At 60.3% G+C, this 56,298-nt stretch carries 53 protein-coding genes (2 of these 53 cut by a window edge); 27 read left to right on the top strand and 26 right to left on the bottom strand.

The features are described 5' to 3' along the window. Positions 1-282 carry the start of a polyprenyl synthetase family protein gene (locus JQR87_RS16355; protein WP_407295094.1) on the bottom strand. 687 nt of this gene lie to the left of the window's left edge, so only the first 282 of its 969 coding nucleotides appear in the window; the start codon lies at positions 280-282; the stop codon falls past the left edge of the window. Positions 283-530: 248 nt separating this feature from the next. Between JQR87_RS16355 and rplU the strand changes: the two genes are divergently transcribed. The 5 genes from rplU (at position 531) to JQR87_RS16330 (ending at position 4,212) form a co-directional block, all read left to right on the top strand. Continuing rightward, a complete protein-coding gene (rplU, locus tag JQR87_RS16350) occupies positions 531-842 on the top strand; it encodes a 50S ribosomal protein L21 (protein ID WP_019339712.1) in 312 nt (103 codons plus the stop codon). 35 nt (positions 843-877) lie between these two features. Further along, positions 878-1,135 (top strand): 50S ribosomal protein L27, encoded by a 258-nt coding sequence (gene rpmA / locus JQR87_RS16345; protein WP_256074547.1) that lies wholly within the window; start codon positions 878-880, stop codon positions 1,133-1,135. A 163-nt stretch (positions 1,136-1,298) separates the two neighbouring features. After that, a complete protein-coding gene (cgtA, locus tag JQR87_RS16340) occupies positions 1,299-2,513 on the top strand; it encodes an Obg family GTPase CgtA (RefSeq protein ID WP_407295098.1) in 1,215 nt (404 codons plus the stop codon). 109 nt (positions 2,514-2,622) lie between these two features. Then, the gene (gene proB / locus JQR87_RS16335) at positions 2,623-3,741 is read left to right on the top strand and encodes a glutamate 5-kinase (RefSeq protein ID WP_407295101.1); all 1,119 of its coding nucleotides are present in this window, start codon (positions 2,623-2,625) and stop codon (positions 3,739-3,741) included. 9 nt (positions 3,742-3,750) lie between these two features. Beyond that, the gene (locus JQR87_RS16330; protein ID WP_407295102.1) at positions 3,751-4,212 is read left to right on the top strand and encodes a CreA family protein; all 462 of its coding nucleotides are present in this window, start codon (positions 3,751-3,753) and stop codon (positions 4,210-4,212) included. 96 nt (positions 4,213-4,308) lie between these two features. Here the strand turns inward: JQR87_RS16330 and rpsT are convergent, their stop codons facing one another. Next, positions 4,309-4,587 (bottom strand): 30S ribosomal protein S20, encoded by a 279-nt coding sequence (rpsT, locus tag JQR87_RS16325; protein ID WP_407295105.1) that lies wholly within the window; start codon positions 4,585-4,587, stop codon positions 4,309-4,311. Between the two features lie 218 nt (positions 4,588-4,805). Between rpsT and murJ the strand changes: the two genes are divergently transcribed. From murJ to ispH, 6 genes are all read left to right on the top strand, one after another. Then, the gene (gene murJ, locus JQR87_RS16320; RefSeq protein WP_407295108.1) at positions 4,806-6,353 is read left to right on the top strand and encodes a murein biosynthesis integral membrane protein MurJ; all 1,548 of its coding nucleotides are present in this window, start codon (positions 4,806-4,808) and stop codon (positions 6,351-6,353) included. A gap of 86 nt (positions 6,354-6,439) precedes the next feature. After that, positions 6,440-7,390, top strand: coding sequence for a bifunctional riboflavin kinase/FAD synthetase (ribF, locus tag JQR87_RS16315; RefSeq protein WP_407295110.1), 951 nt, complete (start codon positions 6,440-6,442; stop codon positions 7,388-7,390). A 1-nt stretch (position 7,391) separates the two neighbouring features. Continuing rightward, the gene (gene ileS / locus JQR87_RS16310) at positions 7,392-10,223 is read left to right on the top strand and encodes an isoleucine--tRNA ligase (RefSeq protein WP_407295113.1); all 2,832 of its coding nucleotides are present in this window, start codon (positions 7,392-7,394) and stop codon (positions 10,221-10,223) included. Between the two features lie 57 nt (positions 10,224-10,280). Beyond that, positions 10,281-10,784, top strand: a complete 504-nt coding sequence (gene lspA, locus JQR87_RS16305) for a signal peptidase II (protein ID WP_407295116.1) — start codon at positions 10,281-10,283, stop codon at positions 10,782-10,784. Then, a complete protein-coding gene (locus JQR87_RS16300) occupies positions 10,777-11,214 on the top strand; it encodes an FKBP-type peptidyl-prolyl cis-trans isomerase (RefSeq protein WP_407295119.1) in 438 nt (145 codons plus the stop codon). Before lspA ends, JQR87_RS16300 begins: the two co-directional genes overlap by 8 nt. A 150-nt stretch (positions 11,215-11,364) precedes the next feature. After that, entirely contained in the window at positions 11,365-12,309 is a 945-nt protein-coding gene (gene ispH / locus JQR87_RS16295) for a 4-hydroxy-3-methylbut-2-enyl diphosphate reductase (RefSeq protein ID WP_407295122.1), read from the top strand. Positions 12,310-12,379: 70 nt separating this feature from the next. Here ispH and JQR87_RS16290 read toward each other — a convergent pair whose 3' ends face one another. Genes JQR87_RS16290 through JQR87_RS16260 form a run of 7 tightly spaced genes read right to left on the bottom strand, consistent with a single transcriptional unit; the run spans position 12,380 to position 19,723 of the window. Further along, complete coding sequence (locus tag JQR87_RS16290) at positions 12,380-12,796, bottom strand: type IV pilin protein (RefSeq protein ID WP_407295124.1); 417 nt, start codon at positions 12,794-12,796, stop codon at positions 12,380-12,382. Positions 12,797-12,810: 14 nt separating this feature from the next. Then, entirely contained in the window at positions 12,811-16,542 is a 3,732-nt protein-coding gene (locus JQR87_RS16285; protein WP_407295127.1) for a pilus assembly protein, read from the bottom strand. A gap of 11 nt (positions 16,543-16,553) precedes the next feature. Continuing rightward, on the bottom strand, positions 16,554-17,159 hold the full coding sequence (locus tag JQR87_RS16280; protein WP_407295129.1) for a PilX N-terminal domain-containing pilus assembly protein: 606 nt from the start codon (positions 17,157-17,159) through the stop codon (positions 16,554-16,556). Then, on the bottom strand, positions 17,156-18,007 hold the full coding sequence (locus tag JQR87_RS16275) for a PilW family protein (RefSeq protein ID WP_407295131.1): 852 nt from the start codon (positions 18,005-18,007) through the stop codon (positions 17,156-17,158). The genes JQR87_RS16280 and JQR87_RS16275 overlap by 4 nt, the downstream gene beginning before the upstream one ends. Further along, entirely contained in the window at positions 18,004-18,555 is a 552-nt protein-coding gene (pilV, locus tag JQR87_RS16270) for a type IV pilus modification protein PilV (protein WP_407295134.1), read from the bottom strand. Before pilV ends, JQR87_RS16275 begins: the two co-directional genes overlap by 4 nt. Before the next feature lie 11 nt (positions 18,556-18,566). After that, the gene (locus JQR87_RS16265; protein WP_407295137.1) at positions 18,567-19,199 is read right to left on the bottom strand and encodes a GspH/FimT family pseudopilin; all 633 of its coding nucleotides are present in this window, start codon (positions 19,197-19,199) and stop codon (positions 18,567-18,569) included. A gap of 26 nt (positions 19,200-19,225) precedes the next feature. Next, positions 19,226-19,723, bottom strand: coding sequence for a GspH/FimT family protein (locus JQR87_RS16260; protein ID WP_407295138.1), 498 nt, complete (start codon positions 19,721-19,723; stop codon positions 19,226-19,228). Positions 19,724-19,878: 155 nt separating this feature from the next. Here JQR87_RS16260 and thiO point away from each other — a divergent pair, with 155 nt between their 5' ends. The 3 genes from thiO to speA all read left to right on the top strand — a co-directional run bounded on the left by thiO (position 19,879) and on the right by speA (position 23,628). Further along, complete coding sequence (gene thiO, locus JQR87_RS16255) at positions 19,879-20,973, top strand: glycine oxidase ThiO (RefSeq protein ID WP_407295141.1); 1,095 nt, start codon at positions 19,879-19,881, stop codon at positions 20,971-20,973. A 248-nt stretch (positions 20,974-21,221) separates the two neighbouring features. After that, positions 21,222-21,593 carry a translation initiation factor Sui1 gene (locus JQR87_RS16250; RefSeq protein WP_407295143.1) on the top strand — a complete coding sequence of 124 codons (372 nt, stop codon included), beginning with the start codon at positions 21,222-21,224 and terminating at the stop codon, positions 21,591-21,593. A 121-nt stretch (positions 21,594-21,714) separates the two neighbouring features. Beyond that, a complete protein-coding gene (gene speA, locus JQR87_RS16245; protein WP_407295146.1) occupies positions 21,715-23,628 on the top strand; it encodes an arginine decarboxylase in 1,914 nt (637 codons plus the stop codon). Positions 23,629-23,791: 163 nt separating this feature from the next. Here the strand turns inward: speA and JQR87_RS16240 are convergent, their stop codons facing one another. Next, a complete protein-coding gene (locus JQR87_RS16240) occupies positions 23,792-24,133 on the bottom strand; it encodes a zinc ribbon domain-containing protein YjdM (RefSeq protein ID WP_407295148.1) in 342 nt (113 codons plus the stop codon). A gap of 147 nt (positions 24,134-24,280) precedes the next feature. Beyond that, positions 24,281-24,763 carry an acyl-CoA thioesterase gene (locus JQR87_RS16235; RefSeq protein ID WP_407295151.1) on the bottom strand — a complete coding sequence of 161 codons (483 nt, stop codon included), beginning with the start codon at positions 24,761-24,763 and terminating at the stop codon, positions 24,281-24,283. 272 nt (positions 24,764-25,035) lie between these two features. Here JQR87_RS16235 and JQR87_RS16230 point away from each other — a divergent pair, with 272 nt between their 5' ends. From JQR87_RS16230 to JQR87_RS16220, 3 genes are all read left to right on the top strand, one after another. Then, positions 25,036-25,716 carry a c-type cytochrome gene (locus tag JQR87_RS16230; RefSeq protein WP_407295153.1) on the top strand — a complete coding sequence of 227 codons (681 nt, stop codon included), beginning with the start codon at positions 25,036-25,038 and terminating at the stop codon, positions 25,714-25,716. A 229-nt stretch (positions 25,717-25,945) separates the two neighbouring features. Then, the gene (gene katB, locus JQR87_RS16225; protein ID WP_407297667.1) at positions 25,946-27,445 is read left to right on the top strand and encodes a catalase KatB; all 1,500 of its coding nucleotides are present in this window, start codon (positions 25,946-25,948) and stop codon (positions 27,443-27,445) included. A gap of 77 nt (positions 27,446-27,522) precedes the next feature. After that, positions 27,523-28,080, top strand: a complete 558-nt coding sequence (locus JQR87_RS16220) for an ankyrin repeat domain-containing protein (RefSeq protein WP_407295156.1) — start codon at positions 27,523-27,525, stop codon at positions 28,078-28,080. Positions 28,081-28,083: 3 nt separating this feature from the next. Here the strand turns inward: JQR87_RS16220 and cynS are convergent, their stop codons facing one another. Further along, on the bottom strand, positions 28,084-28,533 hold the full coding sequence (gene cynS, locus JQR87_RS16215; RefSeq protein WP_407297669.1) for a cyanase: 450 nt from the start codon (positions 28,531-28,533) through the stop codon (positions 28,084-28,086). A 146-nt stretch (positions 28,534-28,679) separates the two neighbouring features. Then, a complete protein-coding gene (locus JQR87_RS16210; protein ID WP_407295158.1) occupies positions 28,680-29,441 on the bottom strand; it encodes a phytanoyl-CoA dioxygenase family protein in 762 nt (253 codons plus the stop codon). 646 nt (positions 29,442-30,087) lie between these two features. Between JQR87_RS16210 and JQR87_RS16205 the strand changes: the two genes are divergently transcribed. Together JQR87_RS16205 and JQR87_RS16200 are read left to right on the top strand one after the other, a co-directional pair. After that, complete coding sequence (locus tag JQR87_RS16205) at positions 30,088-30,549, top strand: hypothetical protein (RefSeq protein ID WP_407295161.1); 462 nt, start codon at positions 30,088-30,090, stop codon at positions 30,547-30,549. 1 nt (position 30,550) lies between these two features. After that, a complete protein-coding gene (locus JQR87_RS16200) occupies positions 30,551-31,162 on the top strand; it encodes a superoxide dismutase (protein ID WP_407295162.1) in 612 nt (203 codons plus the stop codon). 44 nt (positions 31,163-31,206) lie between these two features. On the opposite strand, the gene JQR87_RS16195 is transcribed toward JQR87_RS16200, so the two are convergent. The 3 genes from JQR87_RS16195 to JQR87_RS16185 all read right to left on the bottom strand — a co-directional run bounded on the left by JQR87_RS16195 (position 31,207) and on the right by JQR87_RS16185 (position 37,791). Further along, complete coding sequence (locus tag JQR87_RS16195) at positions 31,207-34,863, bottom strand: AAA family ATPase (protein ID WP_407295163.1); 3,657 nt, start codon at positions 34,861-34,863, stop codon at positions 31,207-31,209. After that, complete coding sequence (locus tag JQR87_RS16190) at positions 34,860-36,095, bottom strand: exonuclease SbcCD subunit D C-terminal domain-containing protein (protein ID WP_407295166.1); 1,236 nt, start codon at positions 36,093-36,095, stop codon at positions 34,860-34,862. The genes JQR87_RS16195 and JQR87_RS16190 overlap by 4 nt, the downstream gene beginning before the upstream one ends. 826 nt (positions 36,096-36,921) lie before the next feature. Further along, entirely contained in the window at positions 36,922-37,791 is an 870-nt protein-coding gene (locus JQR87_RS16185; RefSeq protein ID WP_407295167.1) for a helix-turn-helix transcriptional regulator, read from the bottom strand. 333 nt (positions 37,792-38,124) lie between these two features. On the opposite strand from JQR87_RS16185, the gene JQR87_RS16180 reads away from it, so the two are divergent. After that, complete coding sequence (locus JQR87_RS16180) at positions 38,125-38,340, top strand: hypothetical protein (RefSeq protein WP_407295168.1); 216 nt, start codon at positions 38,125-38,127, stop codon at positions 38,338-38,340. 35 nt (positions 38,341-38,375) lie between these two features. Here the strand turns inward: JQR87_RS16180 and JQR87_RS16175 are convergent, their stop codons facing one another. Genes JQR87_RS16175 through JQR87_RS16160 form a run of 4 tightly spaced genes read right to left on the bottom strand, consistent with a single transcriptional unit; the run spans position 38,376 to position 40,991 of the window. Then, entirely contained in the window at positions 38,376-39,716 is a 1,341-nt protein-coding gene (locus tag JQR87_RS16175) for a sensor histidine kinase (RefSeq protein WP_407295170.1), read from the bottom strand. Further along, positions 39,713-40,378: a response regulator transcription factor gene (locus JQR87_RS16170; protein WP_407295172.1), complete on the bottom strand. Its 666-nt coding sequence runs from the start codon at positions 40,376-40,378 to the stop codon at positions 39,713-39,715. The genes JQR87_RS16175 and JQR87_RS16170 overlap by 4 nt, the downstream gene beginning before the upstream one ends. Beyond that, positions 40,378-40,683, bottom strand: a complete 306-nt coding sequence (locus JQR87_RS16165; RefSeq protein WP_407295175.1) for a PepSY domain-containing protein — start codon at positions 40,681-40,683, stop codon at positions 40,378-40,380. The genes JQR87_RS16170 and JQR87_RS16165 overlap by 1 nt, the downstream gene beginning before the upstream one ends. Further along, positions 40,683-40,991 (bottom strand): PepSY domain-containing protein, encoded by a 309-nt coding sequence (locus tag JQR87_RS16160; protein ID WP_407295177.1) that lies wholly within the window; start codon positions 40,989-40,991, stop codon positions 40,683-40,685. Before JQR87_RS16160 ends, JQR87_RS16165 begins: the two co-directional genes overlap by 1 nt. Positions 40,992-41,161: 170 nt before the next feature. Between JQR87_RS16160 and JQR87_RS16155 the strand changes: the two genes are divergently transcribed. Both JQR87_RS16155 and JQR87_RS16150 read left to right on the top strand, forming a co-directional pair. Next, on the top strand, positions 41,162-41,521 hold the full coding sequence (locus JQR87_RS16155) for a copper-binding protein (protein WP_407295179.1): 360 nt from the start codon (positions 41,162-41,164) through the stop codon (positions 41,519-41,521). A 112-nt stretch (positions 41,522-41,633) separates the two neighbouring features. Continuing rightward, a complete protein-coding gene (locus JQR87_RS16150) occupies positions 41,634-41,900 on the top strand; it encodes a PepSY domain-containing protein (RefSeq protein ID WP_407295182.1) in 267 nt (88 codons plus the stop codon). A gap of 12 nt (positions 41,901-41,912) precedes the next feature. On the opposite strand, the gene JQR87_RS16145 is transcribed toward JQR87_RS16150, so the two are convergent. From JQR87_RS16145 to JQR87_RS16125, 5 genes are read right to left on the bottom strand one after another with little or no spacing between them, the layout of a single operon-like run. Next, positions 41,913-43,571: a GMC family oxidoreductase gene (locus tag JQR87_RS16145; RefSeq protein WP_407295185.1), complete on the bottom strand. Its 1,659-nt coding sequence runs from the start codon at positions 43,569-43,571 to the stop codon at positions 41,913-41,915. Continuing rightward, positions 43,561-44,205: a gluconate 2-dehydrogenase subunit 3 family protein gene (locus JQR87_RS16140; RefSeq protein ID WP_407295187.1), complete on the bottom strand. Its 645-nt coding sequence runs from the start codon at positions 44,203-44,205 to the stop codon at positions 43,561-43,563. Before JQR87_RS16140 ends, JQR87_RS16145 begins: the two co-directional genes overlap by 11 nt. After that, the gene (locus JQR87_RS16135) at positions 44,202-45,173 is read right to left on the bottom strand and encodes a hypothetical protein (protein ID WP_407295189.1); all 972 of its coding nucleotides are present in this window, start codon (positions 45,171-45,173) and stop codon (positions 44,202-44,204) included. Before JQR87_RS16135 ends, JQR87_RS16140 begins: the two co-directional genes overlap by 4 nt. Before the next feature lie 10 nt (positions 45,174-45,183). Further along, positions 45,184-46,293 carry an enolase C-terminal domain-like protein gene (locus JQR87_RS16130; RefSeq protein ID WP_407295192.1) on the bottom strand — a complete coding sequence of 370 codons (1,110 nt, stop codon included), beginning with the start codon at positions 46,291-46,293 and terminating at the stop codon, positions 45,184-45,186. Beyond that, positions 46,290-48,089, bottom strand: a complete 1,800-nt coding sequence (locus JQR87_RS16125; protein ID WP_407295194.1) for a thiamine pyrophosphate-requiring protein — start codon at positions 48,087-48,089, stop codon at positions 46,290-46,292. The genes JQR87_RS16130 and JQR87_RS16125 overlap by 4 nt, the downstream gene beginning before the upstream one ends. 303 nt (positions 48,090-48,392) lie before the next feature. Here JQR87_RS16125 and JQR87_RS16120 point away from each other — a divergent pair, with 303 nt between their 5' ends. The 3 genes from JQR87_RS16120 to JQR87_RS16110 all read left to right on the top strand — a co-directional run bounded on the left by JQR87_RS16120 (position 48,393) and on the right by JQR87_RS16110 (position 50,764). After that, positions 48,393-49,277: a pseudouridine synthase gene (locus JQR87_RS16120; RefSeq protein ID WP_407297671.1), complete on the top strand. Its 885-nt coding sequence runs from the start codon at positions 48,393-48,395 to the stop codon at positions 49,275-49,277. A gap of 219 nt (positions 49,278-49,496) precedes the next feature. Continuing rightward, complete coding sequence (locus tag JQR87_RS16115) at positions 49,497-50,273, top strand: DNA-formamidopyrimidine glycosylase family protein (RefSeq protein ID WP_407295196.1); 777 nt, start codon at positions 49,497-49,499, stop codon at positions 50,271-50,273. A 65-nt stretch (positions 50,274-50,338) separates the two neighbouring features. Beyond that, positions 50,339-50,764, top strand: coding sequence for a DUF192 domain-containing protein (locus JQR87_RS16110; RefSeq protein WP_407295198.1), 426 nt, complete (start codon positions 50,339-50,341; stop codon positions 50,762-50,764). A gap of 152 nt (positions 50,765-50,916) precedes the next feature. Here the strand turns inward: JQR87_RS16110 and JQR87_RS16105 are convergent, their stop codons facing one another. Further along, on the bottom strand, positions 50,917-51,384 hold the full coding sequence (locus JQR87_RS16105; protein ID WP_407295201.1) for an Lrp/AsnC family transcriptional regulator: 468 nt from the start codon (positions 51,382-51,384) through the stop codon (positions 50,917-50,919). Between the two features lie 238 nt (positions 51,385-51,622). On the opposite strand from JQR87_RS16105, the gene JQR87_RS16100 reads away from it, so the two are divergent. Both JQR87_RS16100 and JQR87_RS16095 read left to right on the top strand, forming a co-directional pair. Continuing rightward, on the top strand, positions 51,623-55,108 hold the full coding sequence (locus tag JQR87_RS16100) for an indolepyruvate ferredoxin oxidoreductase family protein (protein WP_407295204.1): 3,486 nt from the start codon (positions 51,623-51,625) through the stop codon (positions 55,106-55,108). A 233-nt stretch (positions 55,109-55,341) separates the two neighbouring features. Next, positions 55,342-56,298, top strand: the 5' portion of a protein-coding gene (locus tag JQR87_RS16095) for a Glu/Leu/Phe/Val dehydrogenase dimerization domain-containing protein (protein ID WP_407295207.1). 129 nt of this gene lie beyond the right edge of the window; only the first 957 of its 1,086 coding nucleotides appear in the window; its start codon is at positions 55,342-55,344; its stop codon lies beyond the right edge, outside the window.

Raw genomic sequence — 56,298 nt, 5'->3', positions numbered from 1 at the left:
GCGGCGCATGCCGGACATGTCGACCACGTCGTCGTGCAACAGGGTCGAGGTGTGGAGAAATTCGATAATCGCTGCCAGCAGGCGCAACTGTTCACCCTTGAGCCCCAGCGCGTTGCCGCTGAGCAGGACCAGCAGGGGCCGCAGGCGCTTGCCGCCGGCCGAGGTGATGTAATCCCCGATCTTTTCCACCAGCGGTACGCGGGAAGTGAGTTGGTTTCGGATAATGCCGTCAACGGCGGCAAAATCTTCAGCCACTACTTGGTAAAAGGCCTGGGGTTGCATCGGGGAAGAGTACTCCTCGGAGATTGCGCGGCATGCTATGGGGCGGGTCATGCACTGTCAAGGCAAGGCCCGACGGCTATTGCGCCCCCTTAGTTGGATGCGTACAATCGCGGACCCTGAACTTTCCCCCTGGGCATTTCCCTGCCTTACGCAATTGCAAGGGCGTCCCTTCCGGCCCCAAGCAGCCATGCCAGCCTCCAACTATTTCACTTAAGCGCTGGGTGAGCAGGATCAACGGAGATACACAGATGTACGCAGTTATCGTTACCGGCGGCAAGCAATACAAGGTCGCCGAAGGCGAATACCTCAAGATTGAAAAACTCGAAGTTGCAACTGGCGAAGCCGTCACTTTCGACCGCGTTCTGCTGGTTGGCAACGGCGACGACGTGAAGATCGGCGCTCCGGTGGTTGATGGTGCCAAGGTCACAGCAGAAGTGATCGCTCAAGGCCGTCACGACAAGGTCACCATCATCAAATTCCGCCGTCGTAAGCATCATATGAAGCGTCAGGGCCACCGTCAGTGGTTCACTGAGGTCAAAATCACCGGCATTCAGGGCTAATCGGGCCTGAATCCCTCAACAGGAGTATTGAACTCATGGCACACAAAAAAGCTGGCGGTTCTACCCGCAACGGTCGCGACTCAGAAGCCAAACGTCTTGGTGTGAAGATGTACGGCGGCCAGGCTATCAAGGCCGGTAACATCATCGTGCGTCAGCGCGGCACCCAGTTCCACGCCGGTTACGGCGTTGGCATGGGCAAGGATCACACCCTGTTCGCTAAAGTCGAAGGCGTGATCAAATTCGAAGTGAAGGGCCAGTTTGGTCGTCGCTACGTGAGCGTCGTCGCGGCCTAACCGCGGCGTTGCTGGAAAAGCCCTGTCATGCGACGGGGCTTTTTTGTTTCTGTATTCTCTATAGGGCTCTTGCAAAACACTGCTTTGCTCTAGATATCGCCGGGTTTTGCAAGACCCTTATGTCCCAGTTTTCTAGCCCGTCCTTGCGGCGGGAGGCGTTCCCATGAAATTCGTCGATGAAGTATCGATTTTTGTAAAGGCCGGTGACGGCGGTAACGGCATGATGAGCTTCCGTCGTGAGAAGTTCATCGAGAAGGGCGGCCCCAATGGCGGCGATGGGGGTGATGGCGGCTCCGTTTACCTGGAGGCTGACGAGAACCTCAACACCCTCGTCGACTATCGCTATACCCGTCGCTTCAATGCGCCCAACGGACAGAAAGGTGGCAGTACCGAATGTACTGGCGCCAAGGGTGAGGATCTGATCCTGCCGGTGCCGGTCGGCACGACCGTGATCGATGCTGCGACTCAGGACGTGATTGGTGACCTGACCAAGGCGGGTCAGCGGTTGCTGGTTGCCCAGGGTGGCTGGCACGGCCTGGGTAATACCCGATTCAAATCCAGTACCAACCGTGCGCCTCGGCAAACCACACCGGGCAAGCCGGGTGATGCCCGGGATCTGAAGCTCGAATTGAAGGTGCTGGCCGATGTCGGTCTCCTGGGCTTGCCCAACGCCGGCAAGAGCACCTTTATTCGATCGGTCTCGGCTGCCAAGCCAAAGGTCGCCGACTATCCCTTTACTACCCTGGTGCCAAACCTTGGCGTCGTGAGTGTCGGTCGATACAAGAGCTTTGTGATTGCGGATATCCCCGGCCTGATCGAAGGGGCATCCGAGGGTGCGGGGCTTGGCATCCGTTTCCTCAAGCATTTGGCTCGTACTCGCCTGTTGCTGCACCTGATAGACATGGCGCCGCTGGATGAAAGCGACCCGGCTGATGCTGCGGAAGTGATCGTGAGCGAATTGGAAAAATTCAGCCCGGCGCTGGCGCAACGAGACCGCTGGCTGGTTCTGAACAAGGCTGATCAGCTGCTTGAAGAGGATCGCGACGCGCGGGTTCGTCAGGTGGTCGAGCGCCTCGAATGGACTGGGCCCGTATTCGTGATCTCTGCGCTGGAGCGTGAGGGCACCGAAGAGCTGAGCCAGGCGATCATGCGTTATCTGGACGAGCGTACGGTGCGCATAGCCGAAGAGCCAGCTTACGCTGAGGCGCTTGCAGAGCTCGATCAGCAAATTGAAGACGAGGCGCGTGCCCGTCTGCAGGAGCTGGATGATCAGCGCGCTTTGCGCCGTGCGGGCGTCAAAGCCGTGGATGACGTTGATGATGACGATTTCGATGACGACGACGATGAGGATGGCGCGGAGATCTTTTACGTACGTTAGATCTAGGCTCTCGCATGGTTGCGAAGGTCGTTTTGTGCAGGTGGCGCGGGCTGGCTCTTCTGCAGCCCGCCAAGAGGTTTGGCCGGATACCGATTAGAAGGCAGGATCGATGCGGGACAAGGTGAGCGGCGCGCGGCGCTGGGTGGTTAAGATCGGTAGCGCATTGCTGACCGCTGATGGCCGAGGTCTCGATCAGGCGGCGATGGCCGTCTGGGTTGATCAGATGGTGGCGCTTCGCGAGGCGGGTGTTGAGCTGGTGTTGGTGTCGTCTGGCGCCGTCGCTGCTGGCATGAGTCGTCTTGGCTGGGCTGCCCGGCCTAAGGCTGTTCATGAGTTGCAGGCAGCTGCTGCTGTTGGGCAGATGGGGCTGATACGCGCTTGGGAGAGCAGTTTTGCGCGCTGCGATCAGCAGACGGCGCAGATCCTGGTGACCCATGACGATCTCTCCGACCGCAAGCGCTATCTCAATGCTCGCAGCACGCTTCGCACGTTAATCGACCTGGGGGTGGTGCCGGTCATCAACGAAAACGACACGGTGGTCACTGACGAGATCCGTTTCGGTGACAACGACACGCTGGCTGCGTTGGTTGCAAACCTGGTCGAGGCGGATCTGCTTGTCATCCTCACGGATCGCGATGGCATGTTCGATGCCGATCCGCGCAATAACCCTGACGCTAACCTGATCAGTGAAGCGCGCGCCGATGACCCTGCGCTGGATGCGGTGGCGGGTGGTACTGGCGGTGCCCTCGGGCGGGGTGGGATGCAGACGAAGCTGCGCGCGGCTCGTCTGGCGGCGCGCTCCGGTGCCTATACGGTCATTATCGGTGGCCGGATCGAGCGAGTTCTGGCGCGGTTGAAAGCGGGCGAGGCGCTTGGCACGCTGTTGGCTCCTGAGAAAAATCGTCACGCGGCCAGAAAGCAGTGGCTCGCCGGGCATCTGCAGACCCGTGGTACGGTTGTTCTCGATGACGGCGCGGTGCAAGCCTTGAGACAGGGCAATCGCAGTCTCCTGCCGGTGGGGGTAAAGGCGGCGCAGGGTGGCTTCCGGCGTGGTGAGATGGTGATTTGCGTAGGCGTGGACGGCCAAGAGGTTGCGCGTGGCCTGGCCAACTACAGTGTGGCCGAAACGCAACGAATCCTTGGGCGTCCGTCGGACGAGATCGAGAAGTTGCTCGGCTACGTCGACGAGCCTGAACTGATTCACCGCGACAACATGATCCTGGTCTGAGGTGGTGCGATGCGACTGGCAACAGTTTTGATGGTGCTCTCGGCGTGGCCAGTGCTTGGTATGGCTCGCGAAGTGGGTGAGGTCGATACGGTCTTCAAGTGGCTTGGGCCGAACCACAAGATCGTAGTTGAAGCGTTCGATGATCCCAAGGTTGAGGGTGTCACCTGCTATCTGTCGCGTGCAAAGACGGGGGGTATAAAGGGTGGGCTCGGTCTGGCCGAGGATCGCGCCGAGGCCTCGATTGCGTGTCGGCAGGTCGGACCGATCCGTATGAGCGACAAGCTCAAGGACGGCGAGGTGGTCTTCAAGGAGCGGACGTCTCTGATCTTCAAGACTATGCAGGTCGTCCGCTTTTTTGATGAGGCGCGCAATACGCTGGTCTATCTGGTGTACAGCGATCGTGTCATTGAGGGCAGCCCGCAGAATGCTGTCACGGCCATTCCAATCCTTCCTTGGGTTCAGCAGCCATAAGAGTTGCGTGGGCGTGCTCGCTGAGTGTGCCCTGGGGTTGAATCATAGACATAAAAAAACCGGCTCGAGGCCGGTTTTTTCACAAGAGCGTACAGCTTAGGCTGCAGCAGCTTCGCCGAGGGCCTTGATGTGGCCGTTCAGGCGGCTTTTATGCCGAGCTGCTTTGTTCTTGTGGATGATGCCTTTATCGGCCATGCGGTCGATTACAGGCACGGCTGCGGTATAAGCAGTACGAGCTTTTTCCAGATCTTTAGCACCAATGGCTTTGACCACATTCTTGATGTAGGTACGAACCATGGAGCGCAGGCTGGCGTTGTGGCTGCGACGCTTCTCAGCCTGAATTGCGCGTTTTTTGGCGGAAGGGCTGTTGGCCACCGTCGAACTCCTCGAAAACGTGGGATTACAAAGCAAATAAGGCCGCGAATCATGCCGATGCGGCAGGCTCTTGTCAACCCTGATTGAGCCGGTCGAGATACTGGTCGGACAGGTGGGCTACCGCTAAACTCGCGACCTCTTTCACTGTCGTAACTGGCCATCCAGACGGGTGGTCAGCGTTTGGCCGGCACCCTCCTGCTGCAACTCTAGGAAGAACAATGTCCGATACATCCGGCAAAGGTGGATTGCTGCGGTCCAGTGCGGTTGTCAGCGTCATGACGCTGCTGTCGCGAGTGCTGGGCATGGTACGCGATATGGTGGTAGCCAGCTACTTCGGGTCCGGGGCGGCTGCCGACGCCTTCTTCATTGCATTCAAGATCCCGAACTTCTTGCGTCGTCTGTTTGCAGAAGGGGCATTTGCGCAGGCGTTCGTTCCGGTGCTGTCGGAATATCGAACCAAGCGGACGATGGCCGAGATCAAGCTGCTGGTAGACCGCACGGCAGGGATGCTTGGGCTGATCTTGACGGGCATCACGGCTCTGGGCGTGCTGGCTTCTCCTTACGTCGTCATGCTTTTCGCGCCGGGGTTCCATGACGACCCAGCAAAGATGCAGTTGGCCAGTGAGCTGCTGCGTATTACCTTTCCTTATCTGTTGCTGATTTCCCTTACCGCATTCACGTCAGGTGTGCTGAACACCTATGGGCACTTTGCGGTGCCGGGCTTCACGCCTGTGCTGCTCAATGTCTGCATGATCAGCTCGGCTGTTTTCCTGACGCCCTACTTCGATCAGCCGATCATGGCGCTGGCCTGGGGCGTGTTCATTGCCGGCTTCGCCCAGTTGGCCTTCCAGCTTCCCTATGTTGCGAAACTCGGGTTGTTGCCACGGCCCCGCGTGAGGTTCGGGGATGAAGGTGTGCGACGAATCATGCTGCTCATGGTTCCGGCCTTGTTCGGCGTGTCTGTTAGTCAGATCAACCTCTTGCTCGATACGGTCCTCGCCTCGTTTCTGCAGACCGGTAGCGTTTCGTGGCTGTATTACGCAGACCGCCTTTCGGAATTGCCGCTCGGCGCCTTTGGCATTGCCATAGGCACTGTGATTTTGCCGAGCCTTTCACGGCAGCATGCCGGAGAGGATCCCAAGGCTTTTTCCGATACCCTCAACTGGGCCCTGCGGATGGTGCTGCTGGTGGGCATCCCTGCGGCGCTCGCGCTGGGTATCCTGGCTGAGCCGCTCATTGCCAGTCTGTTCTTTTATGGTGCGATGACGGAGGAGGCTGTCGTGCAATCGGCCAGCGCACTTGAGGCTTACTCGCTCGGCGTGCTGGCGTTCATGCTGATCAAAGTGCTCGCGCCAGGCTTCTTTGCGCGCCAGGACTTGAAGACACCGGTGCGTGTCGCCATTACCTGCATGATCGCCAACATGGCGCTAAACCTGATGCTCATCTGGCCGCTCCAGCATGTCGGTTTGGCGCTGGCGACCTCGTTGTCCTCGATGCTCAATGCCGGGCTGCTCTTCTGGGGATTGTATAAGACAGGCGTGTTCCGGTTCACTCCGGGTTGGTGGTTGTTCCTCTTGCGACTGGCCGGCGGCTGTGCGGCGATGGTGGCGATGGTCTGGTGGCTCAATGTGCCGTCGGTCGAGTGGTTCGCCTGGGGCTGGCAACGACGCGCATTGCAGTTAGGGTTGCTGGTGGCGGCGGGGTTGGGCGCTTTTGCGGTGGGCTTGGTATTGCTCGGCTTGCGGCCGCGACATCTTCGGCACTGATCCGCCGTCTATGCCGTGCCGGCAAACCTGTCCGCGGCTGCTGGCACATGCGTATAATCGACGACTTTTCAAGCAAGAAGTGCGGTATGCAGCTGGTTCGAGGTCTTCATAACCTGCGGCCCCGGCATCGGGGTTGCGTCGCCACCATCGGTAATTTCGACGGGGTTCACCGGGGGCATCAAGCCATCCTGGCGCGGCTGCGTGAACGTGCGTTTGATCTTGGACTGCCAAGCTGCGTGGTGATCTTCGAACCGCAGCCGCGTGAATATTTTTCGCCGGATAAAGCGCCTGCTCGGTTGACTCGGCTGCGAGAAAAGCTCCAATTGCTGGACGAGCAGGGCGTCGACCTGGTGCTGTGCCTGGCTTTCAATCGCCGTTTGCGTGAGCTGAGTGCAGCTGAGTTCGTCCATGCAACGTTGATTGACGGCCTCGGCGCTCGCCATCTCGAAGTGGGCGATGACTTCCGTTTCGGCTGTGACAGAGCGGGTGATTTCGATTTCCTGCTAAAAGCAGGCGCCGCTGAAGGGTTTTCCGTAGAGGCGGCCACCACTATCGAGGTGGAAGGTGAGCGCGTGAGCAGTACGCGGCTCCGTCAATCGCTCGCCGACGGTGACCTGATCATGGCCGAGAAGCTGCTCGGCCGGCCGTTCAGCATTACTGGCCGGGTCATGCATGGACAAGCGCTGGGGCGCCAGCTCGGCGCTCCGACCGCCAACATTCAGCTCAAGCGTAGGAATACTCCACTTAGCGGCGTATTCATGGTCAGCACCGAGGTCGATGGCCTATCGCAGCCAGCGGTTGCGAATATCGGCATGCGGCCTTCGGTCGAAAGCGATGGCCAGCCGCATTTGGAAGTGCACTTGCTCAACTATCAGGGCGATCTTTATGGTCGTCTGCTGCGGGTGACTTTTCACCGCAAGCTGCGTGACGAGCAGCGCTTTGCCTCGCTGGAGGCGCTCAAGACGGCAATCGATGCAGATATTGCCGCGGCTCGCGAATACTGGCGGGCTTCACCCTTTACCACGAGTCAGGACTGAAATGACCGATTACAAAGCGACCCTCAATCTGCCGTCCACGGCATTTCCGATGAAGGCCGGTCTGCCACAGCGCGAGCCGGAGATCCTGCAGCGCTGGAACAGCATTGACCTCTACGGGAAGCTGCGGCAGATCGGCGAAGGTCGCCCGAAGTTCGTCCTGCACGATGGCCCTCCGTACGCCAATGGCAGCATTCATATCGGTCATGCGGTGAACAAGGTCATCAAGGATTTCATTGTCCGCTCGAAAACCCTGGCCGGTTTCGATGCACCCTATGTGCCGGGTTGGGACTGTCACGGCCTGCCGATTGAGCACAAGGTCGAGATCACCTATGGCAAGAACCAGCCGGCCGATCTGACTCGCGAGCGCTGCCGTGCCTATGCTGCCGAACAGATCGAGGGGCAAAAGGCTGACTTCATCCGCCTCGGCGTGCTGGGCGAATGGGACAATCCTTATCGCACCATGGACTTTGCCAACGAGGCGGGCGAAATTCGCGCGCTGGCAAAAATGGTCGAAGGCGGCTTTGTCTTTAAAGGCCTGAAACCCGTGAACTGGTGTTTCGATTGTGGTTCTGCGCTGGCTGAGGCGGAAGTCGAATATCAGGATAAGAAGTCCGATGCGATCGATGTCGCCTTTCAGGTCGAAGATTCGGAAAAGCTGGCGGCGGCGTTCGGCGTCGTTGCGCTCTCCAAACCGGCCAGCATTGTCATCTGGACCACCACGCCCTGGACCATTCCTGCCAACCAGGCGCTTAACGTCCATCCGGACTTCGTTTATGCGCTGGTCGATACGGGCGACAAGCTGCTGGTCCTGGCCGAGGAGCTGGTCGAATCCTGCCTTCAGCGCTATGGCCTGCAAGGCGAGATCATTGCCCGCTGCGAGGGCAAGGCGCTGGAGCTCATCCGCTTCCGTCACCCTTTCTATGAGCGTTTCGCACCGGTCTATCTGGCCGAGTACGTCGAAACGGGCGCCGGCACGGGCATTGTCCATTCTGCACCGGCTTACGGTGAGGACGACTTCCGCTCCTGCAAGCATTACGGCATGGAGAACGATGACATTCTCAGCCCGGTTCAGAGCCACGGCGTATACGTGTCAGACCTGCCATTCTTTGGCGGTCAGTTTATCTGGAAGGCCAACCCGGCCATCGTCGAGAAGCTGCGTGAAGTGGGCGCGTTGCTCAAGCATGAGTCGATTCAGCACAGCTATATGCACTGCTGGCGGCACAAGACGCCGCTGATCTACCGCGCTACGGCACAGTGGTTCGTAGGTATGGACAAGGTGGCTCACGATGGCAGCTCTCTGCGTCGTCGTGCGTTGGACGCCATCGAACAGACAGAATTCGTTCCCGCCTGGGGACAGGCAAGGCTGCATGGCATGATCGCCGGGCGGCCTGATTGGTGTATCTCCCGTCAGCGGACCTGGGGCGTGCCGATCCCGTTCTTCCTGCATAAGGAGAGCGGCGAGCTGCACCCGCGCACCGTCGAACTCATGGAGTCGGTGGCGCAGCGTGTCGAGCAGGGCGGCATCGAAGCCTGGTCCAGGCTGGATGCCGCCGAGCTGCTGGGTGACGAAGCGGCGCAGTACGAAAAGATCAGTGACACGCTGGACGTCTGGTTCGACTCCGGCACCACGCATTGGCACGTGATGCGTGGGTCCCATCCCATGGGCCATGACAATGGCCCACGTGCTGATCTGTACCTGGAGGGCTCCGACCAGCACCGCGGCTGGTTCCACTCATCGCTGCTGACCGGCTCGGCTATCGATGGCCACGCGCCCTACAAGGGATTGCTGACCCATGGCTTCGTTGTCGATGAAAATGGACGCAAGATGTCCAAGTCGCTGGGCAACGTTGTCGCACCGCAAGAAGTCACCGACAGCCTGGGCGCAGACATCCTCCGTCTCTGGGTGGCCTCGACCGACTACTCCGGCGAGATGGCTGTCTCCAAGGTTATCCTGCAGCGTAGCGCTGATTCCTATCGACGTATCCGCAACACGGCGCGCTTCCTGCTCTCCAACCTTGACGGTTTCGACCCGGCGCAGCACCAGGTTCCGGCTGATCAGCTGATCGCACTCGATCGCTGGGCCATTGATCGCGCCCTATTGCTGCAAAGGGAAATCGAAGAAGCCTACGGCTCCTACAAGTTCTGGAACGTCTACCAAAAGGTGCACAACTTCTGCGTGCAGGAGCTGGGCGGTTTCTACCTCGACATCATCAAGGATCGGCAGTACACGACTGGGGCTGACAGCTTGCCGCGCCGCTCCTGCCAGACCGCTCTCTATCATATCGCCGAGGCGTTGGTGCGCTGGATCGCGCCGATTCTGTCGTTCACGGCTGATGAAATCTGGCAGTACCTGCCGGGCGATCGCAACGACTCGGTGATGCTCAACACCTGGTACACGGGGCTCGCTGAGCTGCCTACCGATGTCGAACTGGGTCGCGATTTCTGGGAGAAAGTCATGGCGGTCAAGGCTGCCGTGAACAAGGAGCTGGAAACCCAGCGCGCCGCCAAGACCATCGGCGGCAACCTGCAGGCTGAGGTCACCTTGTACGCCGAAGAATCGCTGGTGGCGGATATGGCAAAACTGGGTAGAGAGCTCCGTTTCGTGCTGATTACCTCCTCCGCGACGGTAGCGCCTCTCGCGGACGCGCCAGCCGAAGCCGTCCAGAGTGAGCTGGCTGGCCTCAAGCTGCAGATCAGCAAGACCAGTTACCCCAAGTGCGGTCGATGCTGGCACCACCTGGCGGACGTTGGTGCCCACGCGGCACATCCAGAGATCTGTGGTCGCTGCGTTGAAAACATCGAAGGCACCGGTGAGGTTCGCCACTATGCGTGATCGCACGTGGCTCGGTAGCGTGGGTGCGACCCGCCACGCTCTGTCGAGGGTAGCAGCATGAGCTCGCGTATCGGCAAGCTCTCGTGGCTATGGCTCAGTGTGCTGGTGATCGCGCTGGACCAGGCGACCAAGCATTACTTCGAGGCCACCTTCAGCCTGTATCAGAAGGTTGATGTGATTCCCGGCTATTTCGCCTGGACGCTCGCCTACAATACGGGGGCAGCCTTCAGCTTTCTGGCGGACCATTCTGGTTGGCAGCGCTGGCTGTTTGCGTTGATCGCCACCGGCGTCAGTGTCGTCCTGGTCGTCTGGATGAAGCGCCTGAAGCCCAGTGAAACCTGGCTGGCGGTTGCGTTGGCATTAGTGCTGGGCGGGGCGCTGGGTAATCTCTACGACCGCGTAGTATTGGGCCATGTGGTCGATTTCATTTTGGTGCATTGGCAGAACCGCTGGTATTTCCCGGCATTCAATATTGCTGATAGCGCCATCACCGTCGGTGCGGTCATGCTGGCGCTGGATATGTTCCGTAGCAGTAAAACGGGAGACACGGTAAATGAATGAGCAGCGTATCGGGCCCGACATGCAGGTCACCCTGCATTTCTGCCTGAGCCTGGAAAACGGCGAGCAGGTCGATAGCACGTTCGATAAACAGCCCGCTACGTTCAAGGTTGGCGATGGCAACTTGCTGCCGGGGTTCGAGCAACAGTTGTTCGGCCTCAAAGCGGGTGACAAACGCACCTTTCAGGTCGCGCCCGAGCAGGGTTTCGGCCAACACAATGCCCAGAACGTGCAGGTGATGCCGCGATCCCAGTTCGAGGGCATGGAGCTGTCGGAAGGGTTGCTGGTGATATTCAATGACGCCGCTAAGACGGAACTGCCTGGGGTGGTCAAGTCGTTTGATGATCGCCAGGTGACCGTGGACTTTAACCATCCCCTGGCAGGCAAGGCCTTACGATTCGACGTGGAAATATTCGACGTAAAACCTGTGTGACCGGCAGCCAGCCGGGCTGCTTCTTTGGAAGCTTGCTTGCTGGCTGTCCTGCTGTTTGAGAAGCTGTTCCTCATCGCTGATGCACTTCGCCTCAACGTCAGCCAGTCGTTAGACTCCACAACTCACCCGCCTTGAGCGTCGAGATCCTCTATGCAAATCAAACTCGCCAATCCGCGTGGCTTTTGTGCCGGTGTAGACCGCGCCATCGAGATCGTTAACCGCGCCTTGGAAGTGTTCGGCCCACCGATCTATGTGCGTCACGAAGTGGTGCACAACAAGTTTGTGGTCGAGGATCTGCGAGCACGGGGCGCCATTTTCGTCGACGAGCTGGATCAGGTGCCGGATGGTTTCATCGTCATTTTCAGTGCCCATGGCGTGTCCCAGGCCGTGCGCATGGAGGCTGATAAGCGTGGCCTCAAAGTCTTCGACGCAACCTGCCCGTTGGTCACCAAGGTGCATCTGGAAGTCACCAAGTACAGCCGTGAGGGCCGTGAGTGCATCCTGATCGGCCACGAGGGGCACCCGGAGGTTGAGGGCACCATGGGCCAGTACGACACGTCCAATGGCGGCTCGATCTATCTGGTCGAGGACGAAGAGGATGTGGCCAAGCTTGAAGTCCGCCATCCCGAAGCCTTGGCATTCGTGACCCAGACGACGCTCTCGATGGACGACACCAGTCGTGTCATCGATGCTCTGCGATCGCGTTTCCCCAGCATAGGTGGCCCGCGCAAGGACGATATCTGCTACGCCACTCAGAACCGCCAGGACGCGGTCAAACAGCTGGCAGACGAGTGTGATGTGATGCTGGTAGTGGGCAGCCCTAACAGCTCCAACTCCAATCGTTTGCGTGAGCTGGCTGAACGCATGGGTACCCCAGCGTACCTAATTGACGGCGCTGAAGACCTCAAGCGGGATTGGTTCGAAGGCATTGATCGAATCGGTATCACTGCCGGCGCCTCAGCCCCTGAAGTGCTAGTGCGCAGCGTGATCGAGCAGCTCCGGGAGTGGGGTGCGGTCGGCCTGGAGGAACTGGATGGCCGACCGGAGAACGTGACGTTCTCGATGCCGAAGGAGTTACGGTTGAAGGCCGTATAGGATCAGAGAGGGTAGATGAAGGGCCGGTATGGCCCTTTTTATCATTAGCAACCGCAGTCACAGACCACTTTTACCGCCAGCACTCACTAGCCGTTTTGCCACTGCCGCTATTCCCTTTGATTCCGAGCGCATTCAACGTGAGATTGCCGCACTTGGTGTCGCCGAACTTTTGTTCTGCCGTAAGGGTGTAACCGCCGTCGCCGTCCTCAGTCGCTACGGAAAGGGCGTATTTCCCCGTTTCAGACATGTTGCCACTCTTCAGACCCAGCTTGGCGATGTTGGCGTCGGCAGTCACGTAGCTGTTGTTCTGCCCAAAATAGCGCTCCTGCCGAGCGGAGGCATCGCTCAAAAGGGCCTGGCCTTCGGCGCGGTTGCCTCGTTTTACGTATTCATCGTAGCTCGGGTATGCAATCGCCGCCAAAATGCCGATGATTGCAACGACGATCATGAGTTCAATCAGGGTGAAGCCGTGCTGAGCCCGCTGCATGTATCGCTCCATTATCAATGCTCTTCAATTCGACGCCAGCTCTGACGGCCTAGGCTTGCGGGGTCGGGGTAGACATTAACGCACTCCTGTCCGGTACAGTATTGGTAGGTTCCGTCAGAGTCTTGGGAAAGTGTGCCGCCACCTTCGCCATCCTGGCGAACTGCTGAAACATTGGTCGTGCCGATGTCTGTGGTCGGTATGTAGTCAAAGGCGTTATGAGCGGTTCTGCCTCCGGTGAACGGATTGATGGCGTAGGTCCAATTGTTTGCACCATCGCCGCAAGGGTCGTCATTGGGGACTAGCGATTGGAAAAAGATCGTACGCCCAAGCTGCGACATATTCTCCACTACCATTTCGCCTAAGCTCTGACGAAGGTTCAAGTACCAACCATTTTGAGCAGGCTCTGTTTCGGTACTTTGCCAACGGACATTGTTGCTGCTCAACACCAAACCTTGGCGGGTCGTACCATTGGCGTCGACCGTCGTCTGTGTCGTGATTGTCTGCTCCTGCAGACTGCTACGACTGATATTCGGATTGATCGCTTCCTCACCAAGCGTTTGTTGGTCCCAGATACCATATACAGTCTGGGCAATACTCTTGTCGCCTTCCTTGTCGCCCGTTTCAAAAAACTTTCCGGTACCGAACACTATCAAATAGCCGAATCCGCTGGGATGCAGTACTAGACTTGGCGCTGAGGTAATAGGCTGACGGGTTGTGCCGTTGTTGGCTACTGCACTGAAAAGGGGTTGGCCCCCAAAGCCCACCTCAAAGTCTCCGATTGCGCTCTCGCCATCGTCTTCGGTTGTGAATGGAGTTGAGTCACTGCGATTATTGCGCAACAAATCAAAACGCCATAAGTTACCTTGAAGGTCTCCCGCATAAGCGTAGTCCGCTACGCCATCAGCGTTGTAATCAGCGAGCTTCGGGGTCGATAGACCATTCGCCACACCTTCGGCGCCTTGGACTTCTAAGCTGGTAAGCAGCGTCCCTTCCATGGCGTCGACGATAAATAGGGCTGCCTTGCCATTTGTATTGTTAGGACTCTCGTAGCCGTTGCCAAACACAACAGCCCATTTGCCAGTATGCAGGCGCGCTATGGTCGGCTGGGAAAAGCTGAAGCCCATCTTAACTGCAGCGTCATCCTGCAGGCTGCTGTCGTCGAACTCCCATAGGAGTTTCTCGCGTCCTGGTTCGGTGATATCTAGTGCGAAAATAGATTTGCCACCGGCTTTCAAGGTGCCGACCAGGATCGTGCGCCAATCCCTGCCGTCGTAGACGTCCGCTACGACCGGGCTGCCATCGACATAAAACTCATGACTGTAGTTGGTACCTGTCAGTTTATTGAGCTTGGCTAAAACAGCGCTGGGAATAAACGCGAACTCTTCGACACCCGTCAATGCGTTAAAGCCGTGCAGCATGCCGTCGTTACCGCCGACATAGACGCGCGGCGTACGATTGGCGATATCGCCGGCGAATTTTGTATATGCTTTGTTCCCTTCTAACCGGTCGCTGTAGTTAATGAGGTAGCGTGGCCCGGATACAACAGCAGGGCTAGACGAATAGAAATCACCGAGAACGCTGCTACGTTGCCGGAACGTAGAGTTCTCACCGCTGCGGTTGCCACGTAGGTACTCGAGACGCTGCTCCCCTTTATTATCGGGTAGATTGCTGTTCTCCGGGTCGCGGCTAAGTAGGTTGGCAAGTGTGCCGGCACTGCTAAGGGATCCGGCGTTTTGCCAAACGAAGTCTGTCAAACCGGTATCGTCCGTGCCGCCTGCTATTTTTATGGTGCGATTCCGCCAGCCAGGTACTTTACTCTTGGCGCTCCACATTTCAGACGTTTCGAAAGCATTAGTCTCTGAGTTCCAGGCTTTTTCAAATCGCTTGACGTCGCCAGACCAGTTGTCGTCGCTGGCGTAGGACGTCTGGTATGAGACAGTCTTGACGGTGCCGTTGTTATTTTCGTCGGTACTGACCTGGCCGGAGTTGATGGCAGGCCGGGCGGCTGTGGATTTTCGATCAGCAATGCGCGACAGGATGTCATCGAAGGCCTGAACCATTGCTTCAGGGCTGTCGACACTAAAGAACTCGCCGCGTGAGTTGATGGCAGCGTGCCAAAGGTCGTAAACATTGTTGGCGTTGTTAGCGCCGCTACTGGCAGCTGGCGGCCAGTTGACGGCACCGGACAGCAGATTGTTATAGCCAGTACCAGCAAAGGTGCTGCCCGCCCATGGCACGTCGGCTTTGTTAAGTGACTCCGTCAGGCCCAGGCCCATGACGAAGTTCGTCATATGCTGCCAAGTCGCCGGATCGTTGCGAGGGTCCCAGTAGTCCGCAGTCGTATCGCCGCTTTTGAAGGGTATGTACGCCGGTAAATCGTTAGCCAGATTTGGGTTTAGGTCGGTAGCCCAGTAGTGCATGGCGAGGTCGGCCAGCGTTTCACTCGTGCTGTCGAAATATGGACTACGTTTATCATAAGCCCGGCCGTCAGGCAGGGTGAAGCTCGCTGCATCGTGACGGAAATTGCTGGGCATGTCGGTGGTGGCGTTCCACATGCCATCAGTCATCATGATGTGGTAGCTGGCGCGACAGGCATAGGTATTCTGCGCGGTGTTGCCGCTGCCGTTGGGATTCTTCTGCCAAGGCGTGGCGGTGGTAAAGAACTCACCGGCACGTTTCAACGCGGCGGGTAACGGTGTGCCCTGGTTGAAGTTGATGTTTTGCAACCACGCGTAGAGTTGCCCCTTGTGTGTCGGCGAGTAATCTTTAAGCGAGTTGCTGTAGCAATTCGCCGTATCGGTGCCTGTGAAGCTTTTGCAGTTACCAAGCCCTTGCCAAGTCAGGCGAACCGAGGGCGAGAGGTCATAGAACGCCAGCGCCGCCGCAGAAATGGTAGCCAGGGCGCGGTTGCGATAGAAAGAGTACCAGTTAGCGAAATTTTGCTGCTGAGCCTCGCTGACAAAGTTCAGACGGTAGCAGTTGTCGTTGGCCTTGCTGCAGTTGCTGGCCAGGGTAGCGTCATAGGTATAGTAATAAGCCGGCACTCCAGCCGTTGACCAAGTGCCGGTATAGTGTCCGCTGTTACTGTCATACGAACAGGTTCCGTTCGCCCAGCCGTTAGTAGTCGCTGTGCAGTTTATGGTGGGGTTTCGCTGGCTTCCAGTGTTGGCTGTGCGGGTTATAGTTACAGTACGGCCTGCGCTCGTACATGTCTTGCTTTGCCCCACGCTTAGGGAGGTTACATAACAAGACGGGAAATCGCCGGAAGGGTTTGCGCCAAGACGATTACTGGTGTTGCTGTAGCCGTACGACGTTGCCTGGGTGCTAAGCAGATCATAGGTCCAGGTGACTTTGTAGTCACTGCGCAGGTCGATGGCGCCGTATGTACTTTTATAGCCGTTCAGTAAAGCAGCGCTATAACTGGTAGAAAGCTGCTGTTCTGTACCGCTCGTGTCGAATACGATTGGTGCGTCATAGCTGATATTTGGGTTGAAATAGAGGGGATTGAAATCGCTCGATTTAGCCCGTCGGGTGGCATGCAATCCGTTGATATTATCGGGGGCAAAGGCCCAGCGCATACTGCCTGAGTCGTCAAGCGTGAGCGCCATATTCGGAGGGACGCCAACAGTAAGGCTCAAAGGGGTCTGTGATACAGCTGCAAAGCTGTTGGATGCGCTAAGCAGGGCGACGCCGAAAGTAGCGAACGAGAGCGCTTTGATGCCGGCATAAGGTCGAAAACGGGACATGATGTCAGCTCTCAATTGTTAAGGCCGAGGTAGATGTTGGCGTGGGTTGACTGCAGATAGAGGTCGTCGCCGGTTCTGCCATTGTTGAGATAGAAATAGGTGCCACTACCCTCGCCGCGCCCGCCGTACTCAGCATTAACGGCAGCATTGCCGGCTACATCTGCAAGGATGCTGTTGTAGTGAGCGTTGGCCTCAGTTGGGGCGGCGGCGTCTGTACCGCGATATGGCATCCACATGCTCGAGGCGGTCAGAAGATCCTCCGCGCTGGCCTGCTGTGGCTGGTCCACGAAGGCCAGAAGGCGATCTGTCTGGATTTCAAGCAGGCAAGGGCTATTTATTCCGTTTGTCTTCAGCGTGTTCGCCGCTAAGCAATTCTCTGCTTTGGCTTCAAGCTTGTCGGCCAGATTGCCGGGGCCGTAAAAACGAAATTCAGCTTCACGTAACGCTGCGTCTGCGATGTTCTGCGTTTTCATGTCATTCGCGCGGTTGGCCGTGATCCGCGATTCGAGCGTCACGCCACGCATGCTGCTGACCGCCAGTACAGTTATCACCAGAAGCATCACGAGGGATACTAGAAGCACCGCGCCGCGCTGTGAGTTGCGGGAATTGAACGTCATGGCATGATATTCCTGATTGTTTGCGTGGCTCCGGCCACCTGATAGATGCGCTTGTTATCTGCTTCCCTCAGTCGGGTTTGCGCATCTGCTGAGGTTTTTGCCAACCAGTCGGTTAAAACCTTGGAATCATCGCTATCGCGCTGCCCCGCACGGCTGGCTAGCAGCAGGGCATAGCGCACACTGCGAATTGCGCCAGTGGTGGGTGTCCAATCCGCTTGCTGGACGAAGGTGGTGACTTCTTTTTCAAGCAAATCCGTTTTGCCGACGCCGAAGTCCAGCCGCATGTCTGCGATGCCACGTAATACTTCTCCGTAGCGTGGGCTTGTTGCATTGAGGCTTTTGCACAGGAGCCGGCCGTCCTGCAGCTTGTCGTCGCTACTAGGTTCGTATTTGAACGCTAGGACGGTCAGGTCGTCGGCATTGGGCGGGGACGAGGGGAAGGCCTCATCGTATTCAACGGCACTTGCAGAGCCTTGACAGTCTAGTTCGCTGCTGGTCTGGGGCTGGTAGCGGATGCAAAATCCGACCCCTTCACTGGGGTCGAGTCCGGTGGCGGCATGCCCCGCATTGAAGGCGAGGCATCCACCGCTAGCCGGGCGGCTGGGGAACACGGTGTCCAGCAATGCTGATGGTGTGCGGCGATAACCGGCTTTGCTCAGGTAGTCGTTGATGACCAGGGCGGCGAAACGACTGTTTTCTACGTTCCCGGCCTGATTCTGTTGGTAGACATAGTTACGCTTGTTATCGATATAGACCTGCGTAATGCCGAGGATAAGAAAACTGCTGATGGCTAATGCTATAAGCAGTTCTACCATGGATAAGCCAAGTTGATGTTTAGTGTGGTTCATGGTTCTACCCGAACTGTATAACTGCAAACGTCGGAATTTTCCGAGTCGAGGCACGAGCCTTCGCGAACTTGCCAAGCCAAGCGAATCTCGAGCATTGAGCCTTTGCCGTCGCAAACATTTGGTTTAGAACTGCGGCAGATATACGCGTCGCTGTCTAACAGTTCAGTCCCGCCTGGCAATAACGCCTCAACCCTGTCCGCCCAGCAGTCGCGCAATTCTTTTGCTGTTTGTGCAATCCGGGTCGGACTTGCTACGCAGCTTTCGCGGTCCGCGAAGTCATCCCCAGCGGCTTTGTAGAACATCGAGGTGTCTTTTAACCCGCTGTTCATGGGGAATTGAGGGGGGGATGTTTTGAAAAGCTCCTTCGGGTGCGCTCTAACGATCTCGATCAAGTCACCGGCCAGGACGATGGCTGTGTTGCGCTGTACAGAGTCCTGGGTGTATTGAATGCTGCGTCCTTGCAGTGCCACCATGCCGAGTACACCGATGGTGGTTAACAATAGGGCTACGAGTACCTCAATCAGGCTGAAGCCTTTGCTGTTCTTCATTGGATTCTTTCTCATGGTGTGCAGCTGTCCAAAACAGCCCCGTCTTTCGTACCTCGCGGATAGAGAACGACGCCGCCGCTAGCTTGCACTTCGAGCAAATAGCCGGTGGAAGGGTCGGATTCTCGGCATACGGTAAACTTGGCTGTTGTAGCGGTGCCGTTGGGGCGGTAGACAAGCTTGTCATCGCTCAGCGCTGAACTGCGGATTTCGGCGTGGTCGGGGTTATGCTCCAAGATTCGGTCGCTGTCGTCGCTCCCTGCTTTGATGATTTCCCACGGCGCATCGCTCTTGAGTTGCACTTCGTATGTGTGTCGGTTAAGTACAGCTTGTCCGCGTGCGTATTGCAGGAAAAGCAGTAGCTCTTCTGCTTTGCTTTGCACCCGATTGTTGCTGATCAAAGTGCTAAAGCTGGGGACGGCGATGCCTACCAATATCCCAAGTAAAACTAGGGTGATCATTAGCTCGACCAGCGTGAATCCTTGCATGTCGGTTCGGCGTGACATGATGTACTCCAGGAGAATCGTGAGCGGATGATGCAAATGCGTTGCCGCTAAGTCTTGAAGTTGAAGATCGCTGGCATATCCGCGGGGATGAACGGTCGGATTATCCGCCTTGTAGCGAGTGGGCAGTGTGATCAGGGCCATGATTCGTGTCGGTGCTCAGCTCAACTTCACGGGGCGCACAGATTTGCCTTACTGTTTTCCGCCAAGGATCCTCGCCGAAGCCGACCTTGGCGACTGAGAATCAGTTGCCAGGTCACCGTTTGTTTGTGGCACTGGTAGAAGCGCCCATTGCCGGTAGGGCTGGTCCCGTTGTCACGAAAGCGAATGCGCTCTTGGAAGCCTTGCCATCGAAGCCCGTCGTTGGAGCTTAATTGAGTGAGCTGCAGCAATTGGTTATCGGCGGTGCGAACGAGCCAGCCATCCGACCAATTGGCAGAGCAAGTTCGTCCATCGTTGCTGCCGCATATCTCGAGTGTGCGACGTTGCAAAACTGCCTCAGTACGAGCGTTATGCAGGACGACTTGTAGCTGTTCCATGAGCGCTTGCTGGCGGTTCCTCACGATGAGATCTTCAAGAGCGGGTACTGCGGTATTGGCAACGATAGCCAGAAGCGCAAGCGTGATTAACAGTTCGATGAGCGTAAAGCCTTGATCCTTGTCGGGCATGGTGCAGGTCCTTTGCACGTATCATCTTCCGCCTTCCTGGCGGTGCCGTTCACCTCATCCAACCATCAAGCTGGATAAGCGGTCTTTTTAGGCCAGCGTGACGGCGAGGCCAAGGCTGAATGCCTGGAATTGTGAACTTGAGTGCTGGAGGCGGAGTGAAGCAACAGACGATTGTGGTGGGTGGCGGTGTTATCGGCTTGCTGTCTGCGTATGGGCTGGCTGCGGAGGGATGTTCCGTGACGTTGCTCGAGACATCCGTGACCGGTGCTGAGGCGTCGTGGGCCGGTGGGGGCATCGTTTCTCCACTTTATCCTTGGCGATATAGCGCCTCGATCAGCGCGTTGGCTCACTGGTCGCAGAACTACTATCCCAAGCTTGGCGAAGCGTTGAAGCAGCAAAGCGGGGTCGATCCGGAAGTGCACGAGACCGGGTTGTACTGGCTCGACCTGGAAGACGAGGAGCAGGCGTTAGCCTGGGCGCAGCGCCACGGTCGGCCGCTGCATCGTGTTGATATCCAGCAGGTGCGCGCGGCTGTTCCTTCGCTCGGTGAAGGTTTCTCGAGCGCGGTTTACATGCCGGGCGTTGCCAACGTGCGCAACCCGCGTCTACTGCAAGCGCTGCGTGCTGCACTGCTGAAACTACCAAATGTGCGGATCGTCGAGCATTGCCCGGTCAGCGGTTTTGTTCGTGAGAGAACGCGTATCGTTGGTGTGCAATCCGCACAGGGCGAGATGCGCGCCGAGCGGGTGCTGGTTGCGGCGGGGGCCTGGAGCGGCCATTTGCTCGCCACGCTCGGGCTCGAGTTGCCGGTCAAACCTATGAAAGGTCAGATGATCCTGTTCAAGTGCGCCGAGGACTTTCTGCCGAGTATGGTTCTGGCCAAGCGGCGTTATGCGATCCCGCGGCGGGACGGCCATATTTTGGTGGGCAGTACGCTGGAGGACGTCGGTTTCGACAAGACGCCAACCGAAGATGCGCTCGAAAGCTTGAAAGCGACTGCTGTCGATCTGTTGCCCGGTTTAGCCGATGCCGAAGTCGTCAAACATTGGGCAGGGTTGCGTCCCGCTTCGCCCGAAGGCGTCCCCTATATCGGGCCGGTGCCAGGGCATGACGGGCTGTGGGTCAACTGCGGGCACTTCCGAAACGGCCTTGTCCTTGCGCCTGCTTCGTGCCAACTGCTTGTTGATCTCATGCTGGATCGTAAGCCGTGTATCGATCCCGAGCCTTACGCGCCGGCCGGCCGCCTCTGAGACAGTCGTATCGATTGGCTTGGCCAACACGTTTGGTTGCGGACGGTCTATGTGCGTGACGTTGTGCATGGAGGCTGAGCTCTAATAATAAGCTGCCGCCTCGCTGGCCCGCAGGAACATCAAGCCGCGGTTAGCATTCGTCACAGAGTCGGGCGGAAGACCTACGTATGCGGCTGTTTTGCTGTTAAATTGCGCAGCTTTGCGGCGCTCGGCCTAGCCGCGCCGGTTCTTTACTCAAGAGGTTGCGTGTGGCCAAGAAATCCACGTCCCTTTCCGGCCTTGGCGGCCTGGTCTTTTCAACCGATGCGGGGCGTCATTGCCCCGATTGCAGTCAACCGCTCGACGCGTGCGTCTGCAAGCAATCGGCTATTCCTGAGGGTGACGGCATCGCTCGTGTGCGCCGGGAGAGCAAAGGGCGCGGTGGAAAAACCGTGACGACTATCGCTGGCGTGCCGCTTGCCGAGGCCGAGCTCAAGGAGTTGGCCAGCGCGCTGAAGCGGCGCTGCGGTACAGGTGGGGCTCTCAAGGATGGTGTCATCGAAATTCAGGGTGACCATGTTCAACTGCTCATTGATGAGCTGACCAAGCGTGGATTCAAGGCAAAGAAGTCGGGTGGCTGACTGATCTCTGCTGTTTCCGTACTCTGCGCTTATTTCTTCCGCTATTGGCTGTCCAACTCAAATAGCTTTTATCTGTCGTGCTTTCCTTCCGGCAGAACCATCCACTTTTCAGGAGGCTTGAATGCCTGTACGACGCACACGTAAAGACGACGGCAGCCAGTGGACCGCAGCGGACAGCCGTAGCGTCTATGGCATCCGCCACTGGGGTGCTGGTTATTTTTCGATCAACGACGATGGACAGGTGGAAGTGCGTCCGCAGGGTCCAAACGGGGAGGCCATAGAGTTCACCAGCTTGATCGAGCAGTTGCGTGATGCGGGTCTGACCTTGCCGCTGCTGGTGCGCTTTCCGGGCATCCTGCAGGACCGTGTGCGTCGGTTGACTGGAGCTTTCGATGCGAACATCGAGCGCCTCGAATACCAGAGCACCTACACAGCGCTGTACCCGATCAAGGTCAATCAGCAGGAAGCGGTGGTCGAGAACATCATTGCCACACAGAACGTTGCGATCGGCCTTGAAGCTGGCTCTAAGCCCGAACTGATGGCCGTGCTGGCGTTGGCCCCAAAGGGCGGCACCATTGTTTGTAACGGCTACAAGGATCGCGAATTTATCCGTCTGGCGCTCATGGGACAGAAGCTCGGCCACAATGTGTTTATCGTCATCGAGAAGATGTCGGAAGTTGGCCTGGTAATCGAGGAAGCAGCAGAGCTGAAGATCGTTCCCCAGGTCGGCCTGCGCGTGCGTTTGTCCTCGCTGGCATCGAGCAAGTGGGCAGACACGGGGGGAGAGAAGTCCAAATTCGGTCTCTCCGCTGCACAGCTTTTGACCGTCATCGATCGTTTCCGGGCTGCAGGCGTTGAACAGGGCGTGCGGCTTTTGCACTTCCACATGGGGTCGCAGATTGCCAACCTGGCGGATTACCGCGACGGCTTCCGCGAAGCCATCCGTTACTACGCCGAGCTGCGCGCGCTTGGTTTGCCTGTTGATCACATCGACGTGGGCGGAGGCCTGGGCGTTGACTACGACGGCACCCACTCGCGCAATGCCAGCTCGATCAACTACGACATCGATGAGTACGCAGGAACCGTGGTTGGCATGCTCAAGGAGTTCTGCGACCGGCAGGAGTTGCCGCACCCGCACATCTTCTCGGAAAGTGGCCGTGCCATGACTGCGCACCACGCTGTGCTGGTGATGCAGGTGACCGACTTCGAACGGCACAACGACGAAGCGCCCACCATCGAGAACTACGATGAGCTACCGGAGATCGTTCAGACGCTGGCCGATCTGCTTGGCCCATCCGATCCCGAAATGGTGACCGAAACCTATTGGCGTGCCACCCATTACATGAGCGAGGCGGCAGCACAGTATGCGTCCGGCAAGCTGTCGCTGGCACAAAAGGCGCTGGCCGAGCAGAGCTATTTCGCCATCTGCCGCCGACTGTACAACCAACTCAAGGCGCGGCAGCGCTCGCACCGCGCGGTGCTCGACGAGCTCAACGACAAACTCGCGGACAAATACATCTGCAATTTTTCAGTGTTCCAGAGTCTTCCGGATACCTGGGCAATCGACCAGATTCTCCCGATCGTGCCGCTGCAGCGCCTGAGCGAAGAGCCTGTGCGACGCGCCGTGCTGCAAGATTTGACCTGCGACTCCGATGGCAAGATCAAACACTACGTTGACGAGCAGAGCATCGAGAACAGCATGCCGGTGCACGACATCCAGGCGGGGGAGGAGTACTTCCTCGGCGTCTTCCTGGTGGGTGCCTATCAGGAAATCCTTGGCGACATGCACAACCTGTTTGGTGACACCGACTCGGTGAACGTTTATCAGCGAGAAGATGGCTGCTTCTACCACGCCGGCATCGAGACCCACGACACGATCGAGGACATGCTGCGCTACGTGCACCTGTCTCCGGAGGAGCTGATGACCTATTACCGTGACAAGGTCTCCAGCGCACGACTAAGCGCTAAAGAGCGTACCCAGTACATCGATGCGCTGCGATTGGGATTGACGCGGTCGTCCTATCTCACGCCTTGAGATTGGCTAGAGCGGCGTTCGTCCGCACGCAGGGGCGTGAGGGCGAACGGTCCCGCTTCTTGTAGAAGCCAGCTGGCTGGCGACGCTTGGCGAGGCTGGTTTCGCGAGCAAGCTTGCTCCTACAAGGCGGCAACGTATCGCTAGGCCTCGATGAAACCTATTGTCAAACCTTCCTGACGAACTCGGACTTCAGCTTCATCGCGCCGATGCCGTCGATCTTGCAGTCAATGTCGTGATCGCCATCGACCAGGCGGATGTTCTTGACCTTGGTTCCAACCTTGACCACCAGGGAGGAGCCTTTGACCTTGAGATCCTTGATCACGGTGACGGTGTCGCCATCCTGCAAGGTGTTGCCAGCTGAATCCTTGATTACCTTTTCAGCGTCGGAGAACGACTCCGCGGCGTTGGCCGACCACTCGTGAGCACACTCCGGACAGACCAGCATTTGGCCATCCTCATAGGTGTATTCAGAGTTGCATTGGGGGCAGGGTGGCAGAGCGCTCACGGCGAATCCTCGAAGATCAGGAAAAGCCGCGGATTGTATAGGGTTTTTCTGATCGCGGGGCGGGAGCGGCGGCGTTATGGACCGGGCAGCAGCGAATGATAGAATTGTGGCTCCGCTGTAGCGGCGACAGCAGAGCCACGGGATAACCTAGTGGTCGTCCTTGATTGCGCGGTAACGCTGTTCCAGCTCCTGACGAATCTGGCGACGTTGCTGGGCTTGGGCAAAGCGACGCTTCTGGTCTGGAGTCTGCGGTTGCAGCGATGGAACGGCGGCCGGGCGCCCGTCTTCGCCGACCGCGACCATCGTGAAAAAGCAGCTGTTGGTATGGCGGACGGTTTTCTGTCTGATGTCTTCAGTGATCACCTTGATGCCGATTTCCATCGAGGTGGTGCCCGTGTAGTTGACCGAGGCGAGGAAGGTCACCAGCTCGCCTACATGAATCGGTTGGCGGAAGTTCACCTGGTCGACTGACAGCGTTACGACATATTGACCGGCGTAGCGGCTGGCGCAGGCGTAGGCCACTTCATCAAGGTATTTCAGCAGCGTGCCGCCATGTACGTTACCGGAAAAATTGGCCTTGTCAGGCGTCATCAGTACGGTCATGGTCAGTTCGGCATGTGCATCTAACATGTTGCGCGGCTCGTGCTGGCAAAAAGGGCCGCTACTTTAGTCTAATATGAGGTGGCTGTGTGCCTGTAAAGCGGCTTTGATCGGCAATTTTTCACATAGGTCAATGTGGCAATAGCGCGCAGCGTCTACCTGTTGCGAAGATCTGCACGGATTGAATCGCATTGAGCGTCGGCTTGAGCCTTTATTGACCTGCGCCAGTATCGCAACGATTTATTTCCTTATAGTCCGGTGGCTGTCGTTCATGCCCCACATCAATACGTGCCGGACTTCACATGCGTTTATACAGTCTCCTTCTGCTCAGCTGTCTCAGTCCTTTTGCCCACGCCAACGAGGAGGCGATGGCTCGCTTTCAGCACGTTATGGAGAATCCGGCGCTTCGCCAACAGGCGTACGCTTCCGGTCAGGAACGAGCACTGTTTTGTGGTTATTGCCATGGTGAAAACGGAAACAGCAAGCGGCCACACATTCCCAACCTGGCCGCACAGAATCCTGTTTATCTGTTTCATTCCTTCGAGAAGTTTGCCGAGGGCGAGCGCATCGATTTTGTGATGTCGAAGCTGGCCAAGAGCCTGACGCTCGAAGACCGAGTCAACATTGCCGTTTACTTCAGTCAGCAGAAGGTCGAGCCTGTCGAGGTCATGCCGGATGCGGTGCTGGTTCAGCAGGGCGGTTCGCTGTTCCAGCGCACCTGTACCGCGTGCCATGGCAACCATGCTGAAGGGAAGGAAACCATGCCCCGCCTCGCGGGCCAGCCAGAGGAATACATTCGCAAGGCACTGAACCGTTTCCGGACCAATGATCCAAGCCGGGCCGGCTCCGTGATGATTGGCGTCGCCTCCACGCTGTCAGAGGCGGACATAGAAGCGCTTGCGGCATACCTGTCGCAACTGCAGCTGAGCGAACGGCAGGAACAGCAGGCCGCCGCGCGACTGCTTGGATTCAAAGGCCGCTGAGCTTGTCGCGACGTTTCCGTTGATGGTACGCGCTGCCGTGCAGTAGCGCGCGTGACCTTGTTCATCGCCTGAGACAACCAGAATCTCCCTATCGGGCCGCTTCGCTTATTCAATTGGGGCGCCAGAGCCCGTCCTTTTAGTCTTCGCCTGCGTTGCGCAACGCAACTCAAAACTAGAAAAGGACGTGACGATGTATCGAAACCTGCTTGGCTCTTCGCCTTCGCGACTTATGCTCGGTGTGATTGCCGCAAGCGTGCTGTCGCTTTCTGCTCATGCGGACCCGCTGACGCGAGACAACGGCGCACCGGTCGGCAACAACCAGAACTCGCAGACCGCCGGCCCCAACGGCTCGACTCTTCTGCAGGACGTTCAACTGCTGCAGAAACTGCAGCGATTCGGACGTGAGCGTGTGCCCGAGCGCGTGGTGCATGCACGCGGCACCGGCGCCCACGGTGAATTCACCGCTACCGACGATATCTCCGATCTCTCGTTGGCAAAGGTATTCGAGAAGGGCAGCACGACGCCGGTTTTCGTTCGCTTCTCGGCAGTGGTTCATGGCCTGCATTCGCCCGAGACGCTGCGTGACCCACGTGGATTCGCAACCAAGTTCTACACAGCGGATGGCAACTGGGATCTAGTCGGCAACAACTTCCCGACATTCTTCATCCGCGACGCCATCAAGTTCCCGGACATGGTGCACTCGTTCAAGCCGGATCCGCGCACCAATCTGGATGACGACACGCGTCGTTTCGACTTCCTTTCTCACCATCCTGAAGCCACCCGTACGCTGACGTTGCTCTACTCGAACCAGGGCACTCCGGCCAGCTACCGGATGATGGACGGCAACGGCGTGCACGCCTACAAGCTGATCAACGATCAGGGCGACGTCCACTACGTGAAGTTTCACTGGAAGAGCCTTCAAGGTGTGAAGAACCTCGATCCAAAGGAGGTCGAGGCGGTGCAAGGCAAGGACTATAGCCACATGACCAGCGACCTGGTTGCGGCCATCGACCGAGGCGACTACCCGAAGTGGGACCTCTACATTCAGGTGCTCAAGCCGGAAGACCTTGCCAAGTTCGACTTCGATCCGCTGGACGCCACTAAGATCTGGCCTGACGTGCCGGAGCGCAAGATTGGCCAGATGGTGCTTAACAAGAATCCGGACAACGTCTTCCAGGAAACCGAGCAGGTCGCCATGGCCCCGGCCAACCTGGTGCCTGGCATCGAGCCGTCCGAAGACCGTTTGCTGCAGGGCCGTCTGTTCTCCTATGCCGATACCCAGATGTACCGCGTCGGTGCCAATGGCATGAGCCTGCCGATCAACCGTCCGAAAGTCGCTGTCAACAACGGCAACCAGGACGGCCAGTTGAACAGCGGGCACACCACGACCAGTGTCAACTACCAGCCGAGCCGCCGCGAAAACCGCGAGGAAACCCCGCGGGCTCTGTACAGCAAGACGGCACTGACCGGCACCACGCAGCAGGCGCCGATCTACCGGGAGCAGAACTTCAAGCAGACCGGTGAGCTGTATCGCTCGTTCAGCAAGAAGGACCAGAAGGACCTGATCAACACATTGGGCGGCGAGTTGGCCAAGGCTGACGAGGAAGCGCGCTATCTGTTGCTCTCCTACTTCTACAAGGCGGATGCCGAGTACGGCGAAGGCCTGACGAAGGTGGCCAAGTCCGACCTCAAGCGGGTCAAGGCGCTCGCCGCCAACCTGCAGGACTGATTCAGCATCCAATCGCCGCCACGCATGGCGATACAACGACCCGAGCAGCGCTCGGGTCGTCTTTTAAGGGGACGAAGATGAAACGCATTTTTTTCTTACTGTCTGCCTTGCTGCTCAGTAGTGGTCATGCTTCCGCCGATCAGGAGCTGGCTGCGATCTCGGGTGATGACGCCGAGCAAGTGCAAAGCCAGCTGCGCGACTACTTCTTCAACGCCGCTCGATTCGGCGATAACGAAGTGCTCGACGAATTCATCAAGTCCGGTTACGACTTGAACACAGCTGACAACAAGGGCTATACCGCTTTGATCCTTGCGGCCTATAACGGCCACCCGGCGACGGTCGAGCGGCTTTTGGCCGCTGGCGCTGACGCCTGCGCCGAAGACAAACGGGGCAATACCGCCTTGATGGGCGCGATCTTCAAAGGCGAGCTGCGGATCGCCAAGCGTTTGCTGGCAACCGAGTGTGACCCGGATCAGCGCAACAATGCCGGCCAGACACCTGCCATGTACGCCGCCCTGTTTCAGCGTGACGCCTTGCTCGAAGCCCTGCGCGAGCGCGGCGCCGATCTGGAGGCCACCGACCCGCTGGGTAATCGCGTCGAGAGCCTGGCGCGCGGAGAGATTCGCACCCGTTGAGCATCAGTAACTCTTGTAAGGCAGGAATTTGCCCGACAGGACCACATTGACCCGGTCGCCTTTGGGGTCGGGCTGGCGCTGAATGTCCATGGAGAAGTCGATGGCGCTCATGATGCCGTCGCCAAACTCCTCGTGGATCAGCTCCTTGATGGTGGTCCCGTAAACGTTGACCAGCTCGTACCAGCGATAGATCAGCGGGTCGGTGGGCACCGAAGTGGGCAGTGACCCTTTATAAGGCACAATTTGCAGCCAGGCGATGGCTTCGTCCGATAGCTCGAACAGCTTGCCGAGGGTCTCTGCCTGGGACTTGTCGAAGGCCATCTGACCGAGGCAGCCAGCCGTGGTCCATTCCTTCGACATGCCGATGGTTTCAGCTATCTGGCTCCATTTGAGGCCCTTGCGCACCTTGGTGGAGATGATCATCTGTGTCACTTGGCTGCGGCAGGAAATCATCGCGGTTCCTCTTCGAGTGGCGCCGCGAGCTGCGGCTGGTTGCCATTCGATGCAGAACATATGCCAGGGCAGCAGGGCGAGTTCCTGGTGCATAACGCCTTTCGACCCTCGGACGATTCCAGGCGGCGTGTCCAGCTGCCCTTGGCTCAGTCGTACTCTGTAGCCTCGTGCTCGCCGAGCAGGCGGCGCTGTCTCGGCGTAGCGGCTTCGATCACCGCCGGGTTGAAGCGCCACTGCAGATAGGGCGAAAACTTCTGAGCGATCATGCGCCGCCCATAATGCACCTGCAGCAGGTAGCGGCTGCGGTCAATCGTGCGATTGCGGCTACCGGCGTGCCAGAGATCGCTACGAAACATCAAAACGTCACCGGCTTCGCAGAGTACTGGCTGCGGTGCTCGACCTCGCCATTGGGTTTCCCCTGGGCGCGGCTTGCGACCGGCACGGTGGCTGCCGGGAATGACCCGAGTGGGACAAAGGTCCGCGTCGATGCGGTCGAGGTAGATATGCGCTGTGCAGACCTGCATCGGCAGTTGGAATGCCGGGTCTTGCAACAGCCGCTCGGGTAATTCCAACGCCAGGTAGTCCGCATGCAGTTCGCCGCCGATAAAGCCCGGATGGCTACGCCAGGCCGTCTGCCCGATGATGTGGCAGTCGGTGCCAAGGCACGCCTCGGCCAGCTCGATAACTCTCGGCGGGTCCAGCAGGGGCAGCCAGAACGGATCGCGGTTGAAGACGCATTTGTAATGGTCGTCGACCATTCCTTGATAATCCCAGTGGATGGGCTCGAGACGGTCGATTGCGGATCGCACGGCTTCGACCTGTTTCGGTTGAATCACCTGTCGCAGCAGGACGAAGCCATCCTCATGCATAGCGCGCAATTGGCCGGCTACGGAATTGGTTTGGTTCATGTTGCTGTCTCGATGGTGTCTGCAGGGTCGACAGCTGATTGAAAGCTTGGGTTCGTATGCTTCGACCGTTCGCGGCTGATCTGAACGCCGCGACAGGCGCACAGCCACAAGCCGTGGGCCCGCAACACCCTCTCTCGTGCGATCCCCGGAGCGTGGCCACAAGCGGCGTTTACCGGGCTCGCTTTTTCGCTTACATCGCGCGCCTATATCTCGACATTGCTCCGGCTTGGGTGTTTGCCTTGTTTGAGCGAGGATCCAGATGCTGCTTTCGTCGTATGTAGGGATGTTGTCGCTGGTTCGGTGATGGCCGCTACGGTACGTGCCGCGCTCGCCTGGTTCTGTCCCGGTGCGGCCGCGGCGTTCTTTCAACGCTAGGCACGCTGCAAGCCCTTCCTCCTATCCCCTGCGCAGAAAAGCGGGTCCATATGCGGCTTCGCCTGTCCCCTGTTGTTCCTCCTGTGTTGCGTCTTGCAGGCCTGATATCACCTTCCGCCTGGGTGCGTTCGTCGGCCCGGCGGCACTGACGCTTGCCTGGCTGATTAGTAAATGATAATTAAACTCATTATCGAGGCTCGGCAGTGTTTCCCTTGATGCTGTGGCTCGCCTGTTCCGTCCGCTGAAGCCCCAGGCTTCAAGGAGCCCAACCTTGGAACATTGGAAATGGACCATCGAACTGGCCAACCAGTACTTCAACCGGGGCGAATACATCGATGCCCGGGAGCATTATCTGCAGGCGCTTGCGCTCAGCAGGGTCTTGTTCGAGCGCTGGCACGACGCTGATGAAGCGGTCGCCGCCTACGTTATTTCGCACCACAACCTTGCCGATGTGCATCTGCGATTGATGCAGCCGGAGGAGAGCGCGGAATACCTCTGTGCCATTCACGAGCACCTGCTCTCGTGCCTTATCGACCTGCGGCTCACGACGGAGCTTCGCGAGGCATGCCTGCGTCACAGCCGCCACAGCTACGTCGAGCTCCTGCAATTCACCACCGCCCACGGCGAGACCCCACGCATACGCCGCGTGCTCAAGCGCAGCGCCAACCAACCGGCCTCACTGCTGCAACAGCAGATTCTTTTGAACGAAGGCCCTTTTCACGGAGTGCACTGACATGCCCCATACGCTTCCCGAGCTGCCCTACGCCTACGACGCGCTGGAGCCTCATATCGATGCCCAGACGATGGAGATCCACCACACCAAGCATCACCAGACCTACATCAATAACCTCAATGCGGCGCTGGAAGGCACCGAGTGGGCTGAGGTCCCGGTCGAACGCCTGCTGACCATGATTCAGCAATTGCCCGCGGACAAACATGCTGCGGTGATCAACCAGGGCGGCGGTCATGCCAACCACTCTTTGTTCTGGACGGTCATGGCCGTCAATGCAGGCGGCACGCCCGACGGTGAGTTGGCCACCGCCATCGATGAGCAGCTCGGCGGCTTCGACCAGTTCAAGGAGGCGTTTACCAAAGCGGCTGTGTCGCGCTTCGGCAGCGGCTGGGCGTGGCTCAGCGTGACGCCCGAGAAGAAACTGGTGGTCGAACACACCGGCAATCAGGACAGCCCGCTGATGGGCGGTAACACGCCGATTCTGGGCCTGGACGTCTGGGAACACGCCTATTACCTGCGCTACCAGAACCGCCGACCCGAGTACATCAATGCCTTCTACCAGGTGATCAACTGGCCAGAAGTGCAACGGCGCTATCAGGCTGCGATTGCCTGAAGGCAGCCAAGCACAGCATCACGCCGATGCTGTGCTCAACTGCTTCAGGATCCCGTCCCGCCGACGATCTTCAAACCGCTCTGTCCGTTACCCTGCCGCTGCACCTGAATCTGCACCGGGATGCGCTCATGCATCTCCGCTACGTGTGAGATCACCGCCACCTTGCGCCCCTGTGCCTGCAGCGAGTCCAGTGCATCCATGGCGATCTGCAGCGACTCCGGATCGAGGCTGCCGAAGCCTTCGTCGATGAACAGCGACTCGATCTTCAATTTGCTCGACGCCATCGAGGCAAGGCCCAACGCCAGTGCCAGCGAGACGAGAAAGGTCTCGCCGCCCGACAGTGAATGCACCGAGCGCAGCTCGTCACCCATCTCCGTATCCATTACCAGCAACCCCAGCGGGCTGCCGCCGCGCTTGAGCCGATAACGTCGGGCCAGCTGACGCAGCTGCACGTTCGCGTGCTGCACCAGCAGGTCGAGGTTGTAGGCCTGGGCGATCTTGCGGAAGGCGCCGCCGTCGCTGGAGCCGATCAGTGCGGCGATCCGACCCCAGCGCTGGCTTTCGGCGGTGGCGTCGGCGATTTGCTGAAGCAGGGCCTGGCTTTGATTGCGTCGGCGGTCATCATCGAGCAGCGCCGCACGGGTTTCAGTGTTGCGCTGCTCGGCGCTCTCGCAGCTGGCTTGCCGACTGGCGAAGTGGACTTCCAGCAGTTCGGCGTCGGGTGGGTTCGGTTGTCCGGCTTCATGCGTTTTCAACCGCTGTTCGCAGCCGTCCAGCCGCTCGCGGCCACGGGCGAGCTGTTCGGTGTTGGCGCGCAGGCGCTCCCGTGCTTCCGCAAGCAGCGAATCGTCCAGCTGCAGTAACTGTTCAAGCGTCGTATCGTCCAGGTCAGGGTGCGCTGCACGCCAGGCAGCAAGCTCCTCGCCGAGAACGCTGCGTTCGGTGAGCAATTCGTCGCGGCGCTGGCTGCAGTTGTGTTGTTCCCCGGCAAGCCGGGTCAGTTCGACCCGCGCCTCGTTCAGCTGCCGGTCAACCTCGGCTTGTTGCTGCCGGGCTGTCTGGATTGCGCTTTCCAGCTGCTGTTGCCAGGCCTGCGCGCTGGGTTGCTCGCCAAGGCTATCGCTCAGCGCCAGGCGACAGGCCTGCTCGCGGTTTTGCAGTTCGCTGAGCCGTTTGGCGCACGCCTTGTATTGCTCTAGACGATGCTGCTGTTGCAGCTGCTCGTGCGCCAGGGCGGTCTGGCGCTGCTGCTGTTCATCGGCCAATTCGGCCTGCTGTTCTATCTGCTGGCGCCGCGATTCGATCTGCCCGTCCAGCTGCATAAAGGTCTCGGCCGGCTTTTCGCGCCAACGCTCGAGCATGGCCATGGGTAATAGTTCGGCAAACTCGCCCAGTTCTTCCGTAAGCCGCGCGTCATCACGGGTTATGGCGTCGCGCTGTGCGGCGAGTAGCTGCGAGGCTTGAACGCAGGCGTCCCGTGCGCGCTGCCACTCCGTTTGCAGCGCTTCGGTCTGCTGTTGCAGCTTGAACAACTCCAGCTGCCGGCTGTTGGCGCTTGCGATATCGGTTTTGAGCGAGGCCATGCGGCTGTCGAGCCAGGTTTGCCGCTCTGCTTCTGCCTGGTTCAGCAATTGGCTGTAAACGGGCAGCTCCCCCAGTTGGGCGTCGAGCTTCGCCAGGTCTTCAGTGATTTCTGCCTGTCGCTGCCCGTTCTGCTTGATGCCCGTGTTGAGCGCGATGTGCTGATCGCGCAGGGCCTGCAGCTTCTCGTCCTGGGCTTTAAGTCGAAGTTGCGCTTGCTCGACTTCGCGCTCGTCCTGTTGATCGAGCGCGGCGAGCAACGCGTCGCCGTCGTGCCAGGGATGCTCGTTACTGCCACACACGCTGCATGGCTCGCCCGGCACAAGCGCGGCGCGCAATACCTCGACATTGGCGCTACGGGCGAGACGCTGGCGATCCAGCAACGCCTGCACCACCTTCAGTGCCTTTTCCGCGTCGTCACGCTCGATGCGGGCGAGCTTGCCGGCGTCGGTCAGGCGCTCCAGCTCGTTCTGCTGGCGGCTCTGCTCGCTTTGCACCCTGCGCCGTTGTTCCAACAATTGCTGCTGCCGGGACCAGAGGCCATGCAGGTTCTCGAATGCACGTTCGGCTTCCCGGAACGCTTGGAGATTTGCCGTCAGTTGAGCCAGTTGTTCGCTTAGGTTGGTCCCGCCGCCGATCTGCCTCTGCAATTCTTCCAGGGCGTCGCGTGCTTTGGTCTGCGCCGCTTCGGCTGCTTTGGCTGCCGCTTCCAAAGCGGGCAATTCCTGCCGACCTTGCTGCAGGCGAGCGGCGATCTGTACGGCTTGCTGCAGGCGCGGGCGATAGCCGTTCCAGGCTGTGCAAAGCGGTTGCAGTTCGGCGCTGGTGGCGAGCTGCTCGGTCAGGATGGCGAGCTGTCCGGCGGCCTGGTCCTGACGTTGGCGTAGCTGGGCAAGCGCGTGCTCGCCCGTCTTGTTTGCCGTTTCGGCCTGTTCGGCCTGAGCCTTGGCGTCACGTAGATCAGCGAGAAGGTGGCTTAGACGCTCCTCTTCACGGCGCGCTGCAGCCAGTCGTGGTTCTGCCGCCTTCAACCCCTGTTCGGCGGCTTTCAGCGCTTCGGTGGCAGCCTGGCAGGCCTGTTCCAGCGTTTCGAGCTGCTTATGCACGGCGGCGTGCTCGCGCGCGTGACGCGCCAACGTTGCCTCAATCTTCGCGACTAACGGTGTCAGATCGCGCGCTCGGATAAAGCGATGGCGTTGCGGTGCCAGCTGTTCGAACAGCCCGAGGATGCGACGGGCGTCGGCAAGGTTTGCCTGTTCCTCCTCGGCCTCGGCGAGTTGCCGCCGGGCATTGTCACGCTCGGCCTGCAGACTCGCCAGATCCTGCAACCACTGGCGCTGTTGTTTGAGAGCCTCGAGTTCTCGCTGCAGGTCTTTCAGCTCGGCTTGCTGTTCCAGAAACTGTGCTTCGAGTGCCTGGCGCGCTTGGACGGCCATCGGCTGCACGCCGCCGGCCTGCTGCTGCAGGGTGGCAAGCGATTCGCGGGCGCGCTTGGCTGCTTCAAAGGCGGCCTGGCCCAGGCGGCTGTACAGGCCGGTGTCGGTCAGTTTTTCCAGCAGCGTGCCGCGTTCGTTGTCGTCGGCCTTGAGAAACGCGGAGAACTCGCTTTGCGCCAGCAGCACGGCACGGGTGAACTGCGCCAGGGTGAGGCCGAGTTTGGTTTCGAGCAGCTCTTTGAATTCACGCTTCTTACCGCTGGCCAGCAACTGGTCACGATCCAGGTCCAGCAAGCTCTGGCTGCTGGCCTGCAAGCGGCCGTCGATCTTCTCCCGGGCGCGTTTGACTTCCCAGCGGGCGCGGTAACGGTGGCTGTCGACCCCGATGAAGTCCACCTCGGCATAGCCACTGGAGCAACCGCGGCGCAGCAGGTTGCGCTCGTCCGTGTTCCCAATTTCGTCGCTGCCATCTGGCACCTTCCCCAGGGTGCGTACGTCTTGGAGCCGCGGCGTGCTGCCAAACAGCGCCAGACACAAGGCATCCAGTATGGTGCTCTTACCGGCGCCTGTCGGGCCAGTGATGGCGAATAACCCCGCGCTGGCCAACGGCTCGGCGGTAAAGTCGATGACCTGTTCACCGGCCAGGGACGCCAGGTTTTTAAGGCGGATGGCGAGGATTTTCATCGCATGTCTCCTTCACCAGCAAACTCGACGCCCCGCAGCAGGCTGGCAAAGTCGTCCAGCGCCTGGTCGTCCGGAGGGTTGCCGAACTGTTCCTCCCAGGCGCGGGCGAAGAGCTCTTGTGGCGTGATCTGGTCAAGGCCAAGCAGTACCTCGGATTCGGCCTCGCCCCGCGAGCCTCGGTACTCACTGGCGATACGGACAAGGCGGCAGGCCTTGCCTGTGATGGCGGTTTCGATGCGCTGGCGCAGATCCGGCAACGGCTCGTCGAGCTGCACCCGCACTTCGAGCCACGGCAGGTGTTCAGCAAACAGGCCCAGCGGCGGGAGCGCCTCGAGCTGGCTGATCGCCTCGGCAAGCGGGGCGCGACCGATCCGGATCATCTCCACGGCGCGGGGAACGGGCAGTGGCTCGACGCCGGCAAGCTGATCGCCGTCGAACTCCACCAGGAGGACCTGATGTGGGTAATTGATCTCACCGAAGGACAGCGGCAGCGGTGAGCCGCTGTAGCGGATGCGCTCCTGTCCGGCGACCTTCTGCGGCTTGTGCAAGTGGCCGAGCGCGACATAGGCGATAGGCTCGGGAAACAGACTGGCCGGCAGCGCTTCGGCATTGCCGATGACAATGTTGCGCTCCGAATCCTCCGAGACGGCGCCCCCGGCCATATGCGCGTGGCTCATGGCGATCAGTGCCTGACCGGGTTGGCGCTGGGCTTCGGCCGCGGCGATCAGGTGCTTGTGCACGTGGCGGATGCCGAGCATGTAGTCGTCGCCTGCCTCGCCGCCGGTGACTTCCGCTGGGCGTAGAAAGGGCAGGGCGAGGCACCAGCCGGCGATATCACCTTTGGCGTTGTGCAGCGGCACCAGTAGCCGGTTGTGATCGAGCTGATTTTCGGCAATCCAGCTGATGCGACCGATGGCGTGGGCGTTGAGGCGCCTCATCAAGGGCCCGGGCAGTTCGATGCGTCCGCCGGAATCGTGGTTGCCGGCGATCATCACGATGTCCAGTTGTGGCAGCTTTTCGTGGGCACGGACGATGAAGTCGTAGAGCCGCTCTTGTGCTTTCAGGGGCGGGTTTACCGTGTCGAAGATGTCGCCGGCGATGAGCAGGGCATCGGGCTGATGCTGGACGAGTTGGTTGAGGAGCCAAGCCAGGAACTGGGTGTGTTCGTAGTCGCGGTCCTGGCCATGAAGGGTCTGGCCGAGGTGCCAGTCGGAGGTGTGGATCAGGCGCATACGAGGGGTCTTTTGTCATGGCGGTTGGGCGTCTGCCGGCGCGCTAGGGGTGCGAGGCCTAGCTGTAGGTGTGGAGCAGTAGTGCTCTCTCGGAAAGCGTTTTGGCTTCTGCTTTCTGAGGTATCGCCTATTGGCTGGGTTGGCTGGGGCATTGGTTTCGCCCTGCTGGGCGAGTCACTTTTTCCAAACGCCGAAAAAGTAACCAAAAAGTCTTGCCCCTGCATCCGGGTCTCGCTGCGCTCGACTTCCCTCATTCCATCCGCGCTCCGGGGACCGGCGTACAAGGGCCATCCATGGCCCTTTACGCCTCTCGCGGCATCCATGCCGCTCGCTCCCCTCCGCGCGGATTCCAATCGGCCTTCTGAAAGGGGCGTTCGGCGTCGGCTGAGGGTCTGTTCGTCATTAAACGAAGAAGGCGCTTTGTAGCTGTCATTGTTCCAAAACTTCCAGACGACTCGGTCCCGAGTCCCCTTCAGGAGGCAGAGCGCAGGCGTTGCGTAGGGGGACGCGAGGCATGGATGCCGAGCGAGGAGCGATGGGACATGGATGTCCCTTCGCGACGGCCCCCGGAGCAGCGCCGGAGTGAGGGTAGTTTTGCGGAGCAAAACCCGGATGTAGGGGTGGCCTTCTTTTTGGTTACTTTTTCTTGGCCACACAAGAAAAAGTGACGCGCCGTGCAAGGGGCAACCTACAGGCGGGACCGAGCAAAGCGCGGCGCCATGCGGATGCGCGCGAGCCGCTAGCATCGGCGCTTCGCTCGCGGCCGGCCTAGCGGATAAATCCGGGCGAATGAATTCGCCCCTACGGAGATCATTGGGCGGGATCATCAATACAACCACTTCTTCAACCCTTGCAGATTCCTCACCTGAATCTGCTGTGCTGCCGCATTGGCAAGCACCGTATTCGGATCGATCTGATACCGCTGCAACACGTACTGCACCAGCGCGCCCCGGGTGGCGATACGCAGCTCGCCGTTCTGCATGCCGTAGTCCGTCTCGATGATCGACTTCTGCTCGGTGCTCAGCCGCACATCCGGCTCGATGACTACGTCCACCGGTGTGTTCCAGGCTTCGTCCTGCTCGACCTGAATGTCGCTCTCGTCCATCAGATCCGGCTCGCCGCGAAAGCGGCTGAGCACGAAGTCGCGAAAACCCCGGTTCTTCTCGCAATACGCGCGCACGTGCCAGCGGGTGCCGGTAAAGACCAGCGTGTGCGGCGCCATCACATGGATTTCTACCTCAGGGTTGGCAAGGGAGACGTACTCGGTTTCCAGTCGCAGCCTTTCACGGCAAGCCTTGAGGATCGGGCGCAGCACCTCGGGGCGGATGCTGCGGTCGGGCATGTGCAGCACTTCGGTATGGGCATAGGCCAAGGCCAGCCCCTCGATGTGTGGGGCACGGTCGCGGTTCTGATCCAGCAGGTGCAGATAAGCGCTGGCGCTGCCGTCGATGAACAGCGGCTCGAAGCCCTTGCTTGGTTTGTATCCCTTCAGACGGCGGTCATATGTAAGGTTTTTCGGCGCGTGCTCGTTGAGGTAGGTGTTGATGTCCTTCGACGCCTGCTGGCGACTGATGCCGAAACTCTGCATCAGGTGGCCCGTGGTCAAGCGTCCTTCCCACCAGGCGATCGTTTCGATCAGGCGGTAACGCAGTGCCAGGTCCCAGCGGATCTGGCTGATCGATTGCTTCCGTTTCATGCGTGCCTCATCAGCTGGAAAACTTTACACGACACTATCGGCTAGCTCGACGTGTCGCGAGAAGCTACATATATTCAAGGCCTGGTTCAAGCGAACAGAACGAGGATCGAAACCATGAGCCTGTTTTTGAATGCGCTGATTTTTTCCGCCACTGCCTTTGCCGGGATGGGTGTTCTGGCATGGCTTGCTTACGGGCACAACGAGAGGGAGTGACGCGGGGCGCGGAGGGGGAAGGTTACAGTTTGTTGTAGATCAAGAGCTATCCGATGAACGGCTGGAATTTCACAGTTATTTGTCGGGTCTTTGTCTCAGATCAAGTGAATGAGACGTTCCATGAAGACCTTGTCCCGCCATTTGGCCGAGAACTTTCCGGCCGACTATAAAACCCGTGTAGAGCCCCAGGAGGATGGCTATCTGGTGGTCCGTGTCGGCTATCCCATCAATGGCACCGAAGCGATCCGAACTATGCCGGGACGTCACGTCCAAAATGGCCTATTGGTCGAAACTATTTTGGAAGACATGCGCAACGAGCTGGCCCGCGTTCAGTAGCGCCAGTTGTTTCCTCCGCATCAACCCTGCTACAGCTAATCCATACCTTCGCTACCGCCCGGCCTTGGTGCCGTGAGGCGAATGCGTGCCTGCAGCCCACCAAGGGGGCTCTGCTCCAGCACCAGATCGCTGTGCCAGGCGCTCAGGATATCCCGCACGATCCCAAGTCCCAGGCCGTGCCCTTCGGCGCGTTCGTCAAGCCGCGTTCCGCGCGCCAGTACCGACTCACGCTGGTCCGCAGGAATGCCAGGGCCGTCGTCCTCGATCAGGATCCGGTAACCGTCATGGGTCCTGTCGATGGTCAGGCATACCTGGCTGCGCGCCCACTTGCAGGCGTTATCCAGCAGGTTGCCAAGCAGTTCGAGCATGTCCTCGCGGTCCCACGGCAGACGGCAGTTTTCGTGAACATTCCAGCTCAGATCGAGTTCGCGGCGGTGAATCATCTGCAGCGTCTCGAATAGCGGCGGCAGTTCATCCTCACATTCGAAGTAGCTGCCTGGCAGCACCTCGCCCGCCAGCCTGGCGCGGCCGAGTTCACGCGAGACGCGTTGTTGGATGTGCTCCAGCTGTTCACGAAGGCCTGCCTGCAGCGTCGGGTGCGCAGCCAGCTCCTCACGTTGTGTCAGGCTGCCTAGCACGGCCAGAGGGGTTTTCAATGAATGACCGAGATTGCCCAGGGCGTGGCGTGAGCGCTTGAGGGTGTCGTCCGTGTGCGCCAGCAGGCGGTTGATCTGTTCCACCAGCGGTTCGAGTTCCTGCGGTACCTGGACATCCAGCTGCTGGCGCTGGCCCTGTTGCAGCTGAGCAATCTGCTGGCGAGCGCGCTCCAGCGGGCGTAATGCGAGCCTCACGGCGTAGCGCTGCAGGAGCAGGAAAATCAGCAACACCGCGCCCACCAATCCGAGTCCGCCCAGCCGGACCTGGTCGAAGCTATCCAGGATAGGCGTGTAGTTACGAGCGACACTGATGCCGATGCGCTGTCCGTCGCGTCGGTATTCGGCTCGATAGGTGAGCAGGCGTTGGCCTTGTGGTCCGTCGGCGAGCGTTGCGCCTAGCCCGCCTGCGGAGGGCCAGTCCGGTTCGGCGTCCCACAGGGAGCGCGAGCGCCAGCTGCGTTCGGGCAGGTCGATGCGGAAATAGTGGCCGGAGAACGGACGTTGATAGCGTGGGTTGAGCCGGCTGGCGTCGAGCTCAAAGCCGTCCCGGCCTTTGACCAATGCGATCAGCAGGCCCTCGGTTTCCTGGCGCAAATCGGTTTCGAGGTTACGCCGCAGGCCCGCTTCGAACAGCCACAGACTGGTTTGCACCAGCAACAGGCTGACCACTAGCAGCACGGCGATCAGCCCCAGGCTGAGGCTGCGCTGTATCGACTTCAAGCTGCGCCGCCAAAGCGATAGCCCTGGCCGCGGCGGGTTTCGATGAGCGCTCTGCCGAGTTTGCCGCGCAATCGGTTCACGTGCACTTCGATAACATTCGAGTCGCGCTCGGTCTCGCCGTCATAAAGGTGTTCGGCCAGTTGGGCCTTCGAGAGCAGTTGGCCGGGATGCAACATGAAATAACGCAGCAAACGAAATTCGCCTGCGGTCAGCTCGATGGTCTGACCCTCTTTGTTGCAGCGTTGGCGCGCTTCGTCCAGGGCCAGCCCGCCGACTTTCAGCAAGGGTTGATTGGCGACACCGTGCGCCCGGCGCAGCAGTGCCTGGATGCGCAATAGCAGCTCTTCGGGATGAAAGGGTTTGGTCAGGTAGTCATCGGCTCCAGCCTTGAGCCCTTCGATGCGTTCGGCCCATGAATCGCGTGCGGTCAGCACCAGCACTGGCGTGGCGAGGCCGCGCTGGCGCCAGGCCCGAAGCACGTCCAGTCCCGGTTTGCCGGGCAGGCCGAGGTCCAGCACGATGAGGTCGTAGGGTTCGCTGCTGCCCTGGTAGTCGGCATCACGGCCGTCGGCCAGCCAGTCGGTCGCGTAGCCCTGCCGGCTCAGGCTGGCGACGAGCTCGTCGGCCAGCGAGACGTTGTCTTCGACAAGCAGCAGGCGCATCAGTCTTCTTCGTCCTTCAGTACACGGCCATCGTGGGCATCGAGTTCGATCTCTCGAGCAACGCCCTCGGCGGTGATCAATTCGATTTCGTACACGTAGATGCCGTCCTCTTCCTCCAGTTCCGCCTCCAGCAAGCGAGCGCCGGGGTAACGCCTCATGGCGTGTTGCAGAAGCTGCTCCAGTGGCTGGATCAGGCCCTCCTGGCGAAGTCGCAGCGCTTCGTCCTGATCCAGGTCACGGCTCGCCGCCGGGGCGGCAGCGAGCAGCAGAGCGAGCGGAAGGAGGAAAAGAGTGGCGGGTCGCATTAGTCGTCCTGATGATCCTTGAGCACTTCGCCGGTCTTGGCGTCGAGCTCGACGTCCCATTGCACACCTTTGTCATCGCGCAATTCAACCTGATAGATGTGGCGACCGTATTCTTCTTCCAGCTCGGTGTCCTCCACCTTGGCTCCGGGGTGTTTGGCCAGTGCGGCTTCGTTGAGCTTCTCGAATGACTGGATAGTGCCCGCATCGCGCAGCTTCAGTGCCTCATCAGGCCCCAGGTCGCGGGCCATGGCCAGGTTGGCACCAAGGGCGAGGGTGGCGGCAGTGATCAGCGTAGTCAGTGTTTTCATGGTTTCGTTTTCCTGTGTGGGTTTTGACGATTCACAGGTTACGAGGCATGGCTTACGCGAAACTGAACGAGGCTAGGCGCATGTATTTGCGCGTTGGAAGACTCGCGCGCAGCAAAGGCGGGCACGCCATTGTCAAATACAGCGTACGTCCACCTGCTTTGGGAGGTGTTATGAAAATGCTGCGTTGCGTCATGTCGAGTCTGTTGCTGTGCATCCAGCCGGTACTGGCTGAAGACCTACTCAAGCCGGCGGGACCGGCGGGTTCGCCTGAGATCAACGGTGGCCCCGCGACCGAGGTGGTGTCCGAGCCCGTCATGCGAGCGACCGGCACCATCGAAGCGCTGGATCGTCAGCGCGGTGTGGTGACTATCGCCCATGGCCCGGTTCCGGTGCTGAAATGGCCGGCCTCCACGATGAATTTCCAGGCAAGGCAGGAGCAGCTTGAGGGATTGGCCGTGGGGGATGCGGTACAGATCAGCTTTCAGAGCGAAGGCGAGCAGGCGGCAATCGTATCGATCGACAAGCGTTGATACCGGCACCTATCTGTTGCGCATGCCGAGTGAACCTGGAGCCAGGCGCCGGCTCGTATCTACATGGGCTGCCAAACGGCCCGTCTCAATCACTGCTGAAAGGGACCGACTCATGTACCACAAGAAACTGACTGCTGCGCTCGCCATCGCCGTGCTTGGCGCCGCAAGTGGCGTGGCATTGGCGGACAAGCCTGGCGCCGACTGGATCACCCTCGAAAAGGCTGTGGAGAATGCCAAGGCCGCCGGTTACACCCTTCTTCACTCCATCGAAGCCGATGGAGACTTCTGGGAAGGCGAAGGCATGAAGGCCGACGGCAAAGTGTGGGAATTCAAGATCGATGGCAAAACCGGCGAAATGACTCAAGACAAAGAGGACTGACAGCTCGGCAAGCTACAACTCACCGCGGGCCGCCAGTTCACGGATGCGGTCTGCGGTGCGGCAGGCGATAGCCTGGATGGTCAGCGACGGGTTCACGCCGCCTGACGTCGGAAACACCGAGCCGTCACAGACCCATAGATTGGGAATGTCCCAGCTGCGGCAATCGGCGTTGACCACACTGTTGACCGGATCGTTGCCCATCCTCGCGGTGCCCATCAGATGCGCGGTACCGTCCGCTTCGCTCCAGATGTCACGGGCACCGATGCCCTCCAGACCACGGCGCATGAAGTTGATGGAATGGTCCACCAGCCGCTGATCGTTATCGCTCATTGACCAGGTGACGCGTGGGATCGGTAGCCCGTACTGGTCCTTTTCCTCGGCCAGGGAAACTCGGTTGCGTTCCAGGGGCAGCGTCTCGCCAACGATCTTAAGCCCGACCTGATGGTTGTAGTGCGCCATCTCATCCACAAGCGCCTGGCCCCAGAGGCCGTGGTTGCCGGTCTGGGTCGCGGCCCACGCAGCCGGCAATGGGCCCTGGCTCATGATCGCGTAGCCGCCATGAAAGTCCTTGCCACGATCTTCGTAGTTCCAGTGCTCGGTGACCGCCAGCGAGGGCGGTCCCTTGTACCAGCGGATTTCTTCGTCGACGCGTCCCCACACCGCCTGGTTGGTATGCACCATCAGATTTTTGCCGACCAGGCCGCTGCTGTTGGCCAGACCGTCCGGGTAGCGTGGGTTGGCCGAATTGAGCAGCAGACGCGGCGTCTCGATGGCATAGCCGGCGACCACCACATGGCGTGCGCGCTGGAAGCGCCACTCGCCGTTGCGGTGGAAATGCACGCCGCTGGCCAGGCCCTCGGCGTCCGTTTCGATGCGCCCGACCATGGCCAGGTCGCGAATTTCTGCGCCAGCTTTCAAGGCCCGTGGTATCCAGGTGTTGAGCACGCTCTGCTTCGCATTGGTGGAGCAGCCGGTGACACAGAAGCCGCGGTAGACGCAGGGTGGTGCGTTGTCGCGCGGCGCCGAAAGGGTCGCCAGCGGTGTCGGAGCCCAGGCCACGCCCATCGCTTCGCAGGCTTTGGCCAGCGCCAGGCCGGAGGCGTTCACCTCATGCTGACGATAAGGGTAGCGGGGGCGCTTAGGCCCCCAGGGGTAGCGCACCGGGCCGGCGATTTTCAGGGCCTGCTCAACTTCTTCGTAGTAATGCCACATCTCCTGCCAGCCGATAGGCCAGTCGAAGCCATAGCCCAGCAGCGTACACGACTTGAACCACTCCGGACGCATGCGCAGCGAAACCATGGCGAAATGTACCGTGCTGCCGCCGACCGCCTTGCCGCTGTTGTTGGTGCCGAGCTTTAGTGGATTCTCCCCGTCGCACAGGCGCTCATCGGTCCAGAACAGCTTCTCCTGATGTGCTTCGTCCGAGGCGAACTCTTCCAGCGGTCGCCACCAGGCACCGGCATCGAACGCGACCACCGAAAATCCAGCCTCGGCCAGCTTGCAGGCAAGGGTGCCGCCGCCGGCACCGGTGCCGACAATGGCGAAGTCCACCAGCTCGTGTTCCGGATACTCGCGCATCGGTACCCAGCCACGACGGTGAAAAACGTCCGGTGCGCGGCCTCTGCCACCGCGAGGGCGGTTGAGGGCATCGAGTAGTCGGTCAGCGGACATGGCGGTTTAATTTCCTCGCTTTGGCTTCTTGGCCGGGATGGGCTTCGGCTGCTTCCCAGCTGTCGCGGCTGTCTTCGGCGAGGCGCACATAACCGCGAGGGCTTGCCGGACCACCGAAGCCGAGCTCGTTCCAGGCGGTAGGATGGCTGTAGTAGGCCGCGCTGATGTCATGGACCACGCGATGACTGAAGAAGGCGGCGGCTGGTACGCCATGCCAGGCATCACTGTTCAGCTCGTCGCGCTGCATCGCGGCGATCAATGCGTCCTGCTCTGCTGCAGCCAACTCCGCGAAGCCGCGCTGATGGCGCAGTTGCGCTTCGTTGTCGAGGGCATCGAGACCGAGCGGCCAGGCTTGTTGCAGCGGCGGCAAGCGCGCGTCACGGTAGCCATCGCCACGTCTTTCAGCGACCTTGAGCTGCACCAGCGCGGCGACCGGTATCGGTGGTCGATCCGTTGGCTGAGGGACGATGCGATCACATAACGCCTGCAACGTGCGTCGCTGCGTCACGCTGAAAAAATCATTCTCGGGCGGCACGGCCAGGCGTCGATCGACGACCTGACGGCTCGGCTCGTTCCAGGACGGCCCCTGGCGTTTTCGCAACACGTCGTAGTCGGGATAACGGTTGGTCATCATTTCCACCATCGGTATCGGGCCAGTTCCCTTTCTTCATCCAGCAGCGAATGCGCTGCCAGCCCCGCCAGCGCGAGGCCGGTGAAGCTCGGCGGCGCCGGCAGCGGCGGGCCGGCCTGCAAGTTCTGTCGCCAATTGCGCCAACCACCGTTGTTGCGCGCGATGCCCAAGGCATGGAAACCGGCACCGGCGAACCCCATGAAGGCGGTAAAGCGCAGGGCCAGGCGTGACAACCAGCGCAGCCGCTGGCGACTTGGACTGCTCAGGGCGCTGGCTGCCAACAGGCCAGCGGCCAGCGGCGGGGCAGTCACCGGCAGATACATGGCCGGGTTCTGGAACGAGCCGCGAAAGTGCAGCAGCCCGGCTTCGGCGGTGGTGCCGAGCAGCCCAGCAGCGGCCATCAGCGCGACGGACTTGCCGGCCGGCAGGCCCAAGACGCGCGGCGCGGCATCGCCACTGGTGTTGCGCAATTGCTCGCTGTAGTAACCGAGCAGCCCGGAGAGCACCAACGCGGCGGGCGCGCCGAGTGGCGCTGCGTAAAAAAGGTTGCTCCAGCTCATGCCTCCGGGTCGCTTGGTCACGTTGTAGAGATGAAAGCCTGCACCGGCGAGCCCGGTCAGCCCGGTCAGTATGTAGATAGGGTCCCGTACCTTGCTGACCATGGCGTCCGGGTCCTGCTGGCCTTGACCGCTGGCCAACAGCGACAGTGTGGAGATGATCAGCGGCGTGTACATGGCACGGTTCTGGAAGTCGCCGCGGTAGTGTTCCAGTGCGCTGTCCAGCGCCACCGAGGTGGCCAGCAAGCCGGCACCGCGATTCAGTGTGCGCGCCGCGTCGACCATGGTGCCCTGGCTCGGCGTGAACAGCAGACCGCGACTGCGTTTCTCATGCTTTTGCCAGCTCAATGCAGCGATCCCCAGAGCAGTGGTCGCGCCAACAGCCAGCACCCTGAGTTGCGTGCGTGAAACCATGAGCTCTCCGTCAGATGATGTAGCGCCGGGCATCCGCCTCACGCAGCCGCAGTCCGTGGCCAGGGCGCGTCAGGTCGGGTGCGATATGGCCATCCTTCAACCGCGGAGCCCCTTCAAACAGCATCGATTCCAGCCGCACATGGTCGTGGAACCATTCCTGATGACGAAAGCGAGGCGCCGCGCAGCCAACGTGCAGGTGCAACGCTGGTGCGCAGTGTGCAGAAAGGTCGAGATGGAAGGCCTCGCATACCGCTGCCGCCTGGAGGAATCCGGTTACGCCGCCGCAGCGCGTCAGGTCCGCCTGCAGCACGTCCACCGCACCATGTTCGGCGAGGCGACGGAAATCATCCGGCGTATAGGCATACTCCCCAGCTGCCACCTCCATAGCCTGGCCGCTGGCATCCAGCGCCTGGCGAACCTCGCGCAGCCCGGCCAGGTCATCCGAGCTGACCGGCTCCTCGAACCAGCCGACCTGCTGTTCAGCCACGCGATGCGCAAAGGCGATGGCACTTCGCGGCGTATGAGCGCCGTTGGCATCGATGAACAGCCCGGCCTCGCCAATTACGTGGCGCGCTGCGCGGACACGTTCGGCAGCGCGTGGCACATCGGCGCCGATCTTCATCTTCACCCAGCGGCAGCCGTCCTCCTGTACCCAGTGCCTGAGTTGCTCGCGCAAGCGTCCGTCATCGTAGCTGGTGAAACCGCCGCTGCCATAGGCGGGGATGCGCTCGCGGCGGGCGCCCAGCAGCTGCACCAGAGGCAGGTCGAGTAGTCGCGCCTTGAGGTCCCAGAGTGCCGTGTCCACCGCTGAAATGGCGCAGGCGGCCAGCCCGGAGCGGCCCAGGTTGCGTACGCTGGCCCAGAGCCGCTCGTTGATCTGGCCGATAGAGAACGCATCCGCCCGTTCGAGCAGATCGCGAAAATGGCCCTCGATCAGCTGAACCAGCGACGCGTCGGCATAGGTGTAGCCCAGCCCGGTTGTGCCTCCCGCCTCAAGCTGCACTACCACCAAAGTGGTGGCGTCCCACTGGAAAGTACCGTCAGCTTCGGGCGCATCGGTCGGGATCCGGTAGGCCGCCACCCGCAAGGTGCGGATGGCGGTGTCAGGCCGGAACGTCACTTTTCTTCCTTGTGGTGCCCTGGCATCACGGAGCCGAGCACCTGCTTGGCGGTCTGCTTGATGATGCCGCCCTGATCCGGGTCTCCATGCAGCAATACCGAGGCATAGGCCTTGGCCTGTTCCAGCTTGATATGCGGCGGTAGCGGCGGCACGTTAGGGTCGGTCTTGAACTCCAGCAATACCGGTCGGTCGGCTGCCAGCGCTTCTTCCCAAGCGGCGGCGACGCCATCTTCGCGATCGCAGAAGATGCCTTTCAGGCCGATCGACTCGGCGAACCTGTGATAGGGCACGTCCGGGATGTTCTGCGAGGCCTCGAACTTCGGATCGCCTTCCATCACGCGTTGTTCCCAGGTCACCTGGTTGAGGTCTTCGTTGTTGAACACGCAGCAGATCCACTTGGAGCTGGGCCATTCCTTCCAGTACTTGGCGACGGTGATCAGCTCGGCCATGTTGTTCATCTGCATGGCGCCATCGCCGACCAAAGCCACCACGGGGCGGTCCGGATAGGCGAACTTGGCAGCGATGGCATAGGGCACGGCGGCGCCCATCGAGGCTAGCCCGCCCGATAGTGAGCACATCATGCCGCGGCGGATCTTGATGTCACGGGCGAACCAATTGGCGCAGGAACCCGAGTCGCTGGTGATGATGGCCTGGTCCGGCAGGCGCGGCGACAGTTCCCAGGCCACACGCTGCGGGTTGATCGGGTTGGCGGTGGCCATGGCCCGCTCTTCGAGCTCTTCCTCCCATTTACCGCGCCACTTCTCGACCTGCTGCCGCCAGCTGCGGTCGGTCTTTTCCTTGAGCAAGGGCAGCAGTGCACGCAGGGTCTCCGTAGATTGGCCCTGGAGGTTCACCTCCATCGGGTAGCGGATGCTTAGCATGTCGGCCTTGATGTCGATCTGCACGCCACGCGCCTGGCCCTCTTCGGGCAGGAACTCGGAGTAGGGGAAGCCAGAGCCGATCATCAGGAAGGTGTCGCACTCGGTCATTAGCTTGTAGCTCGGTTCGGTCCCGAGCAGGCCGATGGAGCCAGTCACCCAGGGAAGGTCATCCGGCAGCGCTGCCTTGCCGAGCAGTGCCTTGGCGACGCCTGCGCCCAGCCTTTCAGCCACGGCGATAACCTCGTCAGTGGCATCCAGTGCGCCTGCACCGACCAGGATGGCGACTTTCTTGCCTGCGTTAAGCACCTCGGCTGCACGTTGCAGATCGGCTTCATACGGCACCGTCTTGGGTCGGGTATAGCCCACGCCGGAGCGTACCGCACCATGGGAGCGCGGCGGCTCACTGTATTCGGCTTCCTGTAGGTCGTTGGGCAGGATGATCGCTGCCACCTTACGCTCGCCATATGCGGTGCGGATCGCCCGGTCAACCAGATGGCGCACCTGCGCCGGCGCGGCAGCTTGCTGGACGAAGGCGCCGGCGACATCCTTGAACATCGCCTGCAAGTCGATCTCCTGTTGATAGTGGGCGCCCATGGCTGTGCGCGCCTGCTGTCCGCAGATCGCAAGCACGGGCATATGGTCCAGGCGTGCATCGTACAGGCCGGTGAGCAGGTGCGAGGCGCCTGGACCTGAGGTCGACAGGCAGACCCCCAGGCCCCCGCTGAACTTGGCGTCGGCCGAGGCCATGAAGGCGGCCATCTCCTCGTGGCGTGCCTGGATGAAGCGGATCTTGCCGTTGGCCCGGTTCAGGGCGCCGAGTACGCCATTGATACCGTCACCCGGGTAGCCGTAGATCCGACGTACGCCCCAGTTGTAAAGGCGTTCGACTATGTAATCACCCACTGTCATGGACATGGAAACCTCGCTTGGTCTGGGCGTGAACCGTTCAGACACAAGGGGCTGGACTACCAGAGCTTGCGCCTCTGCGACGAAAGCAGCCTACTCAACCCGAATGCCTGTTGTTCTAGTCTGGACATGACTGGGCCGTGAGGGTTTCCCAGAATTTTGCCGACATGACAGGCGAGCCAGCCTCGGGGTGCCGCAGCAGAACGACGGATGCCAGGTCGTGACGGATCGTTTTGAACACCCATGTTCCAGCTCGGCGGCGGGGCTGAGCTATCATCTGCGGCCTTTCTCGTTCGCAGGGTCGCCATGTCAATGCCCGTTTCCAGCGCCCGCAGCACACTGCATCTCCCCCAAGGCAACTGGGCGACGGTGCTCGACTGCCTGTGCGCGCATTTCCCGGCGATCAATCGCGAGACCTGGGCTGATCGCTTCACACGTGGCCGCGTACTCGGCGCCGACGGGCAACCGCTGGAGGCGACGCATCCTTATCAGGTCGGGTTGAAGGTTCACTATTTTCGCGAGGTGCCGGACGAGAAGCCGATACCCTTCGAGGAGCAGATCCTGCACCTCGACGACCACTTGCTGGTGGCGGACAAGCCGCACTTCCTGCCCGTGATGCCGGCGGGGGAGTACGTCAACGAAACGCTGCTGGCGCGACTGAGCAAGCGTGTCGGCAATACCAATCTGGTCCCGATCCACCGCATCGACCGGCTGACGGCCGGGCTGGTGCTGTTCTCGACCAATCCGGAAAGTCGCGGCCGCTATCAGGCGCTGTTCCGCGAACGCAAGATAGACAAGCGCTACGAGGCGATCTGCCCGGCGCTGCCTGATCTGGATTTTCCGCGTGATGAACCCTTGCACATGGTCGACGGCGAACCCTTCTTCCTGATGAAGCGGGGCGACGGAGAACCCAACAGCGAGACGCGCATCGAGGTACTCGAACGCCGCGGCGAGCTTTGGCGCTATGCGCTTTATCCAGTCACTGGACGCAAGCATCAGCTGCGCCTGCAGATGGCCTCGCTGGGGGCGGGGATCTGCAACGACCCTTTCTATCCGGAGCTGATCGAGCGGGGTCGGCGCGACCAGGATGACTATTCGAAGCCGCTCAAGCTGTTGGCACGTGGGCTGGCGTTCGCTGACCCGCTGACAGGCAAGCTGCGCCAGTTCGAGAGCCGGCTGCAACTGGGCTGGTCGTGACGTCCGGTGTGGCTGGTGCGTTAGCTAAGACCTGATATTTCCTGGATCGCCAGCAAGCTGGCTCCTACAGGGCCAACCGGGATCGCTGAGTGCGGGCGTGGCGATGCGCTTGCGCGCCGTCTGCACGGATCCGGCGTCCCGCAGAACCTGATCGCTTCGCGGCACCTTCTCGTCAGGTCCGAAGTCGATATGCCTGTCTACGCATCGAAGCAAGCCGCCATGCCTGAAGGTCCGTCCATCGTCATTCTGCGCGAAGAAGTCTCTGCATTCACAGGCGAGCCGATCGCACGCGCGGAGGGCAGCGCCAAGCTCGACAAGACGCGACTGGTGGGACAGACGGTGCGGTCGTTTCGCAGTTGGGGCAAGCACTTCCTGATCGAGCTGGAAGACGTCTCGCTGCGCATTCATCTGCTGCTATTCGGCAGCTACCGTATCAACGAGCGCAAGGAATCCGCGCCGCGCCTGAGCCTGGGCTTTGCCAATGGCGAGCTGAATTTCTATGGCTGCTCGGTGCAGTTCATCGAAGGCCCGCTGGATGAGGCGTACGAGTGGAGCGCCGATGTCATGAGCGACGCCTGGGACAACCGCGCTACGCTGAAGAAGCTGCGTGCACGGCCCCGGCTGCTGGCCTGCGATGCGCTGCTGGACCAAACGCTGTTTTCCGGCTCCGGCAACATCATCAAGAACGAGGTGCTGTTTCGCACCCGCATCCATCCGCTTTCGCTGATCGGCGATCTGCCTGCGCCCAAGCTGAGAGAACTGGCACGTGAAGTCAGGACCTACAGCTTCGAATTTCTGCAGTGGAAGCGTGAGGGCACCCTTAAAGCGCACTGGCTGGCGCACACCAAAACCACCTGCCCGCGCTGCAAGATTCCCTTCGTTCGGGCCAAATCCCTTGGTCGCAGCAAACGGCGCAGCTTCTATTGCGAGCGTTGTCAAAAACGTTACGGCGACAGCGAACAGGTCGCGGTCGAAGCGCCGGTCGACAACGAATGAAAAATCAGCGTTGTATGCTTTGCGGACTCGTCACGTTGCGCGCCATAACCCGAGGCCAACTTTCAATGCGTACCGCTTTGCTGCCATTTATTGCTGCCCTGGCTGGACCACCGATCGCCCAGGCCAGCGAGTCGCTGCTCGACCTTCAGGTTGGAAGCGCCACGGTTGAGGCCGAGTATGCCCGGTCTCCCGCTGAGCGTGAACGCGGCCTGATGGAGCGCACCGAGATGCCGGCCAACCACGGCATGCTGTTCCGCTTCGATGATTTCCGTCGCCACTGCCTGTGGATGAAGAACACACCGCTACCGCTGTCGGCAGCGTTCATGGACGAGCAGGGGCGCATCGTCGACCTGATCGATCTGGAGCCTCTCGACACATCGATCCGCTGCTCGCAGGAGCCGGCGCGCTATGCACTGGAAATGAATCAGGGCTGGTTCGAGGCGAAGGGGATCGAGGTGGGCGAGCGTGTGCGGGGGATACCGGGCGAATAATTGATCGTGCCGCTGCGGCCTTGTGACTCCTTCTCGACCGATGGACCGCCGGCGGAAAAGGCTGTGGCCGTTTTCCACCCTACGCTCGCGGCGCTGCGTCGTAGGGTGGATAACGTTATCCACTGTCAAAGGCATGCTTACCACCAGAGCCATCAATCCAGCGGCAGCTCCGTCGTCCGCTTCACCTCGCTCATCGCGATGTGCGAATGCGCCTCCTGCACGTGCGGTCTTTGCAAGAGATGGTCGCGCAGGAATCGTTCATAGGTGTCGATGTCCTTGGCCACGACCTTGAGCAGGTAATCCGATTCGCCAGCCATGGTGTGGCATTCCAGCACTTCGGGATAACCCACCACAGCGCGCTCGAATTCGTCGAGGTTACTGCGCCCGTGAGCGGACAGCTTGATGTTGACGAATACCGTCATGTTCAGCCCGAGCTTCTTCGGGTTGAGCAGGGCGACCTTGCGTTCGATAAGCCCTTCCTCCTGCATGCGATGGATACGTCGCCAGCAGGGCGATTGCGACAGCTCGACCTTTTCGGCGACCTCGGCGGCGGACAGGTCGGCATTGTGTTGTAGCAGCAGCAGAATCTTGCGGTCGATGCTGCTTAGCGGGGTCTGCATGGTTGTTCTCTTTTTCTTGTTGTTAGTAGATGGATCATGCACGCGATGGCGCTTACACCGTAAAAGTAGAAAGAAATTCGCTCCACGTCACGGCCAAACTCTTATCCAACGCGTAACGGTGGGGTGATCCCCCGCCGGTCGCTGGCGTGGGATGGCTTACCGTGCAGCCCCCACGGCTTGTTAGGCGGGCGGCGTAAAGCGCTGCCCTGACTCCGATAAAAACAAACAGGAGCGCCACATGTCACTGGCCGAGATCCGCCTGGATGACAAGTACCGGCTCGCAACCGGACATCTGTACCTCACTGGCACCCAGGCGCTGACCCGCCTGCCCATGCTGCAGCATCAGCGCGACCAGGCTCAGAACCTGAATACCGGTTGCTTTATCTCCGGCTATCGCGGTTCGCCGCTGGGCATGCTGGACAAGAGCCTCTGGGAAGCGCGCGATTTCCTCAAGCAGAACGCCATCCATTTCCAGCCAGGCCTCAACGAGGAGCTGGCGGCAACGGCAGTATGGGGCAGCCAGCAGACCAACCTGTTCCCCGGCGCCAAATACGATGGCGTGTTCGCCATGTGGTACGGCAAAGGACCGGGTGTCGACCGATCCGGTGATGTGTTCAAGCACGGCAACGCAGCCGGCGTCTCGCCTCATGGTGGCGTCCTGCTGCTGGCTGGCGACGATCACGGCTGCAAATCCTCGACACTGCCACATCAGAGCGAGCACGCCTTCATTGCCGCCTCGATCCCGGTGCTCAACCCGGCCAACGTCCAGGAAATTCTCGACTACGGCATCATCGGCTGGGAGCTGTCGCGCTATTCCGGTTGCTGGGTGGCGCTCAAGACCATCGCTGAGAACGTCGACTCCTCTGCGGTGGTGGAAGTCGATCCGCTACGCATCAAAACACGCATCCCCGCTGATTTCGAACTGCCCGAGGACGGCGTACACATCCGCTGGCCGGACCCGCCACTGGCGCAGGAGAAACGCCTCAATCTCTACAAGATCTACGCCGCACGCGCCTTTGCCCGCGCCAATAACCTCAATCAGGTGATGCTCGACTCGCCGAACCCGCGTCTGGGCATCATCACAACCGGCAAGTCCTATCTCGACGTGCGCCAGGCGCTGGACGATCTTGGCCTCGACGAAGCACTGTGCGCCTCGGTTGGCCTGCGGGTACTCAAGGTCGGTATGAGTTGGCCGCTGGAGCCGGTCTCGGTGCATGAGTTTGCCCAGGGGCTGGACGAAATCCTGGTGGTCGAGGAGAAGCGCAGCATCCTCGAAGATCAGCTCACCGGGCAGCTGTACAACTGGCCGGTCAGCAAGCGACCGCGGGTGGTTGGGGAATTCGACGAGCACGGCAATTCGCTGCTGCCGAACCTCTCCGAACTGACGCCAGCCATGATTGCCCGGGTGATCGCCAAGCGCCTTGCGCCGATTTACACCAGTGACAGCATCCAGGCACGTCTGGCGTTCCTGTCCGCCAAGGAAAAAGCGCTGGCCGCACGGAGCTACGACACCGTACGCACCCCGCATTACTGCTCCGGTTGCCCGCACAACAGTTCCACCAAAGTACCGGAAGGCAGCCGCGCCTCGGCCGGCATCGGCTGCCATTACATGGTGCAGTGGATGGACCGGCGCACCGACACCTTTACCCAGATGGGCGGCGAGGGCGTCAACTGGATCGGCCAGGCGCCGTTCACCGAAACGCCGCACATGTTCCAGAACCTCGGCGATGGCACCTATTTCCATTCTGGCAGCCTGGCAGTGCGCGCCGCGGTGGCCGCCGGGGTGAACATCACCTTCAAGATTCTCTACAACGATGCGGTGGCCATGACCGGTGGGCAGCCCATCGATGGCGAGCTGCGCGTCGATCAGCTCAGCCGGCAGATCGCCGACGAAGGCGTGAAGCGCATCGCCCTGGTCAGCGACGAGCCGGATAAGTACCCGACCCGCGAAACCTTCGCACAGATCACCAGCTTCCACCATCGCCGCGACCTGGACGCCGTACAGCGCGAGCTACGCGAGTTCAAAGGCGTTTCGGTCATCATCTATGACCAGACCTGTGCCACCGAAAAGCGTCGTCGGCGCAAGCGCGGCAAGCTGGAAGACCCGGCCAAGCGTGCCTTCATCAACCCGGCGGTCTGCGAGGGCTGTGGTGATTGCGGCGAGAAGTCCAATTGCCTGGCCGTGATGCCGCTCGAAACCGAGCTGGGGCGCAAGCGCGAGATCGACCAGAACGCCTGCAACAAGGATTTCTCCTGCGTTGAAGGCTTCTGCCCAAGTTTCGTTACCGTGCACGGCGGCGGGTTGCGCAAGCCGGAGGCGGTAGGCGCAAGCCTCGACCCGGCGCAGCTCCCGGAACCGCAGCGTCCGGCTTTGGAGCGTCCCTGGAACATACTCATCCCCGGTGTGGGCGGCAGCGGTGTGACCACCCTCGGCGCGCTGCTGGGCATGGCTGCGCACCTGGAAGGCAAGGGCTGCACGGTGCTTGATCAGGCGGGGCTGGCGCAGAAGTTCGGGCCGGTGGTGACGCATATTCGCATCGCTGCCAAGCAGGACGACATCTACGCCGTGCGTATCGCAGCCGGCGAAACCGATCTGTTGCTGGGCTGCGACCTGATCGTCGCCGCCGGTGACGATTCGCTGACCCGCCTCAATGACCAGATCAGCCATGCGGTGATCAACAGCCACGAATCGGCAACCGCCGAATTCACCCGCAACCCCGACGCCCAGGTGCCGGGCAAGGCCATGCGCGACGCGTTGATCGATGCGGTGGGTGCCGAGAAAACTCACTTCATCGATGCCACCCGCCTGGCGACCCGCCTGCTGGGCGACAGCATCGCCACCAACCTGTTCCTGCTGGGATTCGCCTATCAGCAAGGGCTGTTGCCGCTGTCCGCTGAAGCCATCGAGAAGGCCATTACCATCAATGGCGTTTCGACCGAGTTGAACCTGCAGGCCTTCCGCTGGGGCCGCCGCGCGGTGCTGGAGCGCGAGGCGGTTGAGAAACTGGCGCGTCCGGCCCAGCTCGCCGCGCCCAGTCTGGCCGAACCGATCTGCCAGACGCTTGAAGAAATCGTCGACTGGCGCGTGGATTTCCTGACCCGCTACCAGAACGCGGCCTACGCCAAGCGTTATCGCGACAAGGTCGAGCAGGTGCGTGCGCTGGATACAGCCGACGACCTGGCTCTGTCAAAAGCCGTGGCGCGTTATTACTTCAAATTGCTGGCCTACAAGGACGAGTACGAAGTCGCGCGGCTCTACAGCGAGCCGGAGTTTCGCCAGCAGCTCGACGCGCAGTTCGAGGGTGACTACAAGCTGCAATTCCATCTGGCGCCAGCCTGGCTGGCCAAGCGTGACAGCGCCACTGGCGAGCCGCGCAAGCGCGAACTTGGCCCTTGGGTGCTGAACGCCTTCAACGTGCTGGCGAAGCTGAAGTTTCTGCGCGGGACACCGCTGGACGTGTTCGGCTACGGTCACGACCGGCGCGTGGAGCGCGAGCTGATCAGCGAGTACGAGCGCAACCTAGACGGGCTGCTTGCGCAACTCAAGCCGAGCAACTACCGCACCGCTGTGGCGATTGCCGCGCTACCGGAGCTGATCCGAGGCTACGGCCCGGTGAAGGAGCGCTCCATCGCCAAGGCACGCCAGCAGGAAAAGTTGCTCAAGGAGCAGCTGAACCGTGGTGACGAAGTGCAGACCGTGCGGTTGTTCGAGCCAGCAGCGTAGCGGGGGTGCCGCCATTCGCGGTCAAGACCGCCCATGGAGCGCGAGTGTTGGTGTCGTGCGAGCGGTCTCGACTGCGAATGGGTTGACACTCGAGCACCCAGTTTCGCTTTAGCGCCCGCTTGGCCGACGCAACCTCGAAACACCCAACAAGCGCCGCCGGCTAGGCCGGACAGGACATTTGAAGGAGCTCGGATAGCCGGGCTCTCAACCAGAGCAACAACGAGGAATCCGCAATGTCCGTTTTCACCCATCCCGATTTCGATCACCACGAACAGGTCGTCTTCTGCCACGACAAGGCATCGGGTTTGCGCGCCATCATCGCCATTCACGACACCACCCTCGGTCCGGCGCTCGGTGGTTGTCGGATGTTCCCTTACGCCAGCGATGAGGACGCCCTGCGCGATGTGCTACGTCTGTCTCGCGGCATGACGCTGAAGTCCTCGCTGGCCGGCCTCAAACTCGGTGGCGGCAAGGCGGTGATCATTGGCGATCCGCATACCGGCAAGAGCGCGGCGCTGCTGCATGCCATGGGCGATTTCGTGGACAGCCTTGGCGGGCGCTACATCACCGCGGCCGACTCGGGCACCGGTGAGCCTGAAATGCAGGCATTCGCTCAGCGTACTCGCCACGTTATTGGGGCGACACCACGTGCCACGCTCGACGGCACGATCGCCAGCGGTGACCCGTCGCCGTCCACGGCGCTGGGTGTGTTCGTCGGTTTACGCGAAGCGGTGCGTCACCGCCTCGGTCGTGACGATTTGACCGGATTGAAGGTCGCGATCCAGGGTGTCGGGCATGTCGGCCTCGGGCTGGCTCGTCACCTCAAGGAGGCCGGTGCCGAACTGTGGGTCTGCGACATCTTCGATGCCAATGTGCAGCGAGCGATGGAGGAGCTGGGCGCCAACGCGGTGCGCCCGCACGACATCTATGGCCTCGACGTCGATGTGTTCGCCCCTTGCGCCATGGGCGGCATTCTCAGCGCCGAAACCCTGCAGAGCCTGCGCGCGCCGGTTGTCGCCGGGGCCGCGAACAACCAGTTGGCAAGCCCGGAAATCGGTGTCGAGCTGCAGCGCCGTAACCATCTCTACGCGCCGGATTACGCGATCAACGCCGGCGGCATCATCGACGTCTACTACCAGCGCATCGGCGGCAGCCCGGCGCAGACCGACGCGCACGTCCGAGGCATCGCT

The organism is Stutzerimonas stutzeri, assembly GCF_051028275.1.
Taxonomy (GTDB): domain Bacteria; phylum Pseudomonadota; class Gammaproteobacteria; order Pseudomonadales; family Pseudomonadaceae; genus Stutzerimonas; species Stutzerimonas stutzeri_AS.
Note: the sequence above shows the minus strand (reverse complement) of the source record. Positions and strands in the feature narration are given on the sequence as shown.

Coding starts and splice junctions, on each gene's coding strand:
- JQR87_RS16125 (WP_407295194.1), bottom strand. CDS start 48,089: ATGTCCATGACAGTGGGTGATTACATAGTCGAACGCCTTTACAACTGG.
- pilV (WP_407295134.1), bottom strand. CDS start 18,555: ATGAAGAACAGCAAAGGCTTCAGCCTGATTGAGGTACTCGTAGCCCTA.
- JQR87_RS16135 (WP_407295189.1), bottom strand. CDS start 45,173: ATGGTTTCACGCACGCAACTCAGGGTGCTGGCTGTTGGCGCGACCACT.
- JQR87_RS16155 (WP_407295179.1), top strand. CDS start 41,162: ATGAAAATGCTGCGTTGCGTCATGTCGAGTCTGTTGCTGTGCATCCAG.
- ileS (WP_407295113.1), top strand. CDS start 7,392: ATGACCGATTACAAAGCGACCCTCAATCTGCCGTCCACGGCATTTCCG.
- JQR87_RS16105 (WP_407295201.1), bottom strand. CDS start 51,384: ATGCAGACCCCGCTAAGCAGCATCGACCGCAAGATTCTGCTGCTGCTA.
- JQR87_RS16145 (WP_407295185.1), bottom strand. CDS start 43,571: ATGTCCGCTGACCGACTACTCGATGCCCTCAACCGCCCTCGCGGTGGC.
- lspA (WP_407295116.1), top strand. CDS start 10,281: ATGAGCTCGCGTATCGGCAAGCTCTCGTGGCTATGGCTCAGTGTGCTG.
- JQR87_RS16230 (WP_407295153.1), top strand. CDS start 25,036: ATGCGTTTATACAGTCTCCTTCTGCTCAGCTGTCTCAGTCCTTTTGCC.
- ribF (WP_407295110.1), top strand. CDS start 6,440: ATGCAGCTGGTTCGAGGTCTTCATAACCTGCGGCCCCGGCATCGGGGT.
- JQR87_RS16275 (WP_407295131.1), bottom strand. CDS start 18,007: ATGAACCACACTAAACATCAACTTGGCTTATCCATGGTAGAACTGCTT.
- JQR87_RS16190 (WP_407295166.1), bottom strand. CDS start 36,095: ATGCGCCTGATCCACACCTCCGACTGGCACCTCGGCCAGACCCTTCAT.
- JQR87_RS16185 (WP_407295167.1), bottom strand. CDS start 37,791: ATGAAACGGAAGCAATCGATCAGCCAGATCCGCTGGGACCTGGCACTG.
- JQR87_RS16120 (WP_407297671.1), top strand. CDS start 48,393: ATGCCCGTTTCCAGCGCCCGCAGCACACTGCATCTCCCCCAAGGCAAC.
- cynS (WP_407297669.1), bottom strand. CDS start 28,533: ATGATTTCCTGCCGCAGCCAAGTGACACAGATGATCATCTCCACCAAG.
- proB (WP_407295101.1), top strand. CDS start 2,623: ATGCGGGACAAGGTGAGCGGCGCGCGGCGCTGGGTGGTTAAGATCGGT.
- JQR87_RS16195 (WP_407295163.1), bottom strand. CDS start 34,863: ATGAAAATCCTCGCCATCCGCCTTAAAAACCTGGCGTCCCTGGCCGGT.
- JQR87_RS16280 (WP_407295129.1), bottom strand. CDS start 17,159: ATGACGTTCAATTCCCGCAACTCACAGCGCGGCGCGGTGCTTCTAGTA.
- rpmA (WP_256074547.1), top strand. CDS start 878: ATGGCACACAAAAAAGCTGGCGGTTCTACCCGCAACGGTCGCGACTCA.
- JQR87_RS16285 (WP_407295127.1), bottom strand. CDS start 16,542: ATGTCCCGTTTTCGACCTTATGCCGGCATCAAAGCGCTCTCGTTCGCT.
- JQR87_RS16115 (WP_407295196.1), top strand. CDS start 49,497: ATGCCTGAAGGTCCGTCCATCGTCATTCTGCGCGAAGAAGTCTCTGCA.
- JQR87_RS16110 (WP_407295198.1), top strand. CDS start 50,339: ATGCGTACCGCTTTGCTGCCATTTATTGCTGCCCTGGCTGGACCACCG.
- JQR87_RS16300 (WP_407295119.1), top strand. CDS start 10,777: ATGAATGAGCAGCGTATCGGGCCCGACATGCAGGTCACCCTGCATTTC.
- JQR87_RS16260 (WP_407295138.1), bottom strand. CDS start 19,723: ATGCCCGACAAGGATCAAGGCTTTACGCTCATCGAACTGTTAATCACG.
- rplU (WP_019339712.1), top strand. CDS start 531: ATGTACGCAGTTATCGTTACCGGCGGCAAGCAATACAAGGTCGCCGAA.
- JQR87_RS16165 (WP_407295175.1), bottom strand. CDS start 40,683: ATGCGACCCGCCACTCTTTTCCTCCTTCCGCTCGCTCTGCTGCTCGCT.
- JQR87_RS16170 (WP_407295172.1), bottom strand. CDS start 40,378: ATGCGCCTGCTGCTTGTCGAAGACAACGTCTCGCTGGCCGACGAGCTC.
- cgtA (WP_407295098.1), top strand. CDS start 1,299: ATGAAATTCGTCGATGAAGTATCGATTTTTGTAAAGGCCGGTGACGGC.
- murJ (WP_407295108.1), top strand. CDS start 4,806: ATGTCCGATACATCCGGCAAAGGTGGATTGCTGCGGTCCAGTGCGGTT.
- JQR87_RS16160 (WP_407295177.1), bottom strand. CDS start 40,991: ATGAAAACACTGACTACGCTGATCACTGCCGCCACCCTCGCCCTTGGT.
- JQR87_RS16235 (WP_407295151.1), bottom strand. CDS start 24,763: ATGTTAGATGCACATGCCGAACTGACCATGACCGTACTGATGACGCCT.
- JQR87_RS16210 (WP_407295158.1), bottom strand. CDS start 29,441: ATGAACCAAACCAATTCCGTAGCCGGCCAATTGCGCGCTATGCATGAG.
- JQR87_RS16265 (WP_407295137.1), bottom strand. CDS start 19,199: ATGGCCCTGATCACACTGCCCACTCGCTACAAGGCGGATAATCCGACC.
- JQR87_RS16140 (WP_407295187.1), bottom strand. CDS start 44,205: ATGATGACCAACCGTTATCCCGACTACGACGTGTTGCGAAAACGCCAG.
- speA (WP_407295146.1), top strand. CDS start 21,715: ATGCCTGTACGACGCACACGTAAAGACGACGGCAGCCAGTGGACCGCA.
- JQR87_RS16150 (WP_407295182.1), top strand. CDS start 41,634: ATGTACCACAAGAAACTGACTGCTGCGCTCGCCATCGCCGTGCTTGGC.
- JQR87_RS16290 (WP_407295124.1), bottom strand. CDS start 12,796: ATGCAGCGGGCTCAGCACGGCTTCACCCTGATTGAACTCATGATCGTC.
- JQR87_RS16180 (WP_407295168.1), top strand. CDS start 38,125: ATGAAGACCTTGTCCCGCCATTTGGCCGAGAACTTTCCGGCCGACTAT.
- JQR87_RS16100 (WP_407295204.1), top strand. CDS start 51,623: ATGTCACTGGCCGAGATCCGCCTGGATGACAAGTACCGGCTCGCAACC.
- katB (WP_407297667.1), top strand. CDS start 25,946: ATGCTCGGTGTGATTGCCGCAAGCGTGCTGTCGCTTTCTGCTCATGCG.
- JQR87_RS16220 (WP_407295156.1), top strand. CDS start 27,523: ATGAAACGCATTTTTTTCTTACTGTCTGCCTTGCTGCTCAGTAGTGGT.
- ispH (WP_407295122.1), top strand. CDS start 11,365: ATGCAAATCAAACTCGCCAATCCGCGTGGCTTTTGTGCCGGTGTAGAC.
- JQR87_RS16200 (WP_407295162.1), top strand. CDS start 30,551: ATGCCCCATACGCTTCCCGAGCTGCCCTACGCCTACGACGCGCTGGAG.
- JQR87_RS16330 (WP_407295102.1), top strand. CDS start 3,751: ATGCGACTGGCAACAGTTTTGATGGTGCTCTCGGCGTGGCCAGTGCTT.